Raw genomic sequence first — 57,671 nt, 5'->3', positions numbered from 1 at the left:
TTGGACGATAATTGCTACGTAAGAAAAAGGAGATGTCTGCTGTGACATCTCCTTTTTCTTCATTGAACATATCGATTGCAACTCCAAATATATCAGCGATTTTTGAGATATATCGACTTACCGATAAACATTTACAATAATCGCAACCTATATAAAGTGCATTATTAAACCGTCATCTTCCAACTAGATAACGCTAACCAGTTCTCCATTTCCTTATAATCAGGCATTATCTTCCCGACAAGACGCCAAAAAGAGCGATCATGATTTAAATGAACCATATGGCACATTTCATGAACAACTACATAATCAATTACTCGCTGTGGTGCCATCGCTAGCTTCCAATTGAATGTTAGTTGTAAATTTGAATCACAAGTGCCCCATGTGCGGCTACTATCTGTAATACGAATAGAACGAGGTTTTGTTTTGAAGTTACTTTGATGTGCTTTAATACTCTTCTCTACTAATGACTTACACTGCTTATAGTAAAATCGTTTTAAAGCTTGTTGGATTTTCTCATCCTTAAGCTCTTTCACATAAATATGTAGCTTATCTCCTTCAAACACTGCACTGTCTTGCATAATACTTGCATCTTGAGAAATCTGTATCGGATACATACTTCCTAAATACAGAAAGCCCTCTCCTTGATCATAATCCTTTTCCTGCGGTCCAAGCGCTCGCTCTTGCATTTCCTTACGTGTTTTCTGAATCCAATCCCACTTCTCCTCTAGCAACTGGACTAAGTATTCAACAGGTGTTCCCTTTGGAGCCTGCACTTCCACATTTCCGTACGAATCTACAAAAAGACGCACCGACTTTTTCTTTTTATAAGTTATATGAAAATGAATTGTCTCACCTAAATATGTATGTACCATTTCATCACCTAACGTATTATTTTACAAATAAAAAAGAATAGGACATGAACGCCCTACTCTATCTATTATATCATTTACCGCCTTAACGGACTTATTATCCTCTATACTTTACACCTAATCCTTTAATGAAATTCCTTGCGTATCTATCGCCGCACTCTTTGTAATTTTTATGGCCTTTTTTTCTTAATAGGGCGCCTAGTTCTCCCTTTGTTACCGTAACACCTACGCTATCTAATATATCAAGTACATCCTCACTCGTTAAAGATAGTGCAATTTTCATTTTCTTTAGAAGAAGGTTATTCGCACTCTCTTTGCTTTGTACAGGTGCCGGTTGTCCTGGCTTCGGATCTTGCTTCCCTCTTTTTAAAGTGATAAATCCATTGAGAAATGCCTCTAACATCATCATATCGCATGTTAGTACGTACTCATCTTCGATTACATCATCATTTTCAGCTTCATGCTGAGGCGCTCTCTTTATTTTTGTAAGCATATCAACTACGTCTTCTTTCGTTACTTCCATACCACCAAGTTTAAAGATTTCTACCATATCTATATCTCTTATATCTAAAGCATATCTTACTCTTTTTAATATATCGTTATTGCTCATTGCCATTGTTTTTCCTCCTGAAATGTTGATTATAGTAATGCTTTTAGCATGTATAAATGAATGTCGTTAAGTTACTACTTTAACATTTTAGGGGGAGGTTTTGTAGTCTTAGGTGGATTAATGCTAGTTAGGATTAAATCTAGGAAGAGATTCGAATGCTTTTTAGTTCCCTTTTTTCTATAAAATATATCTTAATTTTTTTATAACAATACACAGATATTAATTAGTATAATAGAGTAACAACATTTTAAGGGCCTTCAGTTGAGTGGAGGATATCCAGCCTATATTTTCGGCGGAAGGGTAAGTGATTTGTAAACCCTTTCTATGTTATGGATAAAAAAGCATACTTTATTTTTAAGATCGGAGTTTGTTGTACATGTTAAAAAAAGGTTTAGACCGAGTGAAAAAAGTAGAATTAATGGACAAACATCTTGATTCTCACCAAGGAAAAATAACCAGTACCGAGATTTGTAACATTGTAATGTCCATTTTCAAATTTGATTTAACAACTAAACCTGTCCTATCCAAAGAATGGATCATGGCAGGAGCGGTTTCCTCAACTGAGAACATTGCTAAAATGGCTATAGATTCTACCCTCGCGCATTACGGAGGAACGGTCACAGGAATAGAGATTCGCCAACTTATCAATCAAATTTTTGGTATTAACTTAGATGCGATATCCTCTTTAGAGGGAGCGAGAATTTCTTTATTTTCTAAAGACCAGTGGGTTGTTCGGGATGAACAAGACTTATTTGTTGTTCATACTGGATTAGGAGATGTTGATGTGAAAATTTTCACCACTGACTATTTTACTGAACAAACTGGATTAGAAGAGTTGCCAAAGACCCTACAGCAATCATTAACAAACTTTGGGTTCTCTTGCGATGAAAACGCCGGATGTTACTATTACTCAAATCCATCTGGAGAAGCAATTCCGGATGCCTTTAAAGGGCAGATCATCGGAACGATCCTTAAGGAAATTCACGATTCATATCCATCTTTATAAAAAAAATCATATAGGGAATCCCTATATGATTTTTTTATTCGGTGAATAAAATAAACTTATTTTCCAAAAGACGATAAAAATTTAACTCTATCTCCCATAGGAGGAGTATTATTATCGACTAAAGCTACCTCTAGAACTGCTGGTCCATTTGAATTCATCAAGCCGTTTATAACATCTTGATTGATATCTTCTAATTCAGTGACTCTGTAACTTGGTATATTCATAGCCGCGGCCATTGCGCTAATATGAATGGATTCCTGTTCGAAGGATGGATGAGTCCTACGGAACTGTAACGAATGCCCGTGATATACCATTCCTAAACGGGCATTATTCATCACAACAAATAAAATAGGTAAATTATATTCCTTCGCCGTCAATATTTCCAACCCGTGCATGAAGAAGCAACCATCACCAGTAATACATACAACCGGACGCTCCGGTTCAGCCAGTTTTGAACCAATCGCAGAACCAATTCCGCTTCCCATTGCGCCAAAATGTACATTAATATTATAGGAATCAAAATCTATGACCTTCATGTGGTGGATAACATACGCCATAAATTCACCAATATCAATGGTATATCTAGTAGTTGACGGTAAACATTTTTGAAGGTTCAGGAGAACATTTTTCGTATTATATTCCTCTGTATTCTCTTCCTCTTTCTTCTTTTCAACGGTAAGTTCAGAGCTATCCTTTTGCAACCCTAAAGTCTTTAATTCTTCTATTAACATTAATAAACTTAAATTTATATCGCCTAGTACTGGAATATCCACTTTGTACTTCCGATTAAAGACAGATTGGTCAAAATCCATTTGAACAGAGAAGCGATCTTTTATTAAGTTTCCATTATAATTATTTGTCGCAGTTTCTCCTAAGCTGGAGCCTACAACCAATAATGCTTTTCCATCACCCTCATTAATCAATGCAGAGGCAGCCTCATGACCGGCAAATCCAAACACTCCGACTAAAAGCGGATGTTCCTCAGGGATATATCCCTTTGCTTGTGGAGTTGTTATAATCGGCCAATTCAGCAGTTCTGCCAGCTCTATTAATGACTCAACAGAATTTCTTATTCCCTGTCCTGCAAAAATATAACCTTTATCCCTTTTTACCAGTTCTCTAGCTGTTTCTTTTATTGTGCCTAGGTCAGGAACAGTAGGAAGTCTTTTAGGAAGTGGTGGCATTTCAACACTTTCTATATTTTCATGTTGAATATCAATCGGTATCGCAACATGTACAGGTCCTGGTACTCCTGATATAGCAATTTCAATAGCTAGTGCGACTTCTTTAAGTACATCCTTTACATCATTAACCGTAACGCTATATTTTGTAACAGACCTAAAGACTGGTTCTACATCTAATTCTTGTGATGCATTCAAGCCTACCGTATTCATGGGTACAGCACCTGTAATGAATAAAACGGGTAAATGCTCTCGCATGGCATTGGCAGCACCTGTGACAAGATTTGTGGCACCTGGTCCGCTACAACCAATACATACACTTAGCTGGTTTGTGTATTTCGCATAAGCGGCGGCCATGTAGGATGCGGCACCTTCATGCTTTGCTACAATTGGTGTTAATTCAGGCATATCATACAACTCATCGAAAAACGCATTTACAGAACCGGCTGGAATACCAAATATATGTTGAACTTCATTAGCTATTAAATATTCTAATACATTTCGAGCTGCTCTCATGTTTATTCCCCATTCATTTAAAAGTGATTTCTCTATTAAAAAGCTTTTCCATGTCTTCAGCCGTTATAGGACGACTGAAGAAATACCCTTGCATTAAATAACAATTTCGTGCAGATAAAAAGGCTACCTGTTCCTTTGTCTCAACACCTTCAGCAATAACGTCAAGATTCAAATTCTTAGCCAGCGTAATAATAGTATTCGTAATGGCTGCATCATCTTTTGTCATGTCTTGCACAAAGGATTTATCAATTTTTAATGTTGAAATAGGCAATTTTTTTAAATAACCTAAAGATGAATAACCAGTGCCAAAATCATCAATAGCGAGATTTATTCCTAGACCTTTTAATTTCTTCATTGTTTTTAAAGTTGATTCTGTATTTTTAACAATTAAATTTTCAGTGAGTTCTAGTTGTATATACCTCGGAGATAACTCTACTTTCTCTAAAACATTTTTAACGACAGCAAATAAATCACTTTGTTCAAATTGACGTGCAGATAAATTCACGGACATACTAATTAATGGGAAACCTTGATCGTGCCATTTCTTTAATTGCTTGCAGGCCTCTTCCAGAACCCATTCACCTATCGGGACTATTAATCCCGTTTCTTCAGCTATTGGGATAAACTTATCAGGCGATATCATCCCATGTTCTCGATGGTTCCACCTAATTAAAGCCTCTACTCCCTCAATCTCATTCGTTTTACCATTTATTTGCGGTTGGTAATAGATTTCAAGTTCTTCTTGTTCCAAAGCCTTATACAAATCATTTTCTAGCTTGATGCTTTCAAAGGTTCTAGTATCCATTCCTTCACTGAAGAAATGATAACTGCTTCCTGATATTTCTTTAGATTTGTACATAGCTGTGTCTGCATTTTTAATTAAGATTTCAGTCGTATCACCGTTATCAGGAAATATACTAATACCAATACTCGTTTTCATATACATTTCATTGTCTACTAAATTAAATGGTTTTGAAAAAGAATCAATGACACGATTTACTACCTTTAACACTTCTTTTTCACTTTTGATATTGGGTAAATAAATAGTAAATTCATCCCCGCCCTGTCTCGATACCGTAGCACTTTTTGGGACACAGGCACTTAATCGGTTTGCAACTTCTCGTAGTAATAGATCACCGAAGCTATGTCCGAGCGTATCATTAACAAATTTAAACCTGTCTAAATCTAAATACAGAACTGCTAATTTTTCAGCATGCAATTGAGCATATGTCAGCCCTTGGGTTAGCCTGTCCTTTAATAGAACTCTGTTAGGTAAATCTGTTAAACTATCAAAATAAGCATGATATTTTATTTCTTCTTCCATCTGTTTCCTTTGGGTTACATCTTTAAAGGTAATAACTTCTCCGACAATCTCGGTCCCTTCTTTTATAGAGGAAATAACATACTCCACCGGAAAGCAGGATTGATCTTTTCTAAAAAATTGCTCGGTTTTATCGTACATATTCCAATTCTCATCGCAACCTGAGGCCACCTGCTTTTTCTTTCCTGTTTCAATTCCGTTGAAAACCATACTGGATGGTTTTCCTATTAGTTCATTTTCCATATCATAACCTAACATGGAGGCACCAGCCGGGTTACAAAAGGTTATATTCCCTTCAAGGTCTAAACCAAAAATCCCTTCCCCGGCAGAATTGAGAATCAATTCTTTCTCACGGCTAAGTTGCTGCAATTCTGTTATTACTCGTTCCAGTTCCTTATTTTTCACGGTAATTTCTGAGGTTCTCTCTTCGATAATGACTTCCTGTTTTTCCATATATAGAAGATTCGATAGCGTGGAGGTAGTTGCATCGACAATAGATTGTGACAGCTGTATTTGTGCTTCAGAATAATTGAAATTACTATCACCTAGATTGACTACAGATATTTGCCCTAATACCTCTCCCATTGAAACCAGTGGTAGCATCAAAAGTCCCTTCATGTCAAAATTACGACAAACATCATGGTTTGGCCGCGAATCTGCATAAACATCTGGAATCCAGATTGGTTTTTTTGTTTTAATAACCTCTTGCGTTACCCTATCATTGCTTTGATCAAATTGTATCTTATCGTGTGTCTTCATCCAATCTTCTTCTGTCCACTCGGAATCTTTACTTAATTTTACTGGTCTAATTCTTTTCTCAGCTAAAGGCTCTAGTAAATGAACCCCGATATTATAATTACCTAAAACCTTTCCCAAATATGAAAAACAAGTGTCAAGACTCTCTTGCATGGAGGAACACATAGATAGATCCCGTGTCACATCAAGCAAAAGCTGTTTTTCAGCAATAAGGTTTACCTTATGAGTTAAATTGTTCGCATTTTGAATGGCAACGGCCGCCATATTCACATATGCCTCAACTGTTTGAATTTCTGACTCTGTTAAATTCATGGGAATTCCATAATCAAATAAAAAAACTAGACCAAATAACTCTTCTTCAAAAGAGATAGGAAGTACGAATAAAGATTTAATTCGAAACCCTTCCACCGCTCTCGGATCAGGCCTACTATCCTTTGATGTATCCGGTATATAGATAGCTTTTTTTGTTTCAATTACTTCTTTCGCCAGCAAATCAATATCTGTATCAATGACATGCATATCCAGTGTCCATCCATTAATAACTTCTGGTTTTCCTACATATCCCCTAAACGTCCCATCTTCCTGTGGTAAATAAATACCAACAGAATCGCATTGAACGATTTCTTCAGAAATTGCTATTGTGACTTGCTCTAAAACTTCACGTAAATCTAGCTTTGTATTAATCATTTTAGTTATATTCGCAAGTCGAGAATACCTCGTTTGTTCCTTCAACATAAAAACGAACTCCATTTCATTGAAAATATCTATTTGTATTCAAACTTAAATTCTTATTTAAGACCAATCAATACTATCAGTTTACTATTCAATCATTACCAATTCGACAAAATATTTCATATTTCTCACTATTATAATGTTTTTTATAGATTTAATATAGGAATTATTTGCATAATCACTTAATATTTTTATTACTCAGTTGCGAGATACATACGTTGTCATTACTAAATGGAATACAAATTTTCCCATCCACTAAAATTCGTTTACTTATGATATAACTCAGCTTACTTAAAATGAAGCAAATAACACTCTATTTAGGTAAAAATGTACAACATTACTTATTACTTTTTTAATATATTAAAACAAAAAACAGATGGGAATTCCTACTCATCTGAGTCAAGATTCCCATCTGTCTATTCAAACTATCCCTACATGCCAGCCACAAACTCCACATACACGGAAATACAAAAGTGCTGGTTGGTTCAATACATTTATAAAACTGTTTTCTTTCTATCGTTATCTACAACAGAAGTCAAAACTAAATAAACAGAATCCATTTCCCTCTACTTCAGAGAGTTACACCGTTTCACTACTTTCTACCGCATTTACACTCGCCTCAAACTTATCAAGTAATGCGCGTACTTCATCAGTTGATTTTGTGCTCATCAATTGATTTCTTAGTTCAGCAGCTCCAGGGAAGCCCTTTACATAAATTTTGAAGAAGCGATGAAGTCCTGTGATTGAGCGTGGCAGTACTTCTGCATATTGATCTTGAAGATCAAGTTGTAGTCTTAAAAGATCTAAATGTTCTTTACTGCTATGCTCTCTTGGCTCTTTTTCGAAAGCAAACGGATTTTTAAAGATACCTCGTCCGATCATAACACCGTCAATACCGTATTTTTCAGCAAGTTCCAGTCCAATTTTACGGTCAGGAATGTCGCCGTTAATTGTTATTAGTGTATTTGGTGCGATACGGTCACGTAATTTTTTAATTTCCGGAATTAGTTCCCAATGCGCATCCACTTGGCTCATTTCTTCTCTTGTACGTAAGTGAATAGAAAGGTTTGCGATATCTTGTTTGAAAATATGCGTTAACCAATCTTCCCATTCGCTTAACTCTTTAAAGCCAAGTCGTGTTTTTACACTGACAGGTAATCCGCCAGCTTTTGCTGCTTGAATAAGTTCTGCCGCAACTTCTGGACGTAGAATAAGGCCACTACCTTTTCCTCTTGATGCTACGTTCGGTACAGGGCAACCCATATTAATATCGATGCCTTTAAATCCTAACTCTGCCATGCCAATACTCATTTGGCGGAAGTATTCAGGATTATCTCCCCAAATATGCGCCACGATCGGTTGTTCATCTTCTGTAAAAATTAAACGACCACGTACACTTTTCATACCCTCTGGATGACAATAGCTATCCGAATTTGTGAACTCTGTGAAGAATACGTCTGGGCGACCAGCTTCACTTACTACATGACGGAAAACAACGTCTGTCACATCTTCCATTGGTGCAAGTACAAAAAATGGTCGTGGTAAATCACGCCAAAAATTATCTATCATTTCAAATTCAAATCCTCTCAATATGAATGCAATTTCAAACTCTCAATTTATAATTTGTGAAAATCAGCAATATTTATTTTAACTAAAATCGCTTATGAATGGTATTTTTATAAATCAAAAAGCAGATGGTATAGACTTTTTCTATATCAACTGCTTTCCTATTATACCAACTTAAGCCAAGCCACACACTCCACATGCGTCGTATGCGGGAACATATCAACAGGTTGTACTTCCTGCGTTTTATATCCGCCTTCTTCTAGTACTTTTAAGTCACGTGCTAATGTTGCTGGGTTACATGATACGTATACGACGCGCTTTGGTTTCATGTCGATGATTGTGTTTAGTAGTGCATCATCACAACCTTTACGCGGTGGATCTACGACCATTGTATCGGCGATTATGCCTTCTTTGTACCATTTTGGAATAACTACTTCTGCTTCTCCTACGCCAAACTCAGCGTTTGTCATGTTGTTTAGTGCTGCGTTTCTGTTTGCGTCTTCGATTGCTTCTGGAACGATTTCAACGCCGTACACTTTTTTCGCTTTTTGCGCTAGGAATAAGGAGATTGATCCAATTCCACAATAAGCATCAATTACTGTTTCGTTGCCATCTAACTTTGCGTACTCTAACGTTTTATCGTATAACACTTTCGTTTGCTCTGGGTTTACTTGATAGAATGAACGTGCTGAAATTGCAAATTTAATGTCACCGATAAAGTCATAAATGTATTCTGATCCGTACAGTACTGTCGTTGTGTCTCCGAAGATTACGTTTGTACGTTTCGTATTTACGTTTTGAACAATTGATTTTACTTCTGGGAATTTCGCAGCAATTTCTTCAATGATTGCTTTCTTGTTTGGTAATTCTGCTGTACGAGTAATGAAGACAAGCATAATTTCCCCTGTTACTTGTCCGTAACGAGCCATTACGTGGCGAAGTGTTCCTTTATTACGCTCTTCGTTGTATGCCGAAATACCGTGTTTTTCACAAATACGTTTTACTTCCTGGATTAATGTATCGTTTTCTTCTGCCTGAATTAAACATGATTCCATATTAATGATGTCATGTGTTCCTTGACGATAGAAACCAGCGACAAGTCCACCTTCACGTTCTCCAATTGGTACTTGTGCTTTGTTGCGGTATACCCATGGGTTTTTCATGCCAAGTACAGGGTGCACAGGAACATCGCTTAATCCACCAATACGCTGCATAACGTCACGTACTTGTTTTTCTTTCGCTTGTAATTGTCCTTCATATGTTAAATGCTGAAGCTGACAACCGCCGCACTGATTGTACACTGGGCATTCTGCATCTTTACGATATGGGCTCTCTGTATGAAGCTTCATTAAACGACCGAATGCGAAGTTTTTCTTCACTTTAATAATTTTAATTTGTGCTTCTTCACCTGGTAATCCGTTTTTAACGAAAATAGGATAGCCCTTTACTTTCGCAACACCGGCACCATCATGTGTTAAATCTTCAAATACTACATCTATAAAATCATTTTTTTCAACTGGTGGCGTCATTTTTGTACTCATTTTCCGACCTCTCTTTTTCATAACACTGCGTTACATTTTATCATACTTATATGGTCTATTTCTATCGGAAGAAAAAAAGCTATTGACGATAGTTCTCTGTTAATGTTACGCTACTACTAATTTAATACGGACGATGTTACCTCATATATATTCGATAATATGGATCGAGAGTTTCTACCCGGCAACCTTAAATTGCTGGACTATGGGGAAAACTAATGAATATTAGCCTATGTGCAAAAAAGGACTCATATTGATTAGCTTTCTCTCATAGATGAAAGTGAATCCATATGGGTCTTTTTTTATTTTTATTTCTCTAAAAGGTCAGACATCTTACGTATGACATAAAACCTCTTTGTTTTATTTTTAGTAATATAACGAGCGTTTTATGTACAAACTTTATACGAACTTCTGAAAGGGGCAACTACATGCAATACGTAATGAGCATTATCGGCATTCTTGTCGTTTTAGGTTTATGTTTTGCTTTGTCAAACAACAAAAGTAAAATCAACTTCCGTGCAATTGCTATTATGATTGGTTTTCAAATTTTAATCGGTTGGTTTATGTTTGGCACAAAGATTGGTCAACAAATCATTGTTTTCATTGGTAAAGTTTTCAACAAACTAATTAAACTTGGTACGACAGGTGTCGATTTTCTCTTTAATGGAATTCAAAGAGATTTTGTCTTTTTCTTAAATGTATTATTAATTATCGTATTTTTCTCAGCACTACTTTCAATCTTTAGTTATTTAGGTGTTTTACCATTCATCGTTCGCATTGTCGGCGGTGCCATTTCAAAAATTACTGGTTTACCACGCGTCGAATCATTCCACGCAGTAAACTCTGTATTCTTCGGTTCAAGCGAAGCGTTAATCGTTATTAAAAATGATTTACAACATTTCAATAAAAACCGTATGTTTATCATTTGTTGTTCTGCGATGAGCTCAGTTTCTGCTTCTGTTACAGCATCATACGTAATGATGCTAGATGCAAAATACGTACTTGCAGCTCTTCCGCTAAACTTATTCTCAAGCTTAATCGTTTGTTCGTTATTAACACCAGTTGATACGAAAAAAGAAGACGAAGTAATTCAAAAATTTGATAGAACTCTATTCGGAGACAGCTTTATCGGTGCAATGATTAACGGTGCGCTTGATGGTTTAAAAGTAGCTGGTATCGTTGCGGCGTTAATGATCGCCTTCATCGGTGTGATGGAAGTTGTAAACTACGTAATTAGCGCTGCTTCAGGTGCAATGGGACATGCTATTACTTTACAACAAATCTTCGGTTATATACTTGCCCCATTCGCATTCTTAATGGGTATCCCAACTCATGATATTATCCCAGCTGGTGGTATTATGGGTACGAAGATTGTCTTAAATGAATTCGTAGCAATCCTTGATTTAAAGGGCGCTGCTGCAACATTAGATCCACGTACAGTTGGAATCGTTACTGTATTCTTAATTAGCTTCGCAAGTATTAGCCAAATTGGTGCGATTGTTGGTACAATCCGTGCCCTTTCTGAAAAACAAGGAAGCGTCGTATCAAAATTTGGTTGGAAAATGCTATTTGCATCAACACTTGCTTCTATTTTATCTGCAACAATCGCTGGATTGTTTATTTAATAAAAAACTCCACCTTACTTCTCCTTTTTCAAAAGGAAATTTAGGTGGAGTTTTTTTACTTTCTTCTATATGTATTTTTATGTAAACCTCACCAGAAAAATATAAGCTATCTTTTCCTAATTATCCCAAAAATGTATTCCCCTATATATTCTATAGTGATATGATGGACAAGGGTATAATTCAAATCTTTAAAATCAAAAATTTGAGTTAGTGTCACTTATACGAATGATAATTAAAACACAATAGAAGGATGATAGAATGAAAAAATATACATATATCGCTTTACTTTCTTCTGCTATTCTCGTAGGTTGTAACACTAGTAGCACTAGTGATAAACAAATAAAAGAAGCAACGGCGAAACAAACAGTTGAACCAAAAAAAGCGGAAGCAGTTGAACTTCCTTTAACACAAGGAACTATTACATGGGATCCGTATGAATATAACGCACAAAACACCACGCTTTATACAAAGGATTTAAGAGATTCATTTACACAAGTACGTTACAATATTTGGCGTACTGCTGATGGTCCTGAAAGCAAACAAACTTTTACTTCACAAGAAAAAGAACGTGACTTCGCCCTCCCACTACATTTAAAATCATTTCATTTAAAACGTGGCGAATTCCAAATTGAAACAGTAGGAATCAAAGAAGATCATACTGAAACAAATCTAGTAACATCTAAAATTACATTCCAGCAAAGTGTACCCGTATTAATGTACCATGCAATTGAAAAATACCCTGGACCAAGTGATGGGGATTATGGCTTATACGTACCACCTGAGCAATTCGAAAAACATATGCAGTATTTAAAAGATAACGGTTATACGATGCTCACATTTGAACGTTGGAATGATATAAATCGTGTAAATAAACCTGTTTTTGTAACGATGGATGATGGTCGAAAAAATAATATGAACGCCCTTCATATTTTACAAAAATTAAAGGATGATAGATTTCAACCTACGGCTACTGAATTTCTTACTGCAAATGAGATAGACAAACCAAATCGTCTATCAACAGATGAGATAAAGCAAATGATGGATTCAGGCATTTTTTCTATTCAATCGCATACTGCTAATCATACGATGATGGCTTATTCAAGTAATTATGACGAGGAATTACGTAGTTCGAAAGAAAAAATTGAAGCCCTTACTGGTAAAAAGGTCATCGCCCTCGCCTATCCAGTAGGTTCTTATAATGACCTAGCTGTTCAAGAAACAAAAAAACATTATGAGTTCGCAGTAACTACCGATCACGGTAATCACATTACAAAAGGGATGCCAAACGAACAATACTTAATTAAACGCCATTTTGTAGGGCCTAATACATCAATGGAAAAATTCATATCTCTTATAAAGTAAACCTTACTAAAAGATGGTAGAAATAGCTCTATTAAAAACCTATCTCATTACTAAAATGATATGATGAACAAGGGTATGTCCCCACCTCTCTTACAGTGGTGGGGATTTTAAATATAAGCATGCAACATAATACACAATAGAAGGTGATTTTATGAGAAAATACGCAGCAATCGCTTTATGTACGTCTGCCATTTTAGCTGGCTGTAACAGTAGCAATGTAAGTCCTGAACCTAAAAAAGAGAAAAAGGTTCAAGAGACTAAGAAACAAGAAGTGACCGTACAAGAACAAGGTAAAATTTCTTATACTCCAATTACGCACGAATCTACAAATACTACTATTCATATGACAGATGTAAAGGATACTTTAACTGAGGTACAATATAAAATTTGGCGCACAGCTGACGGAAAGGACCACACTAAATCTTTTTCTTCTAAAGAAAAGGAGAAACAGTTTACACTTCCTTTTGATATAAAAGAATTTGAAGGAAAACGTGGTGAGTTTCAAATCGAAGCAATAGGAATGAAAGAAGATGGGAAAACCATTCCACTCACAAAATCTGCAATTACTTTCGAGCAAAAGGTTCCCATTCTTATGTACCATGCAATCGATGATTATCATGGACAAGGCATTAAAGATTTATTCGTATCCCCCGCCAACTTTGAAGGCCAAATGAAATATTTAAAGGACAATGGCTATACATTACTAACTTTTGAACGTTGGAGCGATATTAATAAAGTGAATAAACCTATCTTTGTTACATTTGATGACGGTATGAAAAATAATATGAATGCATTTCATATTCTGCAAAAACTAAAAGACGATACGTTTAAGCCAACGGCAACAGAATATATGATTGTTAATAATGTTGATGCTGAAGGATCTCTTTCTACATCTGACATAAAAGAAATGGTTGATTCCGGCATTTTCTCCATGCAATCTCATACTGCAACACATGCAGACTTACCAAAGATTACAAACTATGAAGAAGAATTAAAGGGATCGAAAGAAAAACTAGAAAAAATAACAGGTAAACCTGTTATCGCAGTTGCTTACCCATTCGGTCATGTAGATGATAAAGTCGTTGCAGAAACGAAGAAATATTATCAATTTGCGACGACAACAAAATCCGGAAAGTTCATCACAAAAAGTGAACCCGATGAATTATTAAAAATGAAACGTGTTCGCATACACAATACGACGACCGTAGAGCAATTTGCTTCTTCGATAAAATAACGATGAGAGCTCAATATATTTTGAGCTCTCTTTTTACGCTTTATTTATATATATTTTTTGAATTTTCTTGTATTATATATAGTAAGAAATCTTTCAAATTAAAGGAGATTATACATATGTCATTTGAACAAACGTTAGAGAAATATGCTGCCCTTGCAGTCAATGTTGGTGTTAATATTCAACCAGGACAAACATTATCAATTAGTGCACCTCTTGAAGCTGTACAATTTGTACGCCTCGTTACAGAAAAAGCATATAAATCTGGTGCAAAACACGTATATGTGGATTGGAATGATGAGACGTTAACACGCTTAAAGTTCGATCTAGCTCCTGAAGAAGCATTCGCTGAGTTCCCATCTTGGAAAGCACACGCTCGTGAAGAATTAGCAAAAGAAGGTGCTGCATTTATGTCTATTTATGCAGAAAATCCTGATTTATTAAAAGGTGTAGAATCAACGCGTATCGCAACAGCTCATAAAGTAGCTGGTGAAGCAATGAAAGTATACCGTGATTACGTACAAGCTGATAAAGTAAGCTGGTGTGTCATTTCTGTTCCTACGAAAGAATGGGCTGCAAAGGTATTCCCTGACGTTGCACCAGAAGAACAAGAAGCAAAACTATGGGATGCCATCTTTAAAGCGACTCGTGCTGATTTAGAAAATCCTGTGGAAGCATGGAAAGAACACGATGAAACGTTACATACAAAAGTTGATTACTTAAACGAAAAGCATTATAAAGCTCTTCACTATACAGGTCCTGGAACAGATTTAACAATCGAACTTCCAGAAAAGCATGTATGGGCTGGTGCTGGTAGCTTAAATGAAAAGAACGTACCATTTATGGCGAACATTCCAACTGAAGAAGTATTTACAATGCCACTTAAAACAGGTGTAAACGGCCAAGTATCTAGCACAAAACCGTTAGCATTTGCAGGTAACATTATCGATAACTTCACGTTAACATTTGAGAACGGACGTATCGTAGATTATAAAGCTGAAACTGGTGAAGAGGCTTTAAAACATTTAGTAGAAACAGATGAAGGTTCTCACTTCTTAGGAGAAGTAGCTTTAGTACCTCACGATTCACCGATTTCAAACACAAATGTTTTATTCTACAATACGCTGTTTGATGAAAACGCATCTTGCCACCTTGCAATCGGAAGTGCTTATGCATTCAACTTAGTTGGTGGAAAAACAATGTCTAAAGAAGAACTTGCTGAAAATGGGGCAAACACTAGTATTACACACAACGACTTCATGATTGGATCAGCTGAGCTTGATATCGATGGTATTACAGCTGATGGAAGGCATGAACCAATCTTCCGTAAAGGTAACTGGGCATTTTAATATAAAAGGAGGCTATCCTCAGGGATAGCCTCCTTTTATATTGTCATTTTTGTCGGTAAATCGATATATTTCAAAAATCGCTGATATAAATTGAGTTACGGTCGATATATCAAAAAAATCGCTGATATAATTCATTTACCAACGTACCGTCCCTAAGCAATGTCATAAAACGAAACTACTACTTATGATGCCGATGAAACCTTAAGTCCAATTACTCCTAAAACAATAAAGAGAATACAAAATGCTTGGAATAAGCTAATGTGCTCTTTAAAGAAATACACGCTAATGATTGTAATAAGTAATGTTCCAACGCCAGACCAAATGGCATAAGCAATACTTAAATGAATTTTTTTGACAACGATGGCGAACACGCTGAAACAAATTCCATAAAATACGAAAATCAGTACACTTGGAACGAGCTTTGTTAAACCGTTTGATAATTTCATCGCAATTGTTCCAGCTACTTCAAAAATAATTGTTACGAGTAATAATAGCCAATATACCATACTAGAATCTCCTTCTCTGTTACCTTATAGAGATTCTAGTATACTACTTATAGTCCTAATGAAATATATTTAATTTCTAAATATTCCTCGATACCGAAATGGCCTCCTTCACGGCCAATGCCACTCTCTTTAAAGCCACCGAACGGTGCTTGTGCAACTGATGGAAGTCCATCATTTAAACCGATAATACCATACTCTAGTGCTTCACTAATTTGGAACGCTTGACTAATATCTTTCGTGAAAATATACGCAGCCAAGCCGTATGGTGTATTATTTGCTCTTTCGATTACTTCTTCCACTGTTTTAAATTTCGCAACTGGTGCAACTGGACCAAATGTTTCTTCATTCATACAAAGCATCGTATCATTCGCCAATCCAATTACAGTTGGTTGCATAAAGTGTCCGTCTAGCTCGGCAACCTTTTGGCCACCATATAAAACTGTCCCCCCCTTTTGAATAGCATCTTCGATATGTCCTTGTACTTTCGAAACTGCATTCTCGTCAATAAGTGGTCCTACAGTCGTTCCGTCACCGAAACCGTCTCCTACTTTTAATTGCCCTACTGCCTTTTGGAACTTCTCTACAAACACTTCATACACTTCTTCCTGAACAAATACTCGGTTTGTACATATACACGTTTGTCCTGCGTTACGGAATTTCGAACCAATTACCGCTTCTACCGCTTTATCTAAATCCGCATCATTCATAACAATAAACGGCGCATGACCACCTAACTCAAGTGAAACCTTTTTCATCGTTTGTGCAGCACTAGCCATTAACTCTTTCCCAATTTCCGTTGATCCTGTAAAAGAAACTTTTCGAACACGTCCATCTTCCATCCACGTATCAGCAATTGCTTTCGCACTACCTGTTACAATATTTATTACGCCTTTTGGAATGTCTGCTTCATGGGCTAATTCAGCTAATTTCAGCGCAGTTAACGGCGTTTGACTTGCAGGTTTTACAACTGCTGTACATCCTGCTGCGAGCGCCGGGGCTACCTTTCTTGTAATCATAGCCGCCGGGAAGTTCCAAGGTGTAATAGCTGCCATAACTCCAACTGGTTGTTTCATAACTAAAATACGTTTATTCGGATGAGAAGCAGGAATCATTTCACCATATACGCGTTTTCCTTCTTCTGCATACCATTCAACAAAGCTATTTGCATAATTCACTTCACCAAGTGCTTCTGCAAACGGCTTTCCTTGTTCTTTCGTCATGATCGCTGCAATCTCTTCTTTATTTTCATCGATAAGCGTGAACCATTTCTTTAACTTCACTGCACGGTCTGCTGCTGTTAACTTAGACCATGATTTAAAAGCTTCATGGGCCGCATCAACAGCTTGCTTTGCCTCTGTTACTCCGCCCTTTGGTACCGTCGCAAATATTTCCTTCGTTGCTGGATTATTTACTTCGATTTGTTCTTGCAATGTAATCCACTCACCATTTATATACATCGCCTTTTTCTCTACATTTACAAACGTCGCTTTTTTATCCAATGTTTTCTTCCTCCTCTATAAGTTTCTTTATTTTCCTAGTGGCAGCAGATTGACTTATTTTTAAAAACTCCGCTACTTTATAACTCGATCCATATGTTTTATATGCTTTTAAAATAATATTCCGTTCTACTTCTTCTAACATTTTATAGAGACTTTGGCCGGACTGTTCAACCGTTGATTCTTGCATCGCTATTGGCAAATCTTCTATCGTAACGATATCATCAACAGTTATAACAATTCGCTCTATCACATTTTCAATTTCTCTATTATTTCCTTCCCACGGGTAACCAACAAACATTTGCAATGTGCTAGGCGCTAATTTTACATTCCGACCATATTTCTCGTTAAAGTGCTGTAAATAATGATAAATAAGTGGCAAAATGTCTTCTGTTCTTTCCCGAAGTGGCGGAATCAAAATTGGAATGACATTCAGACGATAATATAAATCTTTCCGGAATGTTCCTTGTTTCACCATCATACTTAAATCTCGATTTGTTGCCGCTACAATTCTAACGTCCACCTTTTTTAATTCCCTTCCGCCTATAGGGCGAAACGTTTTTTCTTGCAACACTTGCAAAAGCTTCGCTTGAATTTCAAGCGGCATTTCGCCAATTTCATCTAAGAAAAGAGTTCCTTTATGCGCGGATTCTAATAATCCCTTTTTCCCTTCACGATTCGCACCTGTAAAAGATCCACCTGAGTATCCAAAAAGCTCTGATTCAATTAAATTCGTTGGCAATGCCGCACAGTTAATTTCATAGAAACTTTCATTCTTCCGGTTACTCACTTCATGTAAATGACGTACTAATCGACTCTTCCCTACTCCTGTCTCGCCTAAAACGAGAACTGTACTATCTACCATGGATACTTTCTTGATTGTCTCGACTATTTTTTGCATAGCGATACTTTTAAAAATAAGTCCTTCATGCTCATACGTTTCTCTTAATTCTTTTTTATATGTTTTTAACTGATTATCCATTTCCTCTACCTTTTGACGTAATTGGTAGAGTTCTGTAAGATCACGAGAATAACTAATTACTCTTCTTAAATTTCCCTCATCGTCAAAAACAGGCCTTGTACGAACGTGTAAATACTCTCCTGATTTTGTCGTTTGAACGAGTTCAATCGGTCTCCTTTTTTCAATTACTTCTAACGTTGCCGATGGATAAAAGATACCATCCTTCTGTAATTCTTTTACATGCTTACCTACTAACTCTTTAGCAGCTAATTGATAGTGCCTTTCACATGTACTATTTACACGCACAACGATTCCCTTTTCGTCAGTTACAAAAATTTCGTCAAACGCATATTCAAATACATCTTGTAAATCCATTAACATTCGTTCCTTTTCTGCAACCATCCTAGCCACCCCTAACTTCCAATCCATCGATTCACTTCACTACCTTTATTATAAAGTGAATTTTCTGCATTTTATATAGAGTCAGCTAGAATGTTTGCGATTTATTATTTAGCTTTTAAACATGTGCAGTATTTGCTTTCTCATAGCAGACTTGCAATGATTCTTCAATTATTGTTAATCCTTCTTCAAGTTGCTCATCTGTAATAACTAATGGCATTAACACACGAATAACATTACCGTATGTCCCTGCTGATAGTAGAAGTAATCCGCGTTTGTTTGCTTCTGCACACAAGTTAGCTGTTAACGTTTTATCAGGTGCTTTCGTCTTACGATCTTGAACGAGCTCGAATGCGCACATTGCCCCTAAACCACGCACATCACCGATGCAATTATATTTATTTTTCATCTCTTCGAATCGGTTCATTACGACTTTTCCTAATTCTATCGCTCTATCATTTAAATTCTCTTTCTCTATTACATCAAGTACTGCCAATGCTGCTGCACATCCTAGCGGGCTTCCTGCGTACGTTCCACCAAGCTCTCCCGGTGCAGACTCATTCATAATTTCCTTGCGCCCAATAACACCACTAATCGGTACACCAGCGCCTAATGATTTAGATACCGTAATTAAATCTGGAACGACATCATAATGATCAATGGCAAAATATTTTCCTGTACGACTAAATCCTGTTTGAATTTCATCTGCTACAAATAGGATGCCGTGTTCTGAACAAATATTGCGTACTTCTTGCACAAACTTCTTACTTGGAACGATAAATCCGCCTTCCCCTTGAACAGGTTCCATTACAACGGCTGCAATTGTTTCTGGCGCTACTTCTGATATGAAGAAATTCTTAAACTCTTCAATCATAAAGTCATCGTACTGCTCTTCCGTTAATCCTTCTGGGCGGCGATATTCGTACGGGAATGGTGCTTTATAGACTTCAGGCGCAAATGGGCCAAATCCAAATTTATATGGTTTTACTTTACTTGTCATCGTCATTGTCATTAATGTACGCCCGTGGAATCCTTTAGAAAACGCGATAATACCGGGTCTTTTTGTATATTTACGAGCGATTTTCACAGCGTTCTCAACTGCTTCTGCACCACTATTTAAAAATAGTACTTGCTTATCAAAACTTCCCGGCGCTAATGCCGCAAGTTTTTCTGCTAATTCAATATATGGCTCATACATCATGACATTAAATCCAGTATGAATGTATTGATCTACTTGTTTATGGAGCGCCTCTTTAACAGCTGGATGACAATGCCCTACGTTAATTGTTCCGATTGCTCCCGCGAAATCAATGTACTGATTGCCATCAACATCTGTTACAAGAGCACCATTTGCAGATTGTACAAACGTTGGGATGCCGTTACTTACTCCTTTTGGTACTATATTTTGGCGGCGTTCTAATAAAGACGCTGCTTTCGGTCCAGGAATTTGTTCATTTACTTTAGCAAATTTTTTTGTGTTCATTACGTACCCCATCCTTTTCTTTACATTGTTTTCTCTTTACATTGCAAAACGTATGCCAACATTCTTTTCCAGCATTCATCCTAGATGCCTTCTATTTCAGCATAAAAAATAAGTCTATAAAGACTCATTAAGAGTCCCTATAGACTTATTTTTCTTACACATTAGACTTTCCTTGTTCCCAAATAAACTCACCTGAATGAGAAATAAAATCCCCAACAGATTGTACTACTAAATCCGCAAGTGGTTCTAAAGTTTGACGATCCCCTGTACCAGATAGTACTCCAATTGCATAGCAATCGCCGCCATTTTTCGCTAAATGTAAATCAGTTGGAGTATCTCCAACGACCGCTACTTCACACGCCTCTAAATGAAACCTTTCACAAAATGATTCTACAATTCTTTTATCTGGTTTTTGTGCCGGAAACGTATCTGAAGCTACAACATAATCAAAATAAGACTCTAATTGATACTGTTTTAAAAATAATTCTGTCGGTGCGAAATCATCAGCTGTAACAACACCTAAAATAAATCCTCTATCCTTTAAGCTTTGTAAAATTCTTGGTAAATCCGCCGTCATTCTCATATAGGAACGGTGCTCGTACATAAGGGAAAATAATTTTTCACTTACCCACTCATGCATCTCTTCTTCCTTAGATGACGTAATATACTTACAAAGCCCTTTTGCAACATCAAGGCTTGTTCCTGCTGCTATTGCGCTACGAGGGTTCACAAATACCCCATCTACACCGATCTCTTTTAATAAAGTAGGCTGCATTGACTTTGGAAGTTGATATAAATTTATACATTCTGCCACCAGTTCTTCAGCTACTTTTATCCAAATTGAGTGAAAATCCATTAACGTCCCGTCTTTATCAAATAGTATTGCTTTTACCTTCTCCATAGCACCCTACCTCTCGTTTCTTATCTCCTCCAGTGTATCAATAAAGTATGGATATAACATAAACGAATTGTAAAAATACCATGAAAATCAAACTAACTTCCAATTTACAATTCCTCTATATAATAAAAAGGATGCCTTTACAGGGCATCCTCTTGATGTTCAGGAACAAATAGTTCAAGACAATGATATATATTTTCGAATTCCATCGGTGCATCTCCACCGTATTCACCATCTAAGTTAATCATTAGTTTATCTGGTGAATGCACTTTAATTCGATTTGCTTGTGTGTATAGCACTTTTGGATTGTTAATATGTTCACCACGCTGTGCTTGTGTTGCTGCTTTAATTAAGTCAGCGATAGAACCTTTTTTCAGTACTAATAAATCAAATAATCCATCGTTAATTGATGCATATGGTGCTACCTTTTCAAAGCCGCCCACTGAACGCGTATTCGTAATTAAAAACATCGTAATTTCTTCTTGTAGCAACTTTCCATCATACTCAATTTCAACATATGTTGGATGTAATGATGGTAACATTTCAATTCCTTTTAAATAGTAAGCAAGTTGGCCTAATACTGTCTTTAGCTTACTCGGTACTTCATATGTTAATTCTGTAATACGGCCGCCGCCAGCGATATTAATGAAATATGTATCATTCGCTCTACCAAGATCTAACGGAACTGTTTTCCCTTCACAAATAATATCCGCAGCCTCTTCAATAGCACGAGGTACACCAATCGCACGCGCAAAATCATTTGTCGTTCCAACTGGAATAATTCCAAACTTCGGACGATGTTCATGTCCTACTAAACCGTTCACCACTTCATTTAATGTACCATCACCACCAGCTGCGATAACAACATCAAATTTACGATCCGCAGCTTGCCTCGCTGCCACAGTCGCATCTCCAGGACCAGTTGTCGCATGACAAGACGCTTCATATCCAGCTTGTTCTAATTTTTGTAATACTTCCGGTAAGCTTTTCTTAAATAGCTCGCGCCCAGAAGTAGGATTATAAATAATTCTTGCTCGCTTCATCATTTATTAGCATAGGAAATTTCTTTATGTATCGAAAAAGAACATACCGAACTTCTATTCAGTATTCCCATGCCTACCTCCTCTCATCTTCCTATCCTTCTTTTATCTCGCTCAAACAGGCAGTAAGAACCCGATTCGTGTAGTCCATCAAAAGTAAATATTCATTTCAATGGTTTTGTTTTATTTGACAAAAAATTTATGTCCATCTATTTCCTCACAACAATTTACATATAACGAATAGTAATTATCTATTATTTCATGAGATGAAAAAAAACCTCTATGTCTAGATTTATCATTATTCCCACCTTTTTGCAACTATCATACCATAGTTGCTATACAAACATTTTTCCACTTTTGACAGTTAATCAAACGTTTGTTTAAACGATTCTCTCTCATTTAAACAAACGTTTGATTAACCTAGAAAAACACCCATGTACGGGTGTTTTTCTGCTTAATCTTTAAAAGTTATTACTACTATCGCTTATTAATCTCTTCAAGTAAGATTTTGTTAACAAGCGGCGGATTTGCTTGTCCTTTTGTAGCTTTCATAATTTGACCAACTAAGAAGCCAATTGCACGGTCTTTACCGTTTTTAAAGTCTTCGATAGATTGCTCATTATTATCAAGAATTTCTGTTACAACTTTACGAAGTGTACCCTCGTCAGAAATTTGAACAAGACCTTTCGCTTTAACGATTTCTTCTGGGTCTCCACCTTTTTCAATTAATTCATTAAATACTTTCTTCGCGATTTTCGAAGAAATTGTACCTTTTTCAATTAATTGAACCATTTTAGATAAGCCAGCAGGCGTTAATGCAACGTCTTTTAACTCTTTTTGTTGTTTGTTTAAGTATGCAAGCACTTCACCCATTAACCAGTTTGATGTTAGTTTCGCATCTGCTCCATCTTCAATTGCTGCTTCAAAGAAATCAGACATCTCTTTCGTTAATGTTAATACGTGTGCATCATAAGCTGGTAAGCCAATTTCTGCAACGTAGCGAGCTTTACGTGCATCTGGAAGTTCTGGGATCGAAGCACGAATTTCTTCTTTCCACTCATCATCGATGTAAAGTTCAACTAAGTCTGGCTCTGGGAAGTAACGGTAATCGTCAGACCCCTCTTTCACACGCATTAAGATTGTTTTCTTCGTTGCTTCATCATAACGACGTGTTTCTTGTTGGATGATACCACCAGATAACAATTCTTTCTCTTGGCGCACTTGCTCGTGCTCAAGACCTTTTTGTACGTAAGTGAATGAGTTTAAGTTTTTCAGTTCCGCTTTTGTACCGAACTTCTCTTGTCCAACTGGACGAAGGGAAATATTCGCATCACAACGTAGAGAACCTTCTTCCATCTTACAATCAGATACGCCAGTGTATTGAATGATTGATTTTAACTTCTCTAAGTATGCATATGCTTCTTCTGGCGTACGCATATCTGGCTCAGATACGATCTCGATTAAAGGCATACCTTGACGGTTGTAGTCTACTAATGAACCATCAGCTGTATGCGTTGATTTACCAGCATCCTCTTCTAAATGAAGACGTGTAATACCGATACGTTTCTTTTTACCGTCTACTTCAATTTCAATCCAACCATTTTCACCAATTGGCTTATCGAATTGAGAAATTTGGTAAGCTTTCGGATTATCTGGGTAGAAATAGTTTTTACGGTCGAACTTCGTTTCCGTTGCGATTTCACAGTTTAATGCCATTGCAGCCTTCATTGCAAAGTTAACTGCTTCTTTATTTAAAGTAGGAAGTACCCCTGGGTATCCTAAGTCAATTACACTTGTTTGTGTATTTGGCTCTGCTCCGAATTCTGTTGGACTCGCAGAGAAAATTTTCGAATTTGTTTTTAACTCAACGTGAACCTCTAAACCAATAATTGTTTCTAAATTCATCTATGCTCGCCTCCTTACAGACTTGCTTTTTTTGTATGATAGTCTGTTGCTTGCTCAAACGCATGTGCAACGCGGTAAATTGTCGCTTCATCGAAGTGTTTACCAATGATTTGTAAACCAAGTGGCATGTTGTTAGCACCGAATCCACATGGAACAGAAATCGCTGGAACACCCGCTAAGTTTACTGGAATTGTTAAAATATCATTTGCATACATTGTCATTGGATCATCAACTTTTTCGCCCACTTTAAATGCCGGAGTTGGCGTTGTTGGTCCAATAATAACATCGTAGTTCGCAAATACATTTTCAAAGTCGTTCTTAATTAATGTACGTACTTGTTGTGCTTTTTTGTAATATGCATCATAGTAACCAGAGCTAAGTGCAAATGTACCAAGCATAATACGACGTTTTACTTCATCACCGAAACCTTCGCTACGTGTGTTTTTGTAAAGATCTAATAGATTATTTACATTATCAGAACGCACACCGTAACGTACGCCATCAAAGCGTGAAAGGTTAGCAGATGCTTCCGAAGAAGATAGTAAGTAATACGTTGCTAGAGCGTATTTAGAGTGCGGAAGAGATACTTCCTCCCAAGTTGCGCCCATACCTTCTAATACTTTTAAAGCAGCTAGTACTGACTCACGAGCTTCCTCGCCAACACCTTCGCCTAAGTATTCTTTTGGTACAGCAATGCGTAAACCTTTAACGTCGCCTGTTAAGCCAGCTAAGTAGTTTCCTACTTCAACGTTTGCAGAAGTTGCATCCATACGGTCAATACCTGAAATAGCTTGTAATAAGTATGCATTATCTTCTACTGTACGTGTAATCGGTCCGATTTGGTCAAGTGAAGATGCGAATGCTACTAATCCGTAACGAGATACGCGTCCGTAAGTTGGTTTTAAACCTACAACACCGCAATATGCAGCTGGCTGACGGATAGAACCACCCGTATCAGAACCTAGAGAGAATAATACTTCTCCTGCCGCTACAGCTGCTGCAGAACCACCACTAGATCCACCTGGAACGTAATCTAAGTTCCATGGATTTTTCGTAGCGTAGAAACCTGAGTTTTCGTTTGAAGAACCCATTGCGAACTCGTCCATATTTAATTTACCGATTGTAACTGTGTCAGCAGCTTTTAGCTTTTGCACAACTGTCGCATCATAAATTGGATCAAAGTTTGCTAACATTTTGCTCGCACAAGTAGTACGAAGACCGTTAGTTACAATGTTATCTTTTACACCGATTGGCATACCGAATAATAATCCATTATCTTCAGCACCAATCTTTGCGTCTAATTCTTTCGCTTTCGCGCGTGCATTTTCTTCATCTAATGTAAGAAAAGCTTTTACGTTATCTTCAACATCCGCAATACGTTTGTAAGATTCTTCTACTAAATCCGTAACGGAAATTTCTTTGTTGTTTAACTTCTTATGTAACTCTGATACCGAATGATCAAATAATGACATCGAAATTCCCCTCCTCTATTCTAATACTGCTGGAACACGGATTTGATTATCTTTGTGATCCGGTGCATTTTTTAATACTTCTTCGACTGGTAAACCTTTTTCTGGTACATCTTCACGCATAACATTTTTCATAGTTAATACATGAGTTGTTGGTTTTACATCTGTTGTATCTAATTCATTTAACTGTTCTGCAAATGTAACAATTGCATCTAGTTGTTTTTGAAATTTTTCTGCTTCTTGATCAGTAATTGCAAGACGTGCTAAATGTGCTACGTGCTTTACATTCTCAACGGAAATTCTTGACACGGCTAGGCCACCTCCATAATATATCGTTCAATCTACAATACTATTGATGATACCAAATTTTCAGTACTTCAAGCAAGTCAACACATGGCACTTACAGCATTTTTACATAAAAAAAGAAAGGCAAATGCCTTTCTTTACAATTTAGTCTTTATCTAACGGTTCATTTTTCGGAAATCTCTCGTTATCTTCTTCATTATCACGAATTGTTTTTTGTAATACAAAACAAGACATCGTTAAAAATAATGTTCCAATTAAATAATATCCTTTTACACTAAGCGTTTCATCTAACGTATAAATTCCAATTAGCATACCTGAAAGCGCGCAAACAAATGAAGTCCATGCTAAAAACGTGAACGCTTGCGTATTACGTCTTCTCATCGTTCTCCCCCTCGTTAGCTGTACATCCATTATAGATAAGTATATTTACCATGATGGATTTTTATGTAAATTCTAGTTTTATATTTATAAATCTACCATAAAAGAATACTATTTTAAAGACAGTTTTCTGTCTAGTCTGAAAAAACAGTCAAAAACATTGACATTTATTTCAATTCCACATAAAATAAAAACAAATATTACGAACCTCGAAATATACGGGAGTGGAAATAATTGTTGCAATATGAACATTTTTTAGACTTACTGCTAGATAACGCCAAGAAACTTTTTTATCCTGAAGAATGGGTAAGCCTAGATTTAACACTTTCTAAAACAGAAGTATTTTGTTTACTTTGGATGGAGCGAAATACAGATATTACAATGACAAAAATTGCTGACCTTCTTGATATACCGATGAGTACAACGACAGGCGTTGTAAATCGCCTTGTAAAAAAGGGATATATTGAAAGGTACCGTGATGAAAACGACCGGCGCATTGTATTAATTTGTTTAACAGAAAACGGCGTAATGCTCGTCCACGAAGTAAAACAAAATGCAGCCCATTACTTTAACCTAGTGACAGAAGCATTATCAGAAGAAGAAAAAGCATTCTTACTACAAATCTTCCAAAAAATCATGAATCACATCGCTACGTCACAGCAAAAAACAGAAGAAAAGGTTTCTACACCTAAAATGAAAAACATTCCGATTGAATAAAACCCTAACCGGGTTTTTATTCAATATTTTATTTTGGAACTCGTAATATTCGATACTCGAAACAAAGGGGATAGAATGATGAGAATTATTTTGTATACAGGTAAAGGCGGCGTAGGGAAAACTAGCATTTCAGCAGCAACAGCACTTCAAAGCGCAAAACAAGGATTAAAAACTTTAGTAATGAGTACAGATCCTGCTCATAGTTTAGGAGATTCATTTGGTATAAAGCTATCTTCTGAGCCATTAGAAATCCGTGAAAATTTATGGGCACAAGAAATTAATACAATTTATGAAATGGAAAAAGGCTGGGGAAAGTTACAGAAGTATATTACCTTGCTATTCACTTCCAAAGCAGCTGATGATATTACAACAGAAGAATTAACGATGTTTCCTGGTATGGAAGATTTAATTAGCTTACTGCGCGTACTCGATTATTATAAACAAAACACATATGATGTTATCATCATTGATTGCGCTCCAACAGGAGAAACATTAGCAATGCTAAGTTTTCCAGACATGCTCGGCTGGTGGATGGAAAAATTATTTCCTATTAAAAGAAAAGTTTTAAAAGTCGTTCGTCCTGTAGCTCAACCACTCCTTGGTGTCCCTCTTCCAACCGACGATATTATGGACGAATTAACAAATACACTTGAACAGCTCGGAGAAATGAGAGATATTTTATCAAACCGAGACGTAACAAGTATCCGCATCGTTGTAAATCCTGAAAAAATGGTCATTAAAGAAGCTCAGCGCAGCTTTACGTATTTAAATTTGTACGATTATAACGTAGATGCCGTTATGATTAATCGCGTCATCCCTAACACTGTCACCGATCCTTATTTTCAAGCATGGAAAGATACGCAAAAGAAATATAAAACATTAATTCAAGATAGTTTTCACCCCCTTCCTATTTACGAAGCTCCAATGTTTGAACAAGAAGTTGTCGGTCTAACTATGTTAGAACGTGTAGGAGATTCTTTATTTAAAACTGACCATTCCCCTACAGAAGTGAAATTTAATGGGCGCACTCAATATGTAAAAAAGGATGGCGATGAGTATATTTTCGTTCTGTCCATTCCCTTCTCAAACAAAAGTGAACTTTCCTTAAATCAAAAAGGTGATGAACTTATTATTCGAGCGGGTTCTGTTAAACGGAACATCACGTTACCAAAAACATTAACACACCTTTCTATTCAAGGAGCAAAATTTGAAGAAGATGTACTAAATATTCGGTTTGGAGGTGTAGTACATGCATGAGGAATTACTACGCAGGGTAATTCGTACAAAAATAAAAGTCGGGATGCATATATTAGAAGAGCTACCTAATCCAATCCAGCAATCAGCTAAACAAATATTAAATATTTTACAAGAGGAACTAGCTGCTTATCCGAAAGAACAAGAGCATCATGAAGATACTTTAAAAAGTATTATAATTGAATAACTACAAAAAAAGACCAGGAAAACTCCTGGTCCATTACTCTACTTAACAAACATGGATTCTACGTTATACAGAATTGGAAGGTACAGAATTAGGGTTTTGTTTGTTAAGTAGATTATATGTTGAACGAACTAACAGCGGAGGGGTTCCTACTGTTAATCGTTAAACCCGATAATTATTTTACGATTTTTTCAAGCTCCTCAAGTGAAAGATCTACTGAAATGGAACCATCATTTGTTTCTTTCTTAATTGCATCTGTTACTTCTTTTGAATGATAGAGTTCAATTACTTTTTTCAGTGTTGGATCATCTTTATCTTTCGTACGAGCTGCGAAAATATTAATATATGGCTTCGCATTTTCATTCTTTGGATCTTCTAAGAAAATTGGATCCTTCGCTGGATCTAATCCAGCTTGACCAGCAACACCGTTATTAATAACTGAAGCTGCAACGTCTTTTAATACACGAGGTGTTTGCTGTGCGATAACCGGTGTGATTTTTAATTTCTTCGGATTTTCAGCAATGCCGCTTGGATCTCCGAATAAGCCAAAGTCTTTCTTAAGCTTTAATAATCCAGCTGCATCAAGAAGTTTTAATGCACGAGCTTGGTTCGTTGGATCATTGGGAATCGCAATTTCTGAACCATCTGGAATTTCATTTGCCTTCTTATATTTTTCAGAGTATAAGCCCATTGGTGCAATTTGCGTTGTACCAACAGCTGTAATATCTAACTTATGCTCTTTTTTAAATTGCTCTAAGAAAGCAACGTGCTGGAATGAGTTTAGTTCAATATCTCCATCAGCTAACGCTTTATTTGGCGTTGTGTAATCAGAGAACTCAACCAGTTTAATTTTAATTCCTTCTTTTTCAGCTTTTTTCTTTAAAATTTCCCAAGCGTCTCCATCCGTTCCAGTTACACCGACGCGAACTACTTTTTCTTTCGCTCCTGCCCCCGTGTCTCCACTTGAGCAGCCGCTTAATGCTGAAACCCCTACAATTGCTGATAATGCAAATGCTAAAATTTTCTTCATTTTCTTTTCCCCTCTTCCTTTTTATGATCTGCGTAAAAAGACTTTCGCAAAGTAGTTTCCTAAGTTTTGAGCTACCTGTACGAGAATAATAAGTAAAACGACCGTTACGAACATAACTGATGTATCAAAACGTTGATAACCATATGTCATTGCTAAGTCACCAAGACCACCGCCACCGACAAGCCCAGCAACTGCTGAAAATTCAATTAGACCAACTGTCATAAACGTAACACCTAAAATCAATGGCGCTAACGCTTCTGGCACAAGAATTTCAAAAACAATTCTAAATGGTGAAGCACCCATTGCTTGCGCTGCTTCAATGACTCCCTTTGGAACTGAAACAAGATTTGTTTCAACCATTCTAGCAATACCGATTGATGCAACTAACGTCATTGGAAAGATTGCTGCTGCTGTTCCAATCGTCGTTCCGATAACACTTCTTGTTAGTGGACTTAAAGCTACTAAGAAGATGATGAATGGAACCGGACGAATTGTATTAATAATGATATTAAGAATAGAAAAGACCCATTTATTTTCTAAAAAGTTCCCTTTCCTTGTTACATATAACAGTAAACCTAGAGGTATACCAAGAATTGTAGCAAATATAAGGGTTACGATTACCATTAAGAGGGTATCCCCCGTCGCATCTACTATGCGAGGCCAAAATATACTCCAATCAACTCGCATGAGCTTCTACCTCCTTCAGCTGCACTTGCAGTCTTAGATGTTGTAATGCTTTTTGAATTTCCTTCTGCTCACCTTGCAATTCTACAAGAAGATTTCCAAATAGCACATTTTGGAGTTCAATAATATTTCCATACAGTACGTTTACATCGACGTTATAATTTTTCGCAATATATGATAGTACTGGCTGCCCTGTCTCTTCACCAGTAAATGTTAAGCGATAAATCTGTCCACCATTTTGAATTTTACCTAGAACACTTTCCGGTAAATGATCATTAATAATAGAACGTACAAAGTTTTGAGTCGTCTTTGTTTTCGGTTGTGTGAAAACGTCAAACAGTTTTCCTTCTTCAATAACTCTCCCCTTCTCCATTACAGCTACACGGTGACAAATTTCTTTCACAACATGCATTTCATGTGTAATAAGAAGAATTGTTACATTGTATTCTCGATTTACTTTCTTTAATAAGTTCAAAATTTCTGTCGTTGTTTCTGGATCTAAAGCTGATGTTGCCTCATCACATATAAGAATGTCTGGTGATGTTGCAAGTGCTCTTGCAATACCAACACGCTGCTTTTGTCCGCCTGATAGTTGCTCTGGATAATAGTTTGCTTTATCTTCTAATCCTACAAACTTTAGCAGTTCATTTACTCTTTCTTTTATCTCATTCTTTGGTACTTTCGCTAATTTTAATGGATAAGCAATATTCCCAAACACGGTTCTTGAATTGAATAAATTAAAACTTTGAAAAATCATCCCGATTCTTTGTCTTAGCTTCCGTAATTCTTTCGTCGATAGTAATGTAATATCTTTATCATCTATTGAAATCGTTCCCGCCGTTGGCCTCTCTAACATATTTACTAGGCGTAATAACGTACTCTTTCCAGCGCCACTAAAACCGATAATGCCGAATATCTCGCCCTTCTCAACTGATAATGTTACATCTTCCACCGCATGAACAGATTGCCCACCTGATTCATATACTTTACTTACATTGTTAAAAGAAATCATTTTTTCCCCTCCTATATGCTGTAAAAACTTGAAGTAGAGCTTTCGAGGTAAAATAAAAAGTGCTCCCCTTCTTATCAACCATAAAGATAAGAAGGAGAGCACTTATATGTACTCGTTCACATCTTCTCATCTTCCAAGCCTTTCATAGGCTTGCTGGAGTTAGCACGGTATTAAAAAACCCGTTGCTGAGGTATCGTAGGGCCAGTCCCTCCACCTCTCTGGATAAGAATGTATCGATTTAATTGTCGTTTAATTAATTTTCATTATAGAACTCAGAATAATAAGAGTCAATACATTTTTTAGAAAAATATAAATTATTTCTTTATTAAAATTTTTAGATGGAATTTCATAATAAAATAGTAACCTTTAAAGTTATGTAAAATTCTCCTCCTGCATATTTTTAAAAAGGATAATCTTCTCTACTAATTGAATACCATTATTTGAATATGAAATCGGAGGAAGATAAATATATGAAAACAGCTCTTTTACTCGTTGATATTCAAAATGATTATTTTCCGAATGGAAAGATGGAATTGCGCAATCCAGTAGAAGCAAGCGAATATGCTAGTCAGCTACTACAATTCTTTAGAACGAAAAACGAACCTATTTTTCATATCCAACATGTAGCAATTAAAGATGATGCTACTTTTTTCCTACCCAATACAGAAGGTGTACATATTCATGAAAGCGTACGCCCACTTAGAGAAGAAACCGTTATACTCAAACATTATCCAAATAGTTTCCGCGAAACCGTTCTTCTAGAACACTTACAACGTTTAGATATTGAGCACGTCGTCATATGCGGGATGATGACTCACATGTGTATTGATGCTACCGTAAGGGCCGCTTTTGATTTCGGCTTTCCATGTACCGTTATACATGATGCTTGTGCGACAAAAGATCTTTCTTTTAAGAATGCTACGATACCAGCCGTTTATATTCATAACACAATTTTAGCTAGTTTAAATGGCGTATATGCAAATGTAATGAGTACAGAGGAGTTTTTAGCTATAAAAAAACACTCCCTTCAGTGAGCAAAACCGAAAAGAGTGTTTCTTGTCAAACCATAGATTTTCTTTCAAATTGTATTATACAGGAAATTCTTAAAATGAATACTAAAAAATATGACTAATAAATCAATTTTTCTCGTTGTTTTGTTTCTATTTACATGTTTATCCCGATATTAATAGGGTTTAGCTAGTTCTAAGTACCAAATAGTAATATATGGTACTTAGAACTAGTTTCTCCTATCAAAAACGTAACATATTATTTATCTGTTTGTTTTTGCTTCTTTTTCAAATACTCCGCACGCAAATTTTCAATTTGCTGCTTTTTATCAAATTTGGCAGGCGTCTGTTTTTCATGAAACTTTGCCACAGCTACCTGACTCTTGTAATCCAATTGATATTTTCCCACTTTGTTCACCTACTTTTCTTATCTTTAAAGAGAATCTATCCAACAAATATAATATATCTTATTTACTGAAGTAAACCTTATTACTTTATTAGTTTTTCTACTGATATCTATCTTAATCCACATATAGAAAATTTTTCAAAAAAAAAAAAAAAAAAAAAAAAAAAGAGATCTTCGCAGACTGCGAAGATCTCTTCTACTATTTCTTATAAAGTTTCAGAAGTAGTTTTTGCTTGCATGTGAAGTGCTAAGTAGTCAGGGCCACCAGCTTTAGAGTCTGTACCAGACATGTTAAAGCCACCGAATGGTTGGTAACCTACGATTGCACCCGTACATCCACGGTTGAAGTATAAGTTACCAACGTGGAATTCTTCACGTGCTTTTTCAATATGGTCACGGTTATTAGTAACAACAGCACCTGTTAAACCGTATTCTGTATTGTTTGCAATTGCAAGTGCATGGTCAAAGTCTTTTGCTTTACAGAATGCTACTACTGGTCCGAAGATTTCTTCTTTCATTAAGCGAGCATCTTCTGCAACGTCAGCAACGATTGTTGGTTGGATGAACCAGCCTTTAGAATCGTCTCCTTCGCCACCCGCTAAGATTCTACCTTCTTCTTTACCAATTGCAACATAGCTCATTACTTTATCGAATGCAGCTTGGTCATTAACAGGACCCATGTTTGTACCTAATACAGCTGGGTTAGCAACTGTTAATTCTTTCGTTAATTCAACAGCACGATTTAATACGTGATCGTATACATCTTCATGGATTACTGCACGAGAACATGCAGAACATTTTTGTCCTGAGAATCCAAATGCTGATGCAACGATAGACTTAGCTGCTAATTCAAGATCTGCTTCTTTATCAACAACGATTGTATCTTTACCACCCATTTCAGCGATAACGCGTTTTAACCAAATTTGGCCTGGGTTTACTTTCGCTGCACGCTCATAAATACGGATACCTACATCACGAGATCCAGTGAAGCTCACGAAACGTGTACGAGGGTGATCTACTAAGTAGTCACCAACTTCAGAACCATTACCTGGAACGAAGTTTACTACGCCAGCTGGTAAGCCAGCTTCTTCTAATACTTCCATGAATTTCGCTGCTACTACAGGAGTTGTACTAGCTGGTTTTAGTAATACTGTGTTACCAGAAACTAAAGCAGCTGTTGTCATACCTGCCATAATTGCGAATGGGAAGTTCCAAGGAGAAATGATAACACCTACTCCTAATGGAATGTAAGAGAAACGATTATATTCAATTGGACGGCTTTCTACTGGAATACCGTCTTTTAATTTCAACATTTGACGACCATAATATTCCATAAAATCGATTGCTTCTGCTGTATCAGCATCTGCCTCATTCCATGGTTTACCTGCTTCTTTTACAAGAATAGCAGAGAATTCATGCTTTCTGCGACGAACGATTGCTGCAGCGCGGAATAAAATGTCTGCACGCATTTCTGGCTTTGATTTTCTCCAAGTTTGGAATGTTTCATCCGCTACTTGCATTGCTTTTTCAGCTAACTCACGGCTTGCTTTTGAAACGCGACCAACAAGTTCCTCTTTATTTGCAGGGTTTACAGAAACAATTTTGTCTTCTGTAGTGATTTTTTCTCCCCCAATAATTAATGGATAGTCTTGTCCAAGATAAGATTCTACTTTCTTTAAACCTTCTTCAAACGCTAATTTGTTAGCCTCCACTGAAAAATCTGTAAATGGCTCATGTTTGTATGCTACTACCATTCTTTTTAGCCTCCCCTTAGAAAAACGTTTACATTTTACAACATTATTCTACACGATAATTTAGATTTATTCAAATATTCCTAGACTTATATTTTAAAAATTAATTAATTTTTAAAATATAATAAAAAAATAGAGTTATACATACGTATAACTCTACAAAATATGAGTATATTCCAAAATGTTTTTTCCAATCAATAAAATAGTTACTAACAAAAATAAAGTCCTTACATATCCAACACCTTTTTGGACTGCAAACTTCGATCCAAAATAAGCGCCAAAAATCATCGACAATCCCATAATAATACCGTATTCAAAATGAATTACGTCTAAAAATAAAAAAGTAATTAAAGATACAATATTACTAACAAAGTTCAAAAGTTTTCCAGATGCTGCCGCTTGAATAAAATCCAAACCAATTAATAAAAATGCAAAAATTAAAAAGGATCCTGTCCCTGGTCCAAAAAATCCATCGTAAAACCCTATCATTAAAATAACAAAGAAAAATATTAATGTTTTTCTTTTCGTCATCTTCTTATAGGTAGATGCACTTCCCCAATCCTTTTTTGCAATAATATAAATGGCAATAAACACCAACATTACAAGCACTAACGGCCGTAAAATATCCGGCGGAATAAACTTTACTACTAAAGCGCCTGCGACCGCCCCTATAATAGTTAACGGGATTAACTTTCCTACAATTTTAAAATCAACCTTTCCTGATCGAATAAAATAAATTGCACTCGTAAACGTCCCCATCGTTGCCGCTAATTTATTTGTTGCAATTGCCGAAGCTGGTGGTAAACCAACAAACATAAGTGCAGGAAGCGAAATTAATCCTCCACCGCCAACAACTGAATCAATAAAAGCTGCTAAAAAGCCGAATGCAATTAATAAAATAATGACTTGAAAACTTAATTCGTCCATGTGCTTTATTACCCCTTACCCCCATTGTTTATAACATTTTAAATTATAACAAAATTCTTCGAGAAGAAAAGCCGTTCCATAAAGGAACGGCCTTTCTATTTAATCTAAAATTTTCACAAATGGTTCATCTTGCTTCGCTTCACGTATAATAATCGCTTCAGGGCGTTCTACAGATTTAACCGTTACTTGCACCTTCATATAATTCGGGAAGTATTCCGTAATAAGTCCGGCTACATATTGTGTAAAGCCAATTATTTCTGCTTTCCCATTAAATTGGACAGGAATATCAAGCTTTATTTCTCTTAATTCATCGTCTCTATACATACCAGTACCGATAACAGCTGTATAGTCGCCTTGGAAATAATCGCTTAGTTTCGCTTTAAAGTTTGATACTCTCGCCAGATCTTCACGTTTATTATCCGTTTTCGCTTGTTCAGATGGGAACAAATAATATTTCTCATTAATTTGTTTCCAATCCTCAACCGTTTCACTGCCTTTTTCAACATTCGCATAAGAAACAAAGTTACCTGGCACGAGTGAAGCCTTTGGAGCCTGACGATAAATTGCAAATGTTATCGGGACAGTTTTTGTGTCAGGCTGTTTTTGATGCATAACTTTCAAAACTTCTTGCGCCATCTTTTTCCCTTCAGCTAACATTTTCTCTTGCTCGATTTTAGCCTCACGTGGATAACCATGCTCTTCCTCGTAATAATGAACCGAATTCATCGCTAAACCAACTACAATGCCTTGAAGTTCATCTTTTTCGCCTTTTTTCACATAATAATCATGCTCTAAAATATTTGAAATATATATTGGATTTTTTTTATTTTTTTCCTCTAATGATTCAGTTCCTCCACCTAACGCTGGGTTTAACCCGATATTTGGAAATTTAACTGCATCTTTTTTTAATTTATCCTCTAATTCCTTCTGTTCAGCATCTGTACGCTTTCTTTTAACAAGCATCTGCAAATTTTGAGCATCTAGAGCACTTCCACCTTTAAAGAAATGATCTTTCGTACTAAAGGACTCTTTCGCAATACGCATTAATCCTGTTTCAAATTCATCTATATCAAGACGATTACTTACTCCTTGTACAACTAACCCACGTGCAGCTCCTGCTTCAAATGGAATAGTCGCCTTATAATATTCATCCGAAATAGAGTACTTTGGGACGATTGCTTGATTTTTTGCTTTCTCCGATTTCTCAACCACTTTTTCCTCTTTATCGGTACCTGCACTACACCCACTTATAAGTAGGCCAAGGCTTAATACCGCTAATGCTATTTTTTTCATGGTAAGTTTGCACCTCTTACTTATTTAGCTCTTGTAAGAACCTCTCTTCATTCCAAACCTCAACATTATGCTTCTCCGCTTGCGCTAATTTCGAACCTGCCGCTTCACCTGCAACAACTAAATCCGTACTTTTACTAACACTTCCTGTTACTTTTCCACCTAATGCCTCAATCTTCTTCTTCGCTTCACTACGTCCCATAACTTCTAATTTCCCTGTTAAAACGATAGTTTTTCCTGCGAAGTACGACTCAACGTTTTGTAAATCAGCAATTTTTATCCCTTTGTATGCCATGTTCACGCCATACTCTTTAAATTGTTGTAATAGCTCTAATACGTCTTCATTATCAAAATATGTCACGACAGATTGAGCCATTTTTTCACCAATCTCGTTAATTGCTTTTAGTTCTTCTTCCGTCGCTTTCACAAGTGCATCCATCGTTTCGAAATGCTCTGCAAATGTACGTGCTGCTTTCGCTCCGACATGGCGAATACCAAGACCAAATAATAATCTCTCTAATGAGTTGTCTTTAGAATTCTCAATTGCTTGTACTAAATTCGTTGCTGATTTTTCACCAAATCGTTCTAGCTGCAATAATTGCTCTTTCGTCAATGAATATAAATCAGCAAATGTACGAATATAATCAGCATCAAAGAGTTGTGTAATCACACGTTCTCCAAGTCCATCAATATTCATTGCATTTCTTGAAACGAAATGGATTAATCCTTCTCGAATTTGAGCCGGACAAGTTGGATTTATACAACGAAGTGCTACCTCTTCTTCTAAACGAACTAGTTCACTCTCACATGCTGGGCAATGGGTTGGCATACGATATTCTTCTTCCTCACCAGTACGCTTATCGAAAATAACGTTCACAACTTCAGGAATAATATCTCCGGCCTTCTTCACTACAACATAGTCACCAATTCGAATATCCTTTTCACGAATTAAATCTTCGTTATGTAAAGAAGCACGACGAACGATAGTACCAGCCACTCGCACTGGCTCTAGCTCTGCTGTCGGTGTTACAACCCCTGTGCGACCAACACTTAATTCAATGCCTGTTAATCTTGTTACAACTTCTTCAGCCGGGAATTTATAAGCAATTGCCCATCTTGGACTCTTTGCTGTAGTTCCTAAACTTTCTTGAAGAGCAACATCATCTACTTTTATAACGATTCCATCAATCTCATAATCAAGATGCGGGCGTTTTTCTTGCCATTCTTCTACATAAGCTATAACTTCTTCGATTGTTTCACATGTACGACGATTTGGATTTGTTTTGAATCCAAGTTCACCTAAGAAATCAAGCGATTCACTATGTGATGGAATTGTTTTTTCTTCTACATTCGCAAGACCGTACACAAACATAGATAAGTTACGCTTCGCTGCAATTTTCGGATCAAGTTGGCGTATTGAACCTGCCGCCGCATTACGCGGATTCGCAAATACATCTTCACCATTTTGTTCTTTTTCTTCATTTAACTTAACGAATGAACGCTTCGGCATATAAGCTTCGCCTCGTGCTTCTAACGTTACTTCTTCATTTAAACGGAGCGGGATCGCTTTAATCGTTTTTAAATTTTGGGTAATATCTTCACCTGTTACACCATCACCACGTGTTGCCCCTTGAATGAAGCGTCCTTTTTCATAATGAAGTGAAACAGCGAGTCCGTCAATTTTTAATTCGCATATATATCTTACATTCGCATCATCAATTCCTTGGCGTACTCGTCGGTCGAAATCACGTAAATCTCCTTCGTTAAATGCATTTCCTAAACTTAACATCGGTGACTTATGTGTTACTTTTTCAAATATATCAAGAACAGTTCCCCCAACGCGAATAGAGGGAGAGTCCTCACTCATAAACTCTAGATTCTCTGCTTCTAATTTTATAAGCTCCTGCATATTACGGTCATACTCCGCATCAGAAACAGAAGGATTGTCTAATACGTGATACTGATAGTTAAATGTATTTAACAAATCACGCAGTTCTTCTATACGTTGTTTTGCTATCTCTTTTGACATATCCTCATTCCTTTCCTATTGTTTCGTCACAGGTGCAAATTTTGCTAACAAACGTTTAACACCAATTGGGCTTGGAAACGCAATATCTAATTCTTTTGCATCACCTTCACCTTTTACACTGACAACTGTACCGACTCCCCATTTTTGGTGGGAAGCTTTATCTCCTACTGCCCAGCCAATTTGCTCGCCGCCTGTCGTCTTAGCTGCAGGACGCGCGAAAGCTGAACGAGAGCGTGTTGTAGTTGTCGTTGTCGCTCTACTGCTACTCGCCGTTCTTCCTTTTGCACCAAACGATGTTTCACGCTTCGGCGCTGTTTCATTTAACGATTCTACTAGCTCTGCCGGGATTTCTGTAATAAATCGAGAGGCAGCGTTCATACTTGTTCTACCAAATAAAGTACGCATTTGTGCATTGGATAAATATAACTCTTCTTCTGCACGAGTAATACCTACATAAGCAAGGCGACGCTCTTCTTGCATTTCATCTTCTTCCATTAGAGAACGAGTATGCGGGAATATTCCTTCCTCTAACCCAACAATAAAGACAACTGGGAACTCTAATCCTTTCGCTGAGTGCATCGTCATTAAAATAACTTCCTCACCAGCAGTTGGATCTTCATCTACACGATCAATATCAGCAACAAGTGCTAAGTCTGTTAAGAAGGCAACAAGGCTCTTATCTTCGCTTTGAGATTCAAATGTTTGCGTAACAGATAAAAACTCATCTAAGTTCTCTAGACGACCTTCTGCTTCTAAAGTACGCTCGTTTTTCAACATATCGCGATAGCCTGTTTTTTCAATAACTTCTTCTACCAACTCTGTAACAGATAAATACTCTTGCATATTTACCCAGTTGTGTAATAAACCTGCGAATTCTTTTACTGCCTTTGTAATTTTTGCACTTACTCCAACATGCTCAATCTCATCAAATACAGCCGTTAATGAAATTCCATTTTGTACACCGTAATTAATAATTTTATCGATAGAAGTCGCGCCAATTCCGCGCTTTGGCATGTTTATAATACGTGCGAAACTAATCTCATCATCTGGATTCCCAATTAAACGTAAATACGCCAAAATGTCTTTAATCTCTTTACGATCGTAGAACTTCGTACCGCCGACAATTTTGTAAGGAATATTAGATTTCAGGAAAATTTCCTCGACCATACGAGACTGCGCATTTGTACGATATAACACTGCAAAATCAGTATATTTTCGTTTTCCCATTTGAATATCGTCACGAATTTTTTTCGCAACAAAATACGCTTCGTCTTTTTCCGTCGCAGCACGATAATACGAGATTTTGCTTCCAACTTGATTATCTGTCCATAATTTCTTCGGTTTACGGTTTGAATTTTTTTCAATAACAGCATTCGCTGCATTTAAAATATTTTGTGACGAACGATAATTTTGTTCTAACAGAATAACTTGCGCATTCTCATAGTCTTTTTCGAATGACAAAATGTTAGAAATGTCAGCCCCGCGCCATCGGTAAATAGACTGATCCGAGTCACCTACAACGCATAAATTTTTAAAACGTGCTGCTAAATGTTTAACAAGAAGGTACTGCGCTTTGTTCGTATCTTGATACTCATCCACGTGAATGTATTGGAACTTACGCTGGTAGAACTCTAGTACTTCTGGAACACGTTCAAATAGCTGAATCGTTGTCATAATTAAATCATCAAAGTCTAATGAATTATTTTTCAGAAGACGTTTTTGATATTCTGTATATACATCGCTCGTTAATTTTTCATATGGATCAGCGATTGTAATTTTTTTCGCATATTTATCTGCAGATAACAATTCATTTTTTGCATTACTAATACCAGCTAAAATAGAACGAGGCTCAAATTTCTTCGGATCAATATTGCGCTCTTTCATAATTTTTTTAACTACAGTTAACTGATCACCTGAATCTAAGATTGTAAAGTTACGATTAATACCAATGCGGTCTATATCACGTCGTAAAATACGTACACACATAGAGTGGAACGTAGAAATCCAAATATCTTCTGCTTCTGGTCCGACAAGTGTATCAATACGCTCGCGCATTTCACGAGCAGCTTTATTTGTAAAGGTAATAGCTAGTACATTCCATGGTGCTACCCCTTTTTCACCAAGTAAATACGCAATACGATGTGTTAACACACGTGTTTTACCACTACCTGCACCTGCCATTAATAGAAGTGGTCCGTTCGTTGTTTGTACTGCTTTTTGTTGCTGCGGATTTAAACCATTTAATAACCTGTCTGTCTTACTCATATACGCCTGCACCTACTCTCCTTTTACTGCTTTAACTGTTTTTAACGCGGATTTTATATCATCATAAATAATATTTCCAACAACTACTGTATCAGCGTACTGCGCCATTTCTTTCGCTTGTTCTGCATTAGAAATACCGCCGCCATAATACAACTTCGCTTGTTTTAATTCTGCTTTTACATTTTTAACAAGTTCAACATCTCCATACGTACCGCTATATTCTAAATAAAATATCGGTAAACGTAATAGCTTGTCTGCTAAACGCGCGTATGCAATCACATCATCTTCTGTTACATCACATTTCGCATCTGTAAGCTGGGCTACCTTCGCCTCAGGATTTAAAACACAATACCCTTCCATGAAAATTTCGTCCCAATCCATAATATCCCCAAATTCTTTCAAAGCCTCATGATGAACGCCTGTTACCCATTCTACTTTTCGGCTATTTAAAACGCTTGGGATATAATAAAAATCAAATCCTGGTGTAATTGCTTCCACATCAGAAACCTCTAACACACAAGGAACTGCATATCTACGAATGCTAACTAGCATGTGCAGTACATTATCAATTGTTATGCCATCACTTCCGCCTACAATAACAGCATCTGTTCCAGACTCACAAATCATTTCTAAATGTTCGTCACTTAGCTCCTTATTTGGATCAAGCTTAAATACATGTTTCCACCCGGAAATATCGTACATGAAAACACCCTTTCTTTTTTCTATTTATATATTTCTGTTCAAAATAACAGTTTATTTTCATTAGGATTTTTTAACTTCATCTTAAATATTTGTTTAAAACGGAGAATTAAGTTTGGAATTCCCTCTTCCACATTTTTCAAACTAGAGGATTTAATTTTGAACTTCCTTTTATGCATTCTTTCATTATAACAAAAAAAGCTACTTACACACACGCACATTCCAACATCTTTTTCAACGTCAAATGTTGGATTACATATCCCAAAAATCACATGGGATACTAATAAGAGAAATAGTATTATCTATTTCAACTTTCATAAAAAGGAGTGTTTTTCTAATGAAGCAAAACATCGGTACAATAAATGCCCTAATTCGAATTACACTCGGACTTATCCTCTTCGGCTGTAGTAGCGCTAAACTTGTACGCAAGCCGTGGTGCACTTGGTCTAACGTCTTGCTATGGATTGGTGCAATGAAAATTGCAGAGGGAATTGTTCGTTTCTGTCCTGTTGTTGAAATGTGGAAATTCGGAAAATACATGAATATGGGGGCATTTAAAATGCCTAGCATGAATTTTACTGAAAAGGGACATGCTAAAGAAGAAGTGAATCAAACTTCCAATCACGACAAACCACAGTCAAATGGAAGTTTTGACGCTTCTGACAAAGAGATTGAGTCAGCGATTGAAGATATAATCCTGGCAAAACCGCTTTGAATCATTTGTCACGATGCAAGATGCTCTCAAAGGGACTTAGCTGCTGCAGTGGGCGGTTAAGTCTTCTTTATTTTACCATGAATCAGAACGTATATTCTCATTTCAGACCTTAAAATATACATAAGAGATGTCCAATCAATAAAATTCAGAAAATTAGGTGTAAACCCCTTGCTTAAAATGATATAAAAATGATATCATTTTTATATCAGGAGGCGATCATATGAAAGAAAAACAAGTATTTTATGTTAATGGTTTTCTTGGGATTATTGGAATTTTGATTTTAGCCGCTATCGGTGTATTTTTCCTTATACAAGAAATTTTCATAGGAGCAGCATTAACTATTATTTTAGCCGCGGTTCTTGCTACAGGTATTGGTATTGTTCAACCAAACCAAGCGAAAGTCATTACGTTTTTCGGTAATTACTTAGGAACAATTCGTCAAAATGGTTTATTTTTAACGATTCCGTTCGCATTCCGTCAAACTGTATCATTACGTGTTGAAAACTTTAATAGTAAGAAATTAAAAGTAAATGATATTGAGGGAAATCCGATTGAAATTGCAGCCGTTATCGTATATAAAGTAGTTGATTCTGCAAAAGCAATGTTCGGTGTTGAACATTACGATCGATTTGTAGAAATTCAAAGTGAAACAGCAATCCGCCACGTTGCAACAAAATATCCTTATGATAATTTCCAAGATGAAACTTGCATCACGTTACGCGGAAATACTGAAGAAATCTCTGAAGAATTAAAACGTGAGCTAGAAGCACGCCTTGAAATCGCTGGCGTAGAAGTATTAGAAACTCGTTTAACACATTTAGCTTACGCAACAGAAATTGCCCATGCAATGCTCCAACGTCAACAAGCAAAAGCAGTATTAGCTGCTAGAAAAGAGATTGTTGAAGGTGCTGTGAAGATGGCGAAAGATTCAATCCATATGTTAGATGAGGAAGGCGTACTGGAACTCGATGACGAGCGTAAAGCAAATATGGTGAACAACTTATTAGTTGCCATCGTTTCAGATAAAGGTGCGCAACCAGTTATTAATACAGGAAGCCTATACTAAAGGGTTGTAAATCATTATGGCTAAAAAGAAGAGCTTTCCATTACGTATTGATCCTGAATTACACGCAGTCATCGAAAAATGGGCGAATGATGAGTTTCGTAGCGTCAATGCACACATCGAGTATTTACTTCGAGAAATGGCAAAGCAAAAAGGAAAATTGAAAAAAGATAACAATGCATAAAAAATCCCGCTGAGAAATCAGCGGGATTTTTTACATATTAACTTCTCGTCATCTCATGCCCAATTGCACGATATCCTATATCACTTCGGTAAAATAGACCATCACTCTCAATTTTGCCGATTTCTTTATACACTTTATCTTTTGCTTCTTGCAAACTATTCGCCTTACAAGCAACAAATAGTACACGGCCACCGTTTGTCACAAAGTCACCATGTTTCATTGCTGTACCAGCATGGAAAACAATCACATCTTGCAGTGCATCTAATCCGTTAATAATGTCACCTTTTTTATATGCTTCTGGATATCCTTTCGAAGCAAGTACAACACCAATTACGGCTTCCTCTGACCATTGTAATGTTAACTCACTTTCATCTAATACAGCGTTACATACATCAACTAAATCATTTTCTAAGCGAGGTAATACTACTTCTGTTTCAGGATCGCCAAAGCGGGCATTAAATTCAATTACCTTTGGGCCATCATTTGTTAAAATAAGTCCCGCATATAAAATTCCTGTAAACGAACGGTTTTCTGCAATCATCGCTTTAGCAGTTGGATGTAATACCGTTTTTATCGCCTCTTGAACTGCTGATTCTGGAATTTGTGGTACTGGAGAATACGCACCCATTCCGCCCGTATTTGGACCTTTATCACCATCAAAAGCTCGTTTATGATCTTGCGCAATTACCATCGGATGCACAGTTGTTCCATTCACAAATGCCATTAATGAAAACTCTTGTCCATCTAAAAATTCTTCAATAACGACCTTCTTACTTGCTTCGCCAAACTTTACATCTTGTAGCATTTCTTTCGCAGCTTGCAATGCCTCTTCAAGTGTCATTGCTACCGTTACACCTTTACCCGCAGCTAATCCGTCAGCTTTAATAACGATTGGTGCACCAACTTTTTGAATGTACTGTACTGCCTCTTCATAATCTGTAAAAGTTTCGTACGCCGCAGTTGGAATATCATACTTTTTCATAAGCTCTTTTGTAAAAGCTTTACTGCCTTCAATAACAGCAGCCGCTTTATTCGGACCAAATACGCGAAGTCCCTCTTCTTTAAAACGATCAACAATTCCATTCATAAGTGGAATTTCTGGTCCAACGAAAGTTAATTCAACCTTATTCTCTTTAGCAAATAAAACTAATGCATCAAAATCATTTTCATCAATATCAACTGGTGTTGCAACATCTCGCATACCTTCATTACCTGGTGCTACATACACTTTTTCTACCTTTTCGGATTGTGCAAACTTCCAAGCTAAAGCATGCTCACGCCCACCGCGGCCAATTACTAAAACATTCATATTTCATCCCCCAATAATTAAATAAGTACAAACTAGAAGCTATGCCCCTAGTTTGTTTTCATATCAATAAAAGTTTAAAAAGAAGGATCTAGAGAACCGAGCAGGTCGAGGCGCATCTGACAGGAGGACACGGAGTGTAGTTTTCCTACATGAGTACCGCACTGGCCATGCAACGACGACATGCGACAGTTATCTTGACCGGACTTTTTAAACATCCTCTATTAATGTTTGAAATGACGTACGCCAGTGAACACCATCGCAATCCCATACGCATCTGCCATCTTAATAGAATCTTCGTCACGGATTGATCCGCCTGGTTGAATGATTGCCGTAATTCCTGCTTTTGCTGCTTCTTCTACTGTATCTGGCATTGGGAAGAAAGCATCAGATGCAAGTGCGCTACCTTGTGCTTTTTCGCCAGCTTGTGTAATTGCGATTTTTGCAGAACCTACACGGTTCATCTGTCCTGCACCTACACCAACTGTCATGTTATCATTCGCTAAAACAATTGCGTTTGATTTCACATGTTTTACAACTTTCCAAGCTAGTTTTAAATCTTTCCACTCTTGCTCTGACGGTTCACGTTTCGTTGGAATTGAAATTGTACTTTCATCTAATGATAACGTATCTTCCTCTTGAACAAGAAGACCACCTTGTACAGAAGTTAGTTTTTTGCTTGCACTTGTCGCCTTTTCAATATTTACAGTTAGTAAACGTAAGTTTTTCTTACTTTGCAACACTTCTAAAGCTTCTTTTGAGAAAGAAGGTGCAATAATAATTTCTAAGAAAATTTCATGTAACTTTTCTGCTGTAGCTTTGTCAATTTCGCGATTCGCTGCGATAATGCCTCCAAAAATTGATACTGGATCTGCTTCATAAGCACGTGTGTATGCTTCATGAATATCAGTTCCTACTCCAACACCACATGGATTCATATGTTTTACTGCTACTACTGCTGGCTCTGTAAATTCTTTCACGATACTAAGTGCTGCATCTGCATCGTTAATATTGTTATAAGATAATTCCTTACCGTGTAATTGTTCTGCGTATGCAACAGAAGAAGTTACAGCGAATGGTGCTTTATAGAATGTTGCTTTTTGATGTGGATTTTCTCCATAGCGTAAATCTTGTTTTTTCTCAAATGTCACTGTTAATGTTTCTGGGCTTTCTTCACCCATTTGCTCTGTTAAGTAGTTAGAGATTAACGCATCATATGCAGCTGTATGGCGGAATACTTTAGCTGCTAATTTACGTTTCGTTTCTTCTTTTACTTCACCGTTCTCTTTCAGCTCTGCTAATACAACATCATAATCTACCGGATCTACAATTACCGATACAAATTTATGATTTTTCGCAGCAGAGCGGATCATTGTTGGGCCACCGATATCAATATTTTCAATCGCATCAGCAAATGTTACATCAGGCTTAGCGATTGTTTCTTTAAATGGGTATAAGTTAACAACAACAAAGTCAATTGCTTGAATACCTAACTCGTTCATTTGCGCTACATGCGTTTCATTATCGCGAACTGCTAATAGACCACCATGAATGTTTGGATGTAATGTTTTTACGCGGCCATCCATAATTTCTGGGAACCCCGTTACTTCAGAAATACCAATTACTTGTAAGCCGTTTTCTTCTAGTAATTTTTTCGTACCACCTGTTGATATAACTTCGATCCCTTGTTCTAGTAAACCTTTAACAAATTCCACTACTCCTGTTTTATCTGAAACACTTACTAATGCACGCTTTTTCATTTATCCTTCACCCCTGGTTGTATGTTAGTTAACAGTTGGTTCTTTCACAGACTGAACAATTTGATTCACTGTATTTACGTATAATTTATGTTCAACTTGTTGAATTTTCTTTTGTAAGTTTTCTCTCGTATCCCCTTCAGAAACAACTACTGCTTCTTGCGCAATAATTGGGCCTGTATCCATACCTGCATCTACATAATGAATTGTTACTCCAGTTACTTTCACACCTGCTTCTAACGCTTGACCAACAGCATCTTTACCCGGAAAACTCGGTAGTAGTGATGGATGAATATTAATAATCCTTCCGCCGTAAGCTTCTAGTAATGTCGGCCCAATTAAACGCATATATCCAGCTAAAATAACATAATCAATTTCATACTCTTCTAGCTTCTTTAATATTTCTTTTTCAAACGCTTCTTTTGATCCATATGCTTTCGCTGAAAAAGCGAAACATGGAATATGATGATAATGTGCCCGTCCAACAGCGCGTGCTTCTGGTTTATCACATACTAATAAACTAATATCTGCATCTAATCTTTTTTCTTCTACCGCATTGATGAGAGATTGAAAGTTAGATCCACTTCCAGAAGCAAAAACTGCTAATCTACTCATAGTGCTGTGCCCCCATTAAAGGTAACACCAGCGCCTTGTACAGTACGTCCAATAATACAAGCTGTTTCTCCTTGCTCTTCAAGAAGACGAACAACATCTTTTGCATCTTCTTCCTTCACCGCTACTACCATACCAATACCCATGTTAAAAATATTGAACATTTCTTTCTCTTCTAGTTTTCCAACTTCTTGAAGTAAACTGAAAATCGGTTGAATTTTCCAAGATCCTAATTCAATTTCTGCACCAATTCCTTCTGGTAACATACGTGGAATATTTTCAATGAATCCGCCACCTGTAATATGCGCCATACCGTATACTTCATATTTCTTCAATAGTTCTAAAATAGGTTTGACATAAATTTTCGTTGGTTTTAATAATTCTTCACCAAGAGGTAGTTCTAAGCGTCCGTAAATGCGATCTAAAGATAGTTCTCCATCCTCTAGTAATACTTTTCGTACTAAAGAATAACCATTACTATGAATACCGCTAGATGCTAAGCCAATTAATACTTGACCAGCTTCAATTTTTTCACCTGTTACAATTTTCTTTTTATCAACAATTCCAACTGTAAAACCAGCTAAATCATATTCTTCCGTAGAATACATTCCTGGCATTTCAGCTGTTTCTCCACCAATTAATGCACAACCAGCTTGGCGACAGCCCTCTGATATACCTTTGACGATGTTTTCAATTTTACTAGGTTCAGCTTTACCACAAGCAATATAATCAAGGAAGAAAAGCGGCTCTGCTCCTTGGACAACAATATCATTTACACACATTGCTACTGCATCAATACCTATTGTGTCATGTTTATCTGCCATAAAAGCGAGCATCAATTTCGTTCCCACGCCATCTGTTCCAGATACTAATACAGGTTCTTCTAATGCAAATTTTGATAGATCAAACATACCTCCAAAACCGCCTAGACCGCCTAGTACTTCTTTTCTCATTGTTGTTTGTACGTGTTTTTTCATGCGAGATACCGCTTCATATCCAGCTTCAATATCTACTCCTGCTTGCTTATATGCATTCGCCATCGTTATCTACACCTCGTCTTTTAATTTCTCCCTATCCAGGGCCGGCCGTTTTAAGAAAGAAGCTAGCTTCTACATCAAAAGAAGTAGAAGCTTTTTTCTTCTTATTTCATACTTTCTAAAAGCTCTTGCTCATAATCATAAAGAGCTGTTGGATAATCTCCATTGAAGTACGCCATACACAGACCGCCATATTTCCCTTCATATGGACGTCCAATTGCATCTACTAATCCATCTTCACTTAAAAATGTTAAAGAATCTGCTCCGATGATTTGACGGATTTCTTCTATTGAATTATTTGCTGCGATTAATTCTTTTCTCGTTTGAATATCAATGCCATAGAAACATGGATACTTAAGAGGTGGTGAAGCAATTCTTACATGGACTTCTGTCGCTCCAGCCTCGCGAAGCATACGAACAATTCGTTTACTCGTCGTTCCTCTTACGATAGAATCGTCAATCATCACAACTCGTTTTCCTTCAACTACGCCTCTTACTGCTGAAAGCTTCATCTTAACCCCTTGCTCACGCAGTTCTTGAGAAGGTTGAATAAACGTACGTCCAACATAACGATTTTTAATTAATCCTAACTCATATGGAATTCCTGTCGCCTCCGCGTAACCAATTGCCGCTGAAATACTAGAGTCTGGTACACCAGTAACAACATCAGCTTCAATAGGAGCTTCTGCCGCCAAACGTTTTCCCATGTTTTTACGTGCTGCATGGACGTTAATACCTGCAATATTAGAATCCGGACGTGCAAAGTAAATGTACTCCATACTACAAATTGCATGATCTACTTCATTTGTAAAACGATCTACGTGAATTCCTTCATCATTGATGATAAGTAGTTCACCTGGTTCTACATCACGAATGTATGTTGCACCTACTACATCGAAAGCACATGTTTCCGATGCTACAACGTAAGCATCCCCCATCTTTCCAATTGAAAGAGGACGGAATCCATTCGGATCTAGCGCAACGATCATTTCATTTCCAGTTAGTAAAAGATATGCAAACGCACCTTTCACTTTATTTAGAGCCTCTTTTACACTCTCAATTAATGAATCTTTCGTACTACGTTTAATAAGATGTAAAAGTACTTCTGTATCTGAACTTGTTTGAAAAATACTTCCCTCTGCTTCTAATTCGCGGCGAAGCATTTTTGCATTAATTAAGTTTCCGTTATGAGCTAATGCCATACTATGATCAGAAAAACGGAATAATAATGGTTGAACGTTAGCAACTTCACTTCCGCCAGCTGTCGCATATCGTACGTGTCCAATTGCTGATTTTCCGTTTAAGCCTTCTAGCTCACCTCTTGAAAATACTTCCGATATTAAACCTAACCCCTTGTGACCGACAATTTTCTCACCATTATTTACGACGATGCCTGCGCCTTCTTGTCCACGGTGCTGTAAACTATGCAATCCGTAATACGAAACTTGTGCTGCATTTTCATGCCCCCAAATTCCAAAAACGCCACATTCTTCATTTAACCCCTTTATTTCAGCAAGCATGGGATTGCCCCTTTCCAAGCCTTTCTCATTTCATCTACATTTGCTGTAAGTAATACTTCATTTTCTTCATTATGAATTGTTACTTCATTTGTATTTGTCACTTCTCCAACTTGAATTGCTTCTACCGCTTTCTCGAACGCTTCTTTATTTTCACGTGTTACAGTTATAACGAAGCGAGATTGTGATTCTGCAAATAATGCTGCTGTTGCTTCTCCATCTAATTTCACAGTAGCACCTAAACCATTTGCACCAATTGCACTCTCAGTAATTGCAACTGCTAAACCACCTTCTGCAACATCATGTGCAGATTGAACAAGGCCAGCTTGAATTGCTGCTAATACTTGTTTTTGACGTTTTAACTCTACATCTAGATCGATGCTTGGTGATTGACCGAAAATTTTGCCGTGAATCATTTTCTGTAATTCACTTCCACCAAACTCAGCTTTCGTCTCTCCGATGATATAAACTAAATCGCCAGCTTGCTTAAACTCTTGTGTTGTTACATGTTTTAAATCGTGTACAAGTCCAACCATCCCAACTGTTGGTGTTGGATATACTGCTTCACCACTACGTTCGTTATACATTGATACGTTTCCGCCGATGACTGGCGTTTGTAATGTACGACAAGCTTCACTCATACCATCTACTGATTTCTCAATTTGCCAGAAGATTTCTGGTTTTTCTGGATTACCGAAGTTTAAGCAATCTGTAATTGCAAGTGGCTCTCCCCCAGAACATACGATATTGCGTGCTGCCTCTGCTACTGCAATTTTACCGCCCACTTCTGGATCTAAATAAATGTAGCGAGAGTTACAATCTGTCGTCATTGCTAATCCTTTTTCTGTACCGCGTACACGTACAACTGCTGCATCTGAACCTGGTGTAACAACTGTGCTTGTGCGAACTTGATAATCATATTGATCATAAACCCACTCTTTACTTGCAATCGTCGGTTGTTGTAATAGAGCGAATAACGTTTCTTTATAATTGTCTACTTTTGGTGTTTCCATTTTCATTGCCTGGAATTCAGCAAAGTATGCTGCTTCTTTTGATGGTTTATGATAAATTGGCGCTTCTTCTGCAAGAGCATCCGCTGGTACTTCAGCTACCTTTTCACCTTTATGGAATAAGCGAAGCATTTTGTCTTCCGTTACTTTCCCCATCGTAACGGCTGCAAGACCATACTTCTCAAATAAATCTACTATTTCTTGCTCTCTACCCTTTTTCACAACGATTAGCATACGTTCTTGTGATTCAGATAGCATCATTTCATATGGTGTCATTCCTGTTTCACGCTGTGGTACATCATCTAAGTACATTTCAATACCCATACCTGCTTTACTTGCCATTTCTGCAGAAGATGATGTTAAACCAGCTGCACCCATATCTTGAATTCCCACAAGTGCATCCGATTGAATCAATTCTAAACATGCTTCGATAAGAAGCTTCTCCATAAATGGATCTCCTACTTGAACTGCTGGACGCTTCGCTTCTGAACTTTCAGATAGCTCTTCAGATGCGAATGTTGCACCGTGAATACCGTCACGACCAGTTGATGCTCCCACGTACATTACTGTATTGCCAGCACCGTGCGCTTGACCTTTTTTAATATCTTCGTGGTTAATTAAACCTACGCACATTGCATTTACAAGTGGATTTCCTTCGTAACATGGATCAAATTGTACTTCTCCGCCAACAGTAGGAATACCGATGCAGTTACCGTATCCTGCGATTCCTGCTACTACTTCTTCGAATAAATATTTCACACGTGGTGATTGTAATTCACCGAAACGAAGTGAGTTTAATAGAGCTACTGGACGTGCTCCCATAGAGAATACGTCACGAATAATACCACCAACGCCTGTTGCTGCGCCTTGATATGGTTCAATAGCAGAAGGGTGATTATGACTTTCCATTTTAAATACAACCGCTTGATTATCACCGATATCTACAATTCCAGCGCCTTCCCCAGGTCCTTGCAGAACGCGCTCACCTGTCGTTGGGAATTTACGAAGTACTGGCTTCGAATTTTTATAACTACAATGTTCAGACCACATAACAGAGAATAATCCTGTTTCTGTATAATTTGGCAGACGGCCTAAAATCTTTTCAACCATGGCAAACTCTTCGTCTGTTAGCCCCATTTCCGCATATATGCGCTCTTCTTTAATTTGTGTTGGATTTGGTTCAAGCATTAACGACATATGTTTCCCTCCACTGTTTTAAGATAGATTGAAAGACTTTTAACCCTTCAGCACCGCCAAGTAATTCATCTACAGCACGCTCTGGGTGTGGCATCATACCAAGTACATTTCCTTTTTCGTTTACAATACCAGCAATATCTGAAACGCTTCCATTCGGATTTTCTACGTAACGGAATGCGATTTGATTATTCTCTTCTAATCTTTTTAGCGTTTCTTCATCACAATAGTAATTCCCCTCACCATGCGCGATTGGAATATTGATTACTTCATCTTTTTCATATTGTGATGTAAACATCGTTTCATTATTTTCAACACGCAGCTGAACTGTTCGGCACATAAATTTTAAGTTTTCGTTTCTCATTAACGCTCCTGGTAGTAATCCTGATTCAACAAGAATCTGGAATCCATTACATACACCTAAAATCGGCTTTCCTTGCTCAGCAGCTTTTTGCACTGCTTTCATTGCGTTAGCAAAGCGAGAAATAGCACCACAACGTAAATAGTCACCGTAAGAGAATCCACCAGGTAGTAAAATTGCATCATATTCATCTAAATTCTCTCTATCGTGCCAAACGTAATCTACTTCTTCACCGAGCTCATCTTTAATTGCATGGAACATATCAACATCACAGTTCGAACCTGGGAATACTATGACTGCAAATTTCACTGTGCGACAACCTCCTCAACTTCATAACGGAAGTCTTCCATTACAACGTTTGTTAATAGTTTTTCACACATTTCTTTTACCTTTGCGTCAAGGTCAGATACTGATTTATCAATTGTTAATTCCATATATTTTCCGATTCGAACGTCTTGTACTTCTGTGAACGAAAGACTATGAAGTGCTCCTTTTACTGCTGTTCCTTGTGGATCTAATACGCTTTCTCTTAATGTTACATATACCTTAACTTTATACATGTGAAATTCCCCCTAAACGTTTTAAAATCTCTTCATAAGCATCTGTTAAATTTCCAAGATCGCGACGGAATACGTCTTTATCAAACTTTTCATTGCTCGTTTCATCCCATAAACGGCAAGTATCTGGTGAAATTTCATCTGCTAAAATAATTTCTCCTTCTTCCGTTACACCAAACTCTAATTTGAAATCTACTAGTCTTACACGACAGCTTGCGAAATGATCAATCAACACTTGATTGATTTGTAGAGCCATTTCTCGTAATACACTTACTTGCTCTGGCGATGCAACTTTTAATACACGAATATGATCTTCCGTTACAAGCGGATCTCCTAAATCATCATCTTTGAAGTAAAATTCTACGATGGGTTCTGCAAGTACAGTTCCCTCTTCCATTCCTAATCGTTTTGAAAGACTTCCTGCAATTACATTTCTTGTGACAACTTCTAAAGGAATAATACTCACTTTTTTAACAAGTTGCTCTGTCTCAGATAACTTCTCAACAAAATGTGTTTTAATTCCTACTTCTTGTAACTTTCTGAACAATAAAGTTGTAATCTCATTGTTCAAACGACCTTTTCCTGTAATCGTCTCTTTTTTCTCCCCATTGAAAGCAGTCGCACTATCTTTGTACTCTACCCAAACCATATCTGCTGATTCTGTACGATAAATTCTTTTTGCCTTACCTTCATACAGCAATTCTAGCTTTTGCATTTCGCAAGCCCCCTGTAGTTTGAAAAATGTGAATAATATTTTTATAAAGAATGGCACAGAATGACTCTATTCTGTGCCATATAAAATTTTACGCTTCGTTTAATCCTAGGCGTTCAAAGATTGTATCAACGTGTTGCATATGATGCTCATAGTTGAAGCATTCATTAATTTCTTCTTGTGTTAGCTTGCTCGTAATACGCTCATCAGCCTCTACAAGCTCTTTAAATTGTACTTGTGTTTCCCAAGCTTCCATCGCTTTAGGTTGTACGATATCATAAGCTTCTTCACGTACCATACCTTTGTCGATTAATGTAAGCATTACACGCTGAGAATAGATTAAGCCGTATGTTCTTGTCATATTGCGTTTCATATTCTCTGGGTATACAGTTAAGTTTTTAACGATATTACCAAAGCGATTTAACATGTAATTTAATGCGATTGTAGCATCTGGTAAAATTACGCGTTCCGCCGAAGAGTGAGAAATATCACGCTCATGCCATAATGGAACATTCTCATACGCTGTCATCATATAACCGCGGATAACACGAGCTAAACCAGTCATATTTTCAGATCCGATTGGATTACGTTTATGTGGCATTGCAGAAGAACCTTTTTGGCCTTTTGCGAAAGCTTCTTCAACTTCACGTGTTTCACTCTTTTGTAAACCACGAATCTCAACTGCCATCTTTTCGATAGATGTTGCAATTAGTGCAAGTGTTGACATGTAATGAGCATGGCGATCACGTTGCAATGTTTGTGTTGAAATTGGTGCTGCTTCTAATCCTAAGTTTTCACAAACATACTTTTCTACGAATGGATCGATATTTGCGTATGTACCAACCGCACCAGATAATTTACCAACGCGAACTGTATTAGCAGCTTGTTTGAAACGCTCTACGTTACGTTTCATTTCTTCATACCAAAGACCAAGTTTTAAACCAAATGTTGTTGGTTCTGCATGAACACCATGTGTTCTTCCCATCATGATCGTGTATTTATGCTCTTTCGCTTTGTTAGCTAAAATGCTTACAAAGTTTTCTAAGTCTTTTAATATGATTTCATTTGCTTGTTTTAAGATGTAAGATAACGCTGTATCTACTACGTCTGTAGATGTTAAACCGTAATGAACCCATTTACGTTCCTCACCTAATGTTGGTGTTTCTGATACAGCACGAGTGAATGCAACTACGTCATGACGTGTCTCTTTTTCAATTTCATAAATACGATCAATATCAAATGATGCATGCTCACGAATTTTTTTAACATCTTCTTTTGGAATATCGCCAAGCTCAGCCCATGCTTCACAAGCTAAAATCTCAACTTCTAACCACGCTTTAAATTTGTTCTCTTCCGTCCAAATTGCACCCATTTCTGGGCGTGTATAACGACTAATCATCTTTTTCCCTCCAACAGTTGTTCTTGATGGTCCCAAATATGCAAACTCTTCGCTTTTTCTAGAGCGACTTCAATATTATCATTTAAAATATTAACATGCCCCATTTTCCGCTGCGCTTTTGCTTCTTCTTTTCCATACAAGTGTAAATAGCACCCGGTTAATCTATTCACTTGTCTTAGGACCCCTTCTATATGTTCGCCTAAAATGTTTACCATGACAACTGGTTTTAACAAATTTGTTTCTCCAAGAGGTAAATTACAGATTGCTCGAATATGTTGACCAAATTGACTCGTTTCACATGCATCCTGTGTATAGTGTCCTGAATTGTGAGGTCTTGGTGCTAATTCATTAATATAAATCTCACCATCAGCTGTAGCAAACATCTCTACCGCTAGTGTTCCCACAAGTTCTAGTTCATCCGCGAGCACTTTTGCATAAGCAATTGCTTTTTGAGAAAGTTCTTCTGTAATGCGAGCTGGAACGATAGATTCATGCAAAATGTTATTTACATGAATATTTTCCGCTACCGGAAATACTTTCGTTTCACCACTTACACTACGAATCACAATAACGGATACTTCTTTTTCAAAAGGCACCCATTTCTCTAAAATACACTCTGCTGCATTCGCAAGCTCTCGCGCTTTATCAACGTCAGCTTCACTTCTTAAAACAACTTGCCCTTTCCCATCATATCCACCTGTCGTCGTTTTTAAGACGGAAGGATATGATAACTCGGCGATGGCTTCAGTAAGCTGATCTTGATTTTGAACCAATCTATACGTTGCTACTGGTAATCCTGCTTTTTCAATCGTATTCTTTTCTGTAAAACGATTTTGTGTTTTACTTAACAACTGACTGCCTTGTGGTAAGTAAGCATGTTTTTCTAGCCATTGTAAACATCTATAATCAATATTCTCAAATTCATATGTGACAACATCACTGATCTCTGCTAAATGCTGAATTGCTTTTAAATCGTCATATGGTGCAACAATTTCAATATCAGCAACTTGTGCACATGGTGAATTTTTTGTAGGATCTAAAACAGCAATTTTATATCCCATCTCCTTAGCTGCCAATGCCATCATTCTTCCTAGCTGGCCGCCTCCAATAATGCCGATTGTTTTTCCAGGTAAAATGATTCTCGTCATACTAGCTCACTACCTTCGCGCACATCTTTTTCAATTGCTTCTCTTCTCAATTCTAATGCATCATGTATATCATCATGGAATGATCCAAGTATTTGTGCAGCAAGTAAACCAGCATTTGTTGAACCAGCCTTACCAATTGCAACAGTTGCAACAGGAACCCCTCCTGGCATTTGGACGATGGATAATAATGAATCTAAGCCGTTTAACGCTTTTGATTGAACTGGGACTCCGATTACAGGAAGATTCGTCTTCGCTGCAACCATTCCTGGTAAATGTGCTGCCCCGCCAGCTCCAGCAATAATAACTTTCAATCCACGTTCACGAGCCGTCTCTGCATATTCAAACATATAATCCGGAGTCCGATGAGCTGATACAACTTTTTTCTCATACGGTATATTTAATTCATCTAAAATGTCACAAGCATATTTCATTGTTTCCCAGTCTGACGTGCTTCCCATTATGACTCCAACTAGTGATTTCATATTAGAATCCCCCCGATTCAAATAAAAAAAGCCTGAAATAGAACAGTTTCTCTTTTACTATGAGAGAAAGCGCTCTACTCAGGCATACGTATCCCTTGTGAATAGAAAAATACCGAGTGACTTTCCCTCATAGTCTAACGAATAACGGTCGTTAGGTAGAGACTTGCAGGCCATATCCCCGCGATTATATGAGGTCTTATATATTATTCTTTCTATGGTTATATTAACAATATTTCATAAACAATGTCAACAAATAATCGAATGTTTTTTTATTACTCACCAATAACGTTCGTGTTTTAGTTATATTCAAAAGAAGAATTGCAACTATATGCAAGAAGGAGGGGGGAATTAGAATATATATTTCTAGAGATCTATTGTACACATAACGGTTTGTATACTTATTCCGTATGCTTTAATATAAAGCATATCGTTTATATTCATTTTATTTATAAGGAAGACAATAATGAAAACACGAACTACACTTTTTCATTATTGTCTTCCTTTGTATCGCAGTCATTGCTGTAATGATTGAATACTTATTTATATCATCCCACTTTTTAAAATATATACTTGTGGTAGAAATAACGTTTCCTATCATAAAGATTATTTTAGGAACACTCGGAAAACCTAGAAAACAAAAAATCATTGCTATTACTTTAAATAGCCTCATTTTCATTCTTTTTTCTTCTTTAGGGTCATTAAACTTATAGATATTAACATTTGGTAAATAAAAATAAACACAAAAAAAACTAAGTCGAATCGACTTAGTTTTTTGCTTGGCGACGTCCTACTCTCACAGGGACAAGGTCCCAACTACCATCGGCGCTAGAGAGCTTAACTTCCGTGTTCGGTATGGGAA

At 36.9% G+C, this 57,671-nt stretch carries 51 protein-coding genes, 1 rRNA gene, 1 pseudogene and 3 riboswitches (1 of these 56 running past the window's edge); of the genes and pseudogenes, 14 read left to right on the top strand and 39 right to left on the bottom strand.

All coding sequences use genetic code 11. The features are described from left to right. Positions 1-11, top strand: partial view of an N-acetyltransferase gene (locus KVT31_RS21725; RefSeq protein WP_088094946.1) — the 3' portion only. It extends 685 nt beyond the left edge of the window; the window shows 11 of its 696 coding nt (coding positions 686-696); its start codon lies off the left edge, out of view; the stop codon is at positions 9-11. A 153-nt stretch (positions 12-164) separates the two neighbouring features. On the opposite strand, the gene KVT31_RS21720 is transcribed toward KVT31_RS21725, so the two are convergent. Beyond that, positions 165-872, bottom strand: a complete 708-nt coding sequence (locus tag KVT31_RS21720; RefSeq protein ID WP_088094945.1) for a M48 family metallopeptidase — start codon at positions 870-872, stop codon at positions 165-167. Between the two features lie 94 nt (positions 873-966). Beyond that, a complete protein-coding gene (locus tag KVT31_RS21715) occupies positions 967-1,485 on the bottom strand; it encodes a YehS family protein (protein ID WP_016089521.1) in 519 nt (172 codons plus the stop codon). A 370-nt stretch (positions 1,486-1,855) separates the two neighbouring features. Between KVT31_RS21715 and KVT31_RS21710 the strand changes: the two genes are divergently transcribed. Next, positions 1,856-2,485, top strand: coding sequence for a hypothetical protein (locus KVT31_RS21710; protein WP_088094944.1), 630 nt, complete (start codon positions 1,856-1,858; stop codon positions 2,483-2,485). A 56-nt stretch (positions 2,486-2,541) separates the two neighbouring features. On the opposite strand, the gene KVT31_RS21705 is transcribed toward KVT31_RS21710, so the two are convergent. From KVT31_RS21705 to rlmD, 4 genes are all read right to left on the bottom strand, one after another. Next, positions 2,542-4,182 carry a thiamine pyrophosphate-binding protein gene (locus KVT31_RS21705; protein WP_088094943.1) on the bottom strand — a complete coding sequence of 547 codons (1,641 nt, stop codon included), beginning with the start codon at positions 4,180-4,182 and terminating at the stop codon, positions 2,542-2,544. A gap of 13 nt (positions 4,183-4,195) precedes the next feature. Beyond that, positions 4,196-6,994: an EAL domain-containing protein gene (locus tag KVT31_RS21700; RefSeq protein WP_088094942.1), complete on the bottom strand. Its 2,799-nt coding sequence runs from the start codon at positions 6,992-6,994 to the stop codon at positions 4,196-4,198. Positions 6,995-7,570: 576 nt separating this feature from the next. Next, the gene (locus KVT31_RS21695; protein WP_088094941.1) at positions 7,571-8,560 is read right to left on the bottom strand and encodes a tRNA dihydrouridine synthase; all 990 of its coding nucleotides are present in this window, start codon (positions 8,558-8,560) and stop codon (positions 7,571-7,573) included. A 161-nt stretch (positions 8,561-8,721) separates the two neighbouring features. Next, complete coding sequence (gene rlmD, locus KVT31_RS21690) at positions 8,722-10,098, bottom strand: 23S rRNA (uracil(1939)-C(5))-methyltransferase RlmD (protein WP_016133496.1); 1,377 nt, start codon at positions 10,096-10,098, stop codon at positions 8,722-8,724. Positions 10,099-10,219: 121 nt separating this feature from the next. After that, positions 10,220-10,321: riboswitch (purine riboswitch) on the top strand. 202 nt (positions 10,322-10,523) lie between these two features. Here rlmD and KVT31_RS21685 point away from each other — a divergent pair. From KVT31_RS21685 to KVT31_RS21670, 4 genes are all read left to right on the top strand, one after another. Further along, positions 10,524-11,720, top strand: a complete 1,197-nt coding sequence (locus tag KVT31_RS21685) for a NupC/NupG family nucleoside CNT transporter (protein WP_088094940.1) — start codon at positions 10,524-10,526, stop codon at positions 11,718-11,720. A gap of 258 nt (positions 11,721-11,978) precedes the next feature. Continuing rightward, positions 11,979-13,082 (top strand): polysaccharide deacetylase family protein, encoded by a 1,104-nt coding sequence (locus tag KVT31_RS21680; protein ID WP_088094939.1) that lies wholly within the window; start codon positions 11,979-11,981, stop codon positions 13,080-13,082. 151 nt (positions 13,083-13,233) lie between these two features. Continuing rightward, positions 13,234-14,316, top strand: a complete 1,083-nt coding sequence (locus tag KVT31_RS21675) for a polysaccharide deacetylase family protein (RefSeq protein WP_088094938.1) — start codon at positions 13,234-13,236, stop codon at positions 14,314-14,316. Between the two features lie 116 nt (positions 14,317-14,432). Beyond that, the gene (locus KVT31_RS21670) at positions 14,433-15,662 is read left to right on the top strand and encodes an aminopeptidase (protein WP_088094937.1); all 1,230 of its coding nucleotides are present in this window, start codon (positions 14,433-14,435) and stop codon (positions 15,660-15,662) included. A 182-nt stretch (positions 15,663-15,844) separates the two neighbouring features. Here the strand turns inward: KVT31_RS21670 and KVT31_RS21665 are convergent, their stop codons facing one another. From KVT31_RS21665 to KVT31_RS21620, 10 genes are all read right to left on the bottom strand, one after another. After that, entirely contained in the window at positions 15,845-16,168 is a 324-nt protein-coding gene (locus KVT31_RS21665) for a DMT family transporter (RefSeq protein ID WP_000263262.1), read from the bottom strand. A 47-nt stretch (positions 16,169-16,215) separates the two neighbouring features. Next, positions 16,216-17,667 (bottom strand): NADP-dependent succinate-semialdehyde dehydrogenase, encoded by a 1,452-nt coding sequence (gene gabD, locus KVT31_RS21660; RefSeq protein WP_088094936.1) that lies wholly within the window; start codon positions 17,665-17,667, stop codon positions 16,216-16,218. Then, positions 17,660-19,027 carry a sigma-54 interaction domain-containing protein gene (locus KVT31_RS21655; RefSeq protein ID WP_088094935.1) on the bottom strand — a complete coding sequence of 456 codons (1,368 nt, stop codon included), beginning with the start codon at positions 19,025-19,027 and terminating at the stop codon, positions 17,660-17,662. The genes gabD and KVT31_RS21655 overlap by 8 nt, the downstream gene beginning before the upstream one ends. Positions 19,028-19,142: 115 nt before the next feature. After that, positions 19,143-20,507: a 4-aminobutyrate--2-oxoglutarate transaminase gene (gene gabT, locus KVT31_RS21650; protein ID WP_073518078.1), complete on the bottom strand. Its 1,365-nt coding sequence runs from the start codon at positions 20,505-20,507 to the stop codon at positions 19,143-19,145. A 154-nt stretch (positions 20,508-20,661) separates the two neighbouring features. Next, positions 20,662-21,408: an HAD family hydrolase gene (locus KVT31_RS21645; RefSeq protein ID WP_088094934.1), complete on the bottom strand. Its 747-nt coding sequence runs from the start codon at positions 21,406-21,408 to the stop codon at positions 20,662-20,664. Between the two features lie 137 nt (positions 21,409-21,545). Further along, on the bottom strand, positions 21,546-22,451 hold the full coding sequence (locus KVT31_RS21640) for a diacylglycerol kinase (RefSeq protein ID WP_000977668.1): 906 nt from the start codon (positions 22,449-22,451) through the stop codon (positions 21,546-21,548). 471 nt (positions 22,452-22,922) lie between these two features. Then, positions 22,923-24,350 (bottom strand): Asp-tRNA(Asn)/Glu-tRNA(Gln) amidotransferase subunit GatB, encoded by a 1,428-nt coding sequence (gene gatB / locus KVT31_RS21635; RefSeq protein ID WP_001047688.1) that lies wholly within the window; start codon positions 24,348-24,350, stop codon positions 22,923-22,925. Positions 24,351-24,364: 14 nt separating this feature from the next. Then, positions 24,365-25,822 carry an Asp-tRNA(Asn)/Glu-tRNA(Gln) amidotransferase subunit GatA gene (gatA, locus tag KVT31_RS21630; RefSeq protein ID WP_000051449.1) on the bottom strand — a complete coding sequence of 486 codons (1,458 nt, stop codon included), beginning with the start codon at positions 25,820-25,822 and terminating at the stop codon, positions 24,365-24,367. A gap of 15 nt (positions 25,823-25,837) precedes the next feature. Next, positions 25,838-26,128, bottom strand: a complete 291-nt coding sequence (gene gatC, locus KVT31_RS21625; protein WP_000086999.1) for an Asp-tRNA(Asn)/Glu-tRNA(Gln) amidotransferase subunit GatC — start codon at positions 26,126-26,128, stop codon at positions 25,838-25,840. Positions 26,129-26,269: 141 nt separating this feature from the next. After that, a complete protein-coding gene (locus KVT31_RS21620; RefSeq protein ID WP_001254392.1) occupies positions 26,270-26,506 on the bottom strand; it encodes a YiaA/YiaB family inner membrane protein in 237 nt (78 codons plus the stop codon). A gap of 231 nt (positions 26,507-26,737) precedes the next feature. On the opposite strand from KVT31_RS21620, the gene KVT31_RS21615 reads away from it, so the two are divergent. The 3 genes from KVT31_RS21615 (at position 26,738) to KVT31_RS21605 (ending at position 28,661) form a co-directional block, all read left to right on the top strand. After that, positions 26,738-27,220, top strand: coding sequence for a MarR family winged helix-turn-helix transcriptional regulator (locus KVT31_RS21615; RefSeq protein WP_088094933.1), 483 nt, complete (start codon positions 26,738-26,740; stop codon positions 27,218-27,220). A 75-nt stretch (positions 27,221-27,295) separates the two neighbouring features. After that, positions 27,296-28,477, top strand: a complete 1,182-nt coding sequence (locus KVT31_RS21610) for an ArsA family ATPase (protein ID WP_088094932.1) — start codon at positions 27,296-27,298, stop codon at positions 28,475-28,477. Further along, on the top strand, positions 28,470-28,661 hold the full coding sequence (locus tag KVT31_RS21605) for a DUF3926 domain-containing protein (RefSeq protein ID WP_088094931.1): 192 nt from the start codon (positions 28,470-28,472) through the stop codon (positions 28,659-28,661). The genes KVT31_RS21610 and KVT31_RS21605 overlap by 8 nt, the downstream gene beginning before the upstream one ends. Positions 28,662-28,833: 172 nt before the next feature. Here KVT31_RS21605 and KVT31_RS21600 read toward each other — a convergent pair whose 3' ends face one another. From KVT31_RS21600 to KVT31_RS21590, 3 genes are read right to left on the bottom strand one after another with little or no spacing between them, the layout of a single operon-like run. Beyond that, positions 28,834-29,688 carry a MetQ/NlpA family ABC transporter substrate-binding protein gene (locus tag KVT31_RS21600; RefSeq protein WP_088094930.1) on the bottom strand — a complete coding sequence of 285 codons (855 nt, stop codon included), beginning with the start codon at positions 29,686-29,688 and terminating at the stop codon, positions 28,834-28,836. 21 nt (positions 29,689-29,709) lie between these two features. After that, positions 29,710-30,375, bottom strand: coding sequence for a methionine ABC transporter permease (locus KVT31_RS21595; protein WP_001261880.1), 666 nt, complete (start codon positions 30,373-30,375; stop codon positions 29,710-29,712). Beyond that, positions 30,365-31,384 carry a methionine ABC transporter ATP-binding protein gene (locus KVT31_RS21590; protein WP_088094929.1) on the bottom strand — a complete coding sequence of 340 codons (1,020 nt, stop codon included), beginning with the start codon at positions 31,382-31,384 and terminating at the stop codon, positions 30,365-30,367. The genes KVT31_RS21595 and KVT31_RS21590 overlap by 11 nt, the downstream gene beginning before the upstream one ends. Positions 31,385-31,507: 123 nt before the next feature. After that, positions 31,508-31,613: riboswitch (SAM riboswitch) on the bottom strand. A 241-nt stretch (positions 31,614-31,854) separates the two neighbouring features. Between KVT31_RS21590 and KVT31_RS21585 the strand changes: the two genes are divergently transcribed. After that, entirely contained in the window at positions 31,855-32,418 is a 564-nt protein-coding gene (locus KVT31_RS21585) for a cysteine hydrolase family protein (protein WP_088094927.1), read from the top strand. Between the two features lie 232 nt (positions 32,419-32,650). On the opposite strand, the gene KVT31_RS21580 is transcribed toward KVT31_RS21585, so the two are convergent. The 7 genes from KVT31_RS21580 to pcrB all read right to left on the bottom strand — a co-directional run bounded on the left by KVT31_RS21580 (position 32,651) and on the right by pcrB (position 41,761). Beyond that, positions 32,651-32,800, bottom strand: coding sequence for a hypothetical protein (locus tag KVT31_RS21580; protein ID WP_000521652.1), 150 nt, complete (start codon positions 32,798-32,800; stop codon positions 32,651-32,653). A 203-nt stretch (positions 32,801-33,003) separates the two neighbouring features. Continuing rightward, positions 33,004-34,551: an L-glutamate gamma-semialdehyde dehydrogenase gene (pruA, locus tag KVT31_RS21575; protein ID WP_000259556.1), complete on the bottom strand. Its 1,548-nt coding sequence runs from the start codon at positions 34,549-34,551 to the stop codon at positions 33,004-33,006. A 153-nt stretch (positions 34,552-34,704) separates the two neighbouring features. Further along, complete coding sequence (locus tag KVT31_RS21570) at positions 34,705-35,475, bottom strand: TSUP family transporter (protein ID WP_088094926.1); 771 nt, start codon at positions 35,473-35,475, stop codon at positions 34,705-34,707. Between the two features lie 99 nt (positions 35,476-35,574). After that, entirely contained in the window at positions 35,575-36,768 is a 1,194-nt protein-coding gene (locus KVT31_RS21565) for a CamS family sex pheromone protein (protein ID WP_088094925.1), read from the bottom strand. Positions 36,769-36,784: 16 nt separating this feature from the next. Continuing rightward, on the bottom strand, positions 36,785-38,794 hold the full coding sequence (gene ligA / locus KVT31_RS21560; RefSeq protein ID WP_088094924.1) for an NAD-dependent DNA ligase LigA: 2,010 nt from the start codon (positions 38,792-38,794) through the stop codon (positions 36,785-36,787). Between the two features lie 15 nt (positions 38,795-38,809). Continuing rightward, positions 38,810-41,059: a DNA helicase PcrA gene (gene pcrA / locus KVT31_RS21555; RefSeq protein WP_140392320.1), complete on the bottom strand. Its 2,250-nt coding sequence runs from the start codon at positions 41,057-41,059 to the stop codon at positions 38,810-38,812. A gap of 12 nt (positions 41,060-41,071) precedes the next feature. Continuing rightward, positions 41,072-41,761: a heptaprenylglyceryl phosphate synthase gene (gene pcrB / locus KVT31_RS21550; RefSeq protein WP_088094922.1), complete on the bottom strand. Its 690-nt coding sequence runs from the start codon at positions 41,759-41,761 to the stop codon at positions 41,072-41,074. Between the two features lie 334 nt (positions 41,762-42,095). Between pcrB and KVT31_RS21545 the strand changes: the two genes are divergently transcribed. The 3 genes from KVT31_RS21545 (at position 42,096) to KVT31_RS21535 (ending at position 43,720) form a co-directional block, all read left to right on the top strand. Then, entirely contained in the window at positions 42,096-42,473 is a 378-nt protein-coding gene (locus KVT31_RS21545; RefSeq protein WP_000812332.1) for a YgaP family membrane protein, read from the top strand. 220 nt (positions 42,474-42,693) lie between these two features. After that, on the top strand, positions 42,694-43,539 hold the full coding sequence (locus KVT31_RS21540) for an SPFH domain-containing protein (protein WP_088094920.1): 846 nt from the start codon (positions 42,694-42,696) through the stop codon (positions 43,537-43,539). Positions 43,540-43,555: 16 nt separating this feature from the next. After that, positions 43,556-43,720 (top strand): type II toxin-antitoxin system antitoxin, encoded by a 165-nt coding sequence (locus tag KVT31_RS21535; protein ID WP_088094919.1) that lies wholly within the window; start codon positions 43,556-43,558, stop codon positions 43,718-43,720. Positions 43,721-43,757: 37 nt separating this feature from the next. Here KVT31_RS21535 and purD read toward each other — a convergent pair whose 3' ends face one another. From purD to purE, 12 genes are all read right to left on the bottom strand, one after another. Further along, positions 43,758-45,029 carry a phosphoribosylamine--glycine ligase gene (gene purD / locus KVT31_RS21530; RefSeq protein ID WP_088094918.1) on the bottom strand — a complete coding sequence of 424 codons (1,272 nt, stop codon included), beginning with the start codon at positions 45,027-45,029 and terminating at the stop codon, positions 43,758-43,760. Positions 45,030-45,250: 221 nt separating this feature from the next. After that, a complete protein-coding gene (gene purH, locus KVT31_RS21525) occupies positions 45,251-46,786 on the bottom strand; it encodes a bifunctional phosphoribosylaminoimidazolecarboxamide formyltransferase/IMP cyclohydrolase (protein ID WP_088094917.1) in 1,536 nt (511 codons plus the stop codon). Positions 46,787-46,810: 24 nt separating this feature from the next. After that, on the bottom strand, positions 46,811-47,398 hold the full coding sequence (gene purN, locus KVT31_RS21520) for a phosphoribosylglycinamide formyltransferase (protein WP_088094916.1): 588 nt from the start codon (positions 47,396-47,398) through the stop codon (positions 46,811-46,813). Next, positions 47,395-48,435 carry a phosphoribosylformylglycinamidine cyclo-ligase gene (purM, locus tag KVT31_RS21515; protein WP_088094915.1) on the bottom strand — a complete coding sequence of 347 codons (1,041 nt, stop codon included), beginning with the start codon at positions 48,433-48,435 and terminating at the stop codon, positions 47,395-47,397. Before purM ends, purN begins: the two co-directional genes overlap by 4 nt. Positions 48,436-48,536: 101 nt before the next feature. Further along, positions 48,537-49,952 (bottom strand): amidophosphoribosyltransferase, encoded by a 1,416-nt coding sequence (purF, locus tag KVT31_RS21510; protein ID WP_000879030.1) that lies wholly within the window; start codon positions 49,950-49,952, stop codon positions 48,537-48,539. Beyond that, positions 49,937-52,156 carry a phosphoribosylformylglycinamidine synthase II gene (gene purL / locus KVT31_RS21505; RefSeq protein WP_088094914.1) on the bottom strand — a complete coding sequence of 740 codons (2,220 nt, stop codon included), beginning with the start codon at positions 52,154-52,156 and terminating at the stop codon, positions 49,937-49,939. Before purL ends, purF begins: the two co-directional genes overlap by 16 nt. Further along, positions 52,140-52,823 (bottom strand): phosphoribosylformylglycinamidine synthase subunit PurQ, encoded by a 684-nt coding sequence (gene purQ / locus KVT31_RS21500; RefSeq protein ID WP_088094913.1) that lies wholly within the window; start codon positions 52,821-52,823, stop codon positions 52,140-52,142. Before purQ ends, purL begins: the two co-directional genes overlap by 17 nt. Then, positions 52,820-53,074 carry a phosphoribosylformylglycinamidine synthase subunit PurS gene (gene purS, locus KVT31_RS21495; RefSeq protein ID WP_000278821.1) on the bottom strand — a complete coding sequence of 85 codons (255 nt, stop codon included), beginning with the start codon at positions 53,072-53,074 and terminating at the stop codon, positions 52,820-52,822. The genes purQ and purS overlap by 4 nt, the downstream gene beginning before the upstream one ends. After that, positions 53,067-53,786, bottom strand: a complete 720-nt coding sequence (gene purC / locus KVT31_RS21490) for a phosphoribosylaminoimidazolesuccinocarboxamide synthase (protein ID WP_088094912.1) — start codon at positions 53,784-53,786, stop codon at positions 53,067-53,069. Before purC ends, purS begins: the two co-directional genes overlap by 8 nt. An 88-nt stretch (positions 53,787-53,874) precedes the next feature. Beyond that, entirely contained in the window at positions 53,875-55,182 is a 1,308-nt protein-coding gene (gene purB, locus KVT31_RS21485) for an adenylosuccinate lyase (protein WP_088094911.1), read from the bottom strand. Next, entirely contained in the window at positions 55,179-56,330 is a 1,152-nt protein-coding gene (gene purK / locus KVT31_RS21480; RefSeq protein ID WP_088094910.1) for a 5-(carboxyamino)imidazole ribonucleotide synthase, read from the bottom strand. Before purK ends, purB begins: the two co-directional genes overlap by 4 nt. Then, positions 56,327-56,812, bottom strand: a complete 486-nt coding sequence (purE, locus tag KVT31_RS21475; protein WP_000839367.1) for a 5-(carboxyamino)imidazole ribonucleotide mutase — start codon at positions 56,810-56,812, stop codon at positions 56,327-56,329. Before purE ends, purK begins: the two co-directional genes overlap by 4 nt. Positions 56,813-56,922: 110 nt before the next feature. After that, a riboswitch (purine riboswitch) is annotated at positions 56,923-57,024 on the bottom strand. Between the two features lie 251 nt (positions 57,025-57,275). Between purE and KVT31_RS30405 the strand changes: the two are divergent. Continuing rightward, positions 57,276-57,522, top strand: a pseudogene (locus tag KVT31_RS30405) (hypothetical protein). Between the two features lie 64 nt (positions 57,523-57,586). Here KVT31_RS30405 and rrf read toward each other — a convergent pair. After that, positions 57,587-57,671: ribosomal RNA gene (rrf, locus tag KVT31_RS31015) — 5S ribosomal RNA — on the bottom strand; the annotation flags it as partial.

It is taken from the genome of Bacillus sp. GbtcB14, from assembly GCF_019091205.1.
Lineage (GTDB): Bacteria > Bacillota > Bacilli > Bacillales > Bacillaceae_G > Bacillus_A > Bacillus_A cereus_AG.
This window is presented reverse-complemented; position numbering and strand designations above follow the sequence as displayed.

What these genes read in the sequence shown, in the direction of transcription:
- KVT31_RS21720 (WP_088094945.1), bottom strand. Translation starts at nt 872, where the DNA reads ATGGTACATACATATTTAGGTGAGACAATTCATTTTCATATAACTTAT.
- KVT31_RS21715 (WP_016089521.1), bottom strand. Translation starts at nt 1,485, where the DNA reads ATGGCAATGAGCAATAACGATATATTAAAAAGAGTAAGATATGCTTTA.
- KVT31_RS21710 (WP_088094944.1), top strand. Translation starts at nt 1,856, where the DNA reads ATGTTAAAAAAAGGTTTAGACCGAGTGAAAAAAGTAGAATTAATGGAC.
- KVT31_RS21705 (WP_088094943.1), bottom strand. Translation starts at nt 4,182, where the DNA reads ATGAGAGCAGCTCGAAATGTATTAGAATATTTAATAGCTAATGAAGTT.
- KVT31_RS21700 (WP_088094942.1), bottom strand. Translation starts at nt 6,994, where the DNA reads ATGTTGAAGGAACAAACGAGGTATTCTCGACTTGCGAATATAACTAAA.
- KVT31_RS21695 (WP_088094941.1), bottom strand. Translation starts at nt 8,560, where the DNA reads ATGATAGATAATTTTTGGCGTGATTTACCACGACCATTTTTTGTACTT.
- rlmD (WP_016133496.1), bottom strand. Translation starts at nt 10,098, where the DNA reads ATGAGTACAAAAATGACGCCACCAGTTGAAAAAAATGATTTTATAGAT.
- KVT31_RS21685 (WP_088094940.1), top strand. Translation starts at nt 10,524, where the DNA reads ATGCAATACGTAATGAGCATTATCGGCATTCTTGTCGTTTTAGGTTTA.
- KVT31_RS21680 (WP_088094939.1), top strand. Translation starts at nt 11,979, where the DNA reads ATGAAAAAATATACATATATCGCTTTACTTTCTTCTGCTATTCTCGTA.
- KVT31_RS21675 (WP_088094938.1), top strand. Translation starts at nt 13,234, where the DNA reads ATGAGAAAATACGCAGCAATCGCTTTATGTACGTCTGCCATTTTAGCT.
- KVT31_RS21670 (WP_088094937.1), top strand. Translation starts at nt 14,433, where the DNA reads ATGTCATTTGAACAAACGTTAGAGAAATATGCTGCCCTTGCAGTCAAT.
- KVT31_RS21665 (WP_000263262.1), bottom strand. Translation starts at nt 16,168, where the DNA reads ATGGTATATTGGCTATTATTACTCGTAACAATTATTTTTGAAGTAGCT.
- KVT31_RS21655 (WP_088094935.1), bottom strand. Translation starts at nt 19,027, where the DNA reads ATGGTTGCAGAAAAGGAACGAATGTTAATGGATTTACAAGATGTATTT.
- gabT (WP_073518078.1), bottom strand. Translation starts at nt 20,507, where the DNA reads ATGAACACAAAAAAATTTGCTAAAGTAAATGAACAAATTCCTGGACCG.
- KVT31_RS21645 (WP_088094934.1), bottom strand. Translation starts at nt 21,408, where the DNA reads ATGGAGAAGGTAAAAGCAATACTATTTGATAAAGACGGGACGTTAATG.
- KVT31_RS21640 (WP_000977668.1), bottom strand. Translation starts at nt 22,451, where the DNA reads ATGATGAAGCGAGCAAGAATTATTTATAATCCTACTTCTGGGCGCGAG.
- gatB (WP_001047688.1), bottom strand. Translation starts at nt 24,350, where the DNA reads ATGAATTTAGAAACAATTATTGGTTTAGAGGTTCACGTTGAGTTAAAA.
- gatA (WP_000051449.1), bottom strand. Translation starts at nt 25,822, where the DNA reads ATGTCATTATTTGATCATTCGGTATCAGAGTTACATAAGAAGTTAAAC.
- KVT31_RS21620 (WP_001254392.1), bottom strand. Translation starts at nt 26,506, where the DNA reads ATGAGAAGACGTAATACGCAAGCGTTCACGTTTTTAGCATGGACTTCA.
- KVT31_RS21610 (WP_088094932.1), top strand. Translation starts at nt 27,296, where the DNA reads ATGATGAGAATTATTTTGTATACAGGTAAAGGCGGCGTAGGGAAAACT.
- KVT31_RS21605 (WP_088094931.1), top strand. Translation starts at nt 28,470, where the DNA reads ATGCATGAGGAATTACTACGCAGGGTAATTCGTACAAAAATAAAAGTC.
- KVT31_RS21600 (WP_088094930.1), bottom strand. Translation starts at nt 29,688, where the DNA reads ATGAAGAAAATTTTAGCATTTGCATTATCAGCAATTGTAGGGGTTTCA.
- KVT31_RS21595 (WP_001261880.1), bottom strand. Translation starts at nt 30,375, where the DNA reads ATGCGAGTTGATTGGAGTATATTTTGGCCTCGCATAGTAGATGCGACG.
- KVT31_RS21590 (WP_088094929.1), bottom strand. Translation starts at nt 31,384, where the DNA reads ATGATTTCTTTTAACAATGTAAGTAAAGTATATGAATCAGGTGGGCAA.
- KVT31_RS21585 (WP_088094927.1), top strand. Translation starts at nt 31,855, where the DNA reads ATGAAAACAGCTCTTTTACTCGTTGATATTCAAAATGATTATTTTCCG.
- pruA (WP_000259556.1), bottom strand. Translation starts at nt 34,551, where the DNA reads ATGGTAGTAGCATACAAACATGAGCCATTTACAGATTTTTCAGTGGAG.
- KVT31_RS21570 (WP_088094926.1), bottom strand. Translation starts at nt 35,475, where the DNA reads ATGGACGAATTAAGTTTTCAAGTCATTATTTTATTAATTGCATTCGGC.
- KVT31_RS21565 (WP_088094925.1), bottom strand. Translation starts at nt 36,768, where the DNA reads ATGAAAAAAATAGCATTAGCGGTATTAAGCCTTGGCCTACTTATAAGT.
- ligA (WP_088094924.1), bottom strand. Translation starts at nt 38,794, where the DNA reads ATGTCAAAAGAGATAGCAAAACAACGTATAGAAGAACTGCGTGATTTG.
- pcrA (WP_140392320.1), bottom strand. Translation starts at nt 41,059, where the DNA reads ATGAGTAAGACAGACAGGTTATTAAATGGTTTAAATCCGCAGCAACAA.
- pcrB (WP_088094922.1), bottom strand. Translation starts at nt 41,761, where the DNA reads ATGTACGATATTTCCGGGTGGAAACATGTATTTAAGCTTGATCCAAAT.
- KVT31_RS21545 (WP_000812332.1), top strand. Translation starts at nt 42,096, where the DNA reads ATGAAGCAAAACATCGGTACAATAAATGCCCTAATTCGAATTACACTC.
- KVT31_RS21540 (WP_088094920.1), top strand. Translation starts at nt 42,694, where the DNA reads ATGAAAGAAAAACAAGTATTTTATGTTAATGGTTTTCTTGGGATTATT.
- KVT31_RS21535 (WP_088094919.1), top strand. Translation starts at nt 43,556, where the DNA reads ATGGCTAAAAAGAAGAGCTTTCCATTACGTATTGATCCTGAATTACAC.
- purD (WP_088094918.1), bottom strand. Translation starts at nt 45,029, where the DNA reads ATGAATGTTTTAGTAATTGGCCGCGGTGGGCGTGAGCATGCTTTAGCT.
- purH (WP_088094917.1), bottom strand. Translation starts at nt 46,786, where the DNA reads ATGAAAAAGCGTGCATTAGTAAGTGTTTCAGATAAAACAGGAGTAGTG.
- purN (WP_088094916.1), bottom strand. Translation starts at nt 47,398, where the DNA reads ATGAGTAGATTAGCAGTTTTTGCTTCTGGAAGTGGATCTAACTTTCAA.
- purM (WP_088094915.1), bottom strand. Translation starts at nt 48,435, where the DNA reads ATGGCGAATGCATATAAGCAAGCAGGAGTAGATATTGAAGCTGGATAT.
- purF (WP_000879030.1), bottom strand. Translation starts at nt 49,952, where the DNA reads ATGCTTGCTGAAATAAAGGGGTTAAATGAAGAATGTGGCGTTTTTGGA.
- purL (WP_088094914.1), bottom strand. Translation starts at nt 52,156, where the DNA reads ATGTCGTTAATGCTTGAACCAAATCCAACACAAATTAAAGAAGAGCGC.
- purS (WP_000278821.1), bottom strand. Translation starts at nt 53,074, where the DNA reads ATGTATAAAGTTAAGGTATATGTAACATTAAGAGAAAGCGTATTAGAT.
- purC (WP_088094912.1), bottom strand. Translation starts at nt 53,786, where the DNA reads ATGCAAAAGCTAGAATTGCTGTATGAAGGTAAGGCAAAAAGAATTTAT.
- purB (WP_088094911.1), bottom strand. Translation starts at nt 55,182, where the DNA reads ATGATTAGTCGTTATACACGCCCAGAAATGGGTGCAATTTGGACGGAA.
- purK (WP_088094910.1), bottom strand. Translation starts at nt 56,330, where the DNA reads ATGACGAGAATCATTTTACCTGGAAAAACAATCGGCATTATTGGAGGC.
- purE (WP_000839367.1), bottom strand. Translation starts at nt 56,812, where the DNA reads ATGAAATCACTAGTTGGAGTCATAATGGGAAGCACGTCAGACTGGGAA.